This window comes from Chryseobacterium sp. POL2, assembly GCF_011058315.1.
Lineage (GTDB): Bacteria > Bacteroidota > Bacteroidia > Flavobacteriales > Weeksellaceae > Soonwooa.
Genome location: NZ_CP049298.1, coordinates 1,038,087 through 1,095,757 on the forward strand (window position 1 = coordinate 1,038,087; position 57,671 = coordinate 1,095,757).

General features: G+C 35.8%; 47 protein-coding genes (2 of these 47 cut by a window edge). 22 read left to right on the forward strand and 25 right to left on the reverse strand.

Annotation, left to right across the window (positions count from 1 at the left end):
• A protein-coding gene (locus tag G6R40_RS04860; RefSeq protein ID WP_165132307.1) for an AMP-dependent synthetase/ligase crosses the window boundary here: on the forward strand, positions 1-1,014 show its 3' portion. 747 nt of this gene lie to the left of the window's left edge; the window shows 1,014 of its 1,761 coding nt (coding positions 748-1,761); the start codon falls outside the window, past its left edge; it ends in the stop codon at positions 1,012-1,014.
• 61 nt (positions 1,015-1,075) lie between these two features.
• Here the strand turns inward: G6R40_RS04860 and G6R40_RS04865 are convergent, their stop codons facing one another.
• The 3 genes from G6R40_RS04865 to G6R40_RS04875 form a co-directional block, all read right to left on the reverse strand.
• The gene (locus G6R40_RS04865) at positions 1,076-1,981 is read right to left on the reverse strand and encodes a TIGR01777 family oxidoreductase (protein ID WP_165132310.1); all 906 of its coding nucleotides are present in this window, start codon (positions 1,979-1,981) and stop codon (positions 1,076-1,078) included.
• 12 nt (positions 1,982-1,993) lie between these two features.
• Positions 1,994-2,818: a S1 RNA-binding domain-containing protein gene (locus tag G6R40_RS04870; protein ID WP_165132313.1), complete on the reverse strand. Its 825-nt coding sequence runs from the start codon at positions 2,816-2,818 to the stop codon at positions 1,994-1,996.
• Positions 2,819-2,883: 65 nt separating this feature from the next.
• Complete coding sequence (locus tag G6R40_RS04875; RefSeq protein ID WP_165132316.1) at positions 2,884-4,680, reverse strand: TonB-dependent receptor plug domain-containing protein; 1,797 nt, start codon at positions 4,678-4,680, stop codon at positions 2,884-2,886.
• Positions 4,681-5,074: 394 nt separating this feature from the next.
• Here G6R40_RS04875 and uvrA point away from each other — a divergent pair, with 394 nt between their 5' ends.
• A complete protein-coding gene (uvrA, locus tag G6R40_RS04880) occupies positions 5,075-7,864 on the forward strand; it encodes an excinuclease ABC subunit UvrA (protein WP_165132319.1) in 2,790 nt (929 codons plus the stop codon).
• A gap of 136 nt (positions 7,865-8,000) precedes the next feature.
• Here uvrA and G6R40_RS04885 read toward each other — a convergent pair whose 3' ends face one another.
• A complete protein-coding gene (locus G6R40_RS04885) occupies positions 8,001-8,282 on the reverse strand; it encodes a GNAT family N-acetyltransferase (protein WP_165132322.1) in 282 nt (93 codons plus the stop codon).
• 7 nt (positions 8,283-8,289) lie between these two features.
• Positions 8,290-8,688: an OsmC family protein gene (locus tag G6R40_RS04890; protein ID WP_165132325.1), complete on the reverse strand. Its 399-nt coding sequence runs from the start codon at positions 8,686-8,688 to the stop codon at positions 8,290-8,292.
• A gap of 212 nt (positions 8,689-8,900) precedes the next feature.
• On the opposite strand from G6R40_RS04890, the gene ahcY reads away from it, so the two are divergent.
• The 4 genes from ahcY (at position 8,901) to G6R40_RS04910 (ending at position 13,354) form a co-directional block, all read left to right on the forward strand.
• A complete protein-coding gene (gene ahcY, locus G6R40_RS04895) occupies positions 8,901-10,214 on the forward strand; it encodes an adenosylhomocysteinase (protein ID WP_165132328.1) in 1,314 nt (437 codons plus the stop codon).
• A gap of 141 nt (positions 10,215-10,355) precedes the next feature.
• Entirely contained in the window at positions 10,356-10,922 is a 567-nt protein-coding gene (locus G6R40_RS04900; RefSeq protein ID WP_165132331.1) for a TMEM175 family protein, read from the forward strand.
• 178 nt (positions 10,923-11,100) lie between these two features.
• Entirely contained in the window at positions 11,101-11,616 is a 516-nt protein-coding gene (gene idi / locus G6R40_RS04905; protein WP_165132334.1) for an isopentenyl-diphosphate Delta-isomerase, read from the forward strand.
• Between the two features lie 94 nt (positions 11,617-11,710).
• Positions 11,711-13,354, forward strand: a complete 1,644-nt coding sequence (locus G6R40_RS04910) for a peptide-N-glycosidase F-related protein (RefSeq protein ID WP_165132337.1) — start codon at positions 11,711-11,713, stop codon at positions 13,352-13,354.
• 35 nt (positions 13,355-13,389) lie between these two features.
• On the opposite strand, the gene galE is transcribed toward G6R40_RS04910, so the two are convergent.
• A complete protein-coding gene (gene galE, locus G6R40_RS04915) occupies positions 13,390-14,409 on the reverse strand; it encodes a UDP-glucose 4-epimerase GalE (RefSeq protein WP_165132340.1) in 1,020 nt (339 codons plus the stop codon).
• Between the two features lie 18 nt (positions 14,410-14,427).
• A complete protein-coding gene (locus tag G6R40_RS04920; RefSeq protein WP_165132343.1) occupies positions 14,428-15,558 on the reverse strand; it encodes a DegT/DnrJ/EryC1/StrS family aminotransferase in 1,131 nt (376 codons plus the stop codon).
• 70 nt (positions 15,559-15,628) lie between these two features.
• Here G6R40_RS04920 and G6R40_RS04925 point away from each other — a divergent pair, with 70 nt between their 5' ends.
• A complete protein-coding gene (locus G6R40_RS04925; protein ID WP_228455920.1) occupies positions 15,629-17,224 on the forward strand; it encodes a S8/S53 family peptidase in 1,596 nt (531 codons plus the stop codon).
• A 49-nt stretch (positions 17,225-17,273) separates the two neighbouring features.
• Here the strand turns inward: G6R40_RS04925 and G6R40_RS04930 are convergent, their stop codons facing one another.
• Positions 17,274-19,823, reverse strand: coding sequence for a phosphoenolpyruvate carboxylase (locus G6R40_RS04930; protein WP_165132346.1), 2,550 nt, complete (start codon positions 19,821-19,823; stop codon positions 17,274-17,276).
• A 100-nt stretch (positions 19,824-19,923) separates the two neighbouring features.
• Here G6R40_RS04930 and G6R40_RS04935 point away from each other — a divergent pair, with 100 nt between their 5' ends.
• Positions 19,924-20,367: a DUF1648 domain-containing protein gene (locus G6R40_RS04935; protein ID WP_165132349.1), complete on the forward strand. Its 444-nt coding sequence runs from the start codon at positions 19,924-19,926 to the stop codon at positions 20,365-20,367.
• Here the strand turns inward: G6R40_RS04935 and G6R40_RS04940 are convergent.
• On the reverse strand, positions 20,348-21,835 hold the full coding sequence (locus G6R40_RS04940; protein ID WP_165132352.1) for an NAD(P)H-hydrate dehydratase: 1,488 nt from the start codon (positions 21,833-21,835) through the stop codon (positions 20,348-20,350). The two genes, G6R40_RS04935 and G6R40_RS04940, sit on opposite strands and share 20 nt — an antisense overlap.
• A 147-nt stretch (positions 21,836-21,982) precedes the next feature.
• On the opposite strand from G6R40_RS04940, the gene mscL reads away from it, so the two are divergent.
• A complete protein-coding gene (mscL, locus tag G6R40_RS04945) occupies positions 21,983-22,369 on the forward strand; it encodes a large conductance mechanosensitive channel protein MscL (protein ID WP_165132355.1) in 387 nt (128 codons plus the stop codon).
• Positions 22,370-22,433: 64 nt separating this feature from the next.
• Here the strand turns inward: mscL and G6R40_RS04950 are convergent, their stop codons facing one another.
• On the reverse strand, positions 22,434-24,830 hold the full coding sequence (locus tag G6R40_RS04950; protein WP_165132358.1) for an alpha/beta hydrolase family protein: 2,397 nt from the start codon (positions 24,828-24,830) through the stop codon (positions 22,434-22,436).
• 280 nt (positions 24,831-25,110) lie between these two features.
• Between G6R40_RS04950 and G6R40_RS04955 the strand changes: the two genes are divergently transcribed.
• From G6R40_RS04955 to G6R40_RS04965, 3 genes are all read left to right on the forward strand, one after another.
• Entirely contained in the window at positions 25,111-27,249 is a 2,139-nt protein-coding gene (locus tag G6R40_RS04955) for a S46 family peptidase (protein ID WP_165132361.1), read from the forward strand.
• A gap of 50 nt (positions 27,250-27,299) precedes the next feature.
• A complete protein-coding gene (locus tag G6R40_RS04960; RefSeq protein ID WP_165132364.1) occupies positions 27,300-28,316 on the forward strand; it encodes a polysaccharide deacetylase family protein in 1,017 nt (338 codons plus the stop codon).
• Between the two features lie 80 nt (positions 28,317-28,396).
• On the forward strand, positions 28,397-29,467 hold the full coding sequence (locus tag G6R40_RS04965; RefSeq protein ID WP_165132367.1) for a GNAT family N-acetyltransferase: 1,071 nt from the start codon (positions 28,397-28,399) through the stop codon (positions 29,465-29,467).
• 2 nt (positions 29,468-29,469) lie between these two features.
• Here the strand turns inward: G6R40_RS04965 and G6R40_RS04970 are convergent, their stop codons facing one another.
• The 3 genes from G6R40_RS04970 to G6R40_RS04980 form a co-directional block, all read right to left on the reverse strand.
• Positions 29,470-30,912: a hypothetical protein gene (locus tag G6R40_RS04970; RefSeq protein WP_165132370.1), complete on the reverse strand. Its 1,443-nt coding sequence runs from the start codon at positions 30,910-30,912 to the stop codon at positions 29,470-29,472.
• A gap of 118 nt (positions 30,913-31,030) precedes the next feature.
• A complete protein-coding gene (locus G6R40_RS04975; protein ID WP_165132373.1) occupies positions 31,031-33,946 on the reverse strand; it encodes a M16 family metallopeptidase in 2,916 nt (971 codons plus the stop codon).
• 190 nt (positions 33,947-34,136) lie between these two features.
• Complete coding sequence (locus G6R40_RS04980) at positions 34,137-34,442, reverse strand: hypothetical protein (protein WP_228455922.1); 306 nt, start codon at positions 34,440-34,442, stop codon at positions 34,137-34,139.
• Between the two features lie 132 nt (positions 34,443-34,574).
• Here G6R40_RS04980 and G6R40_RS04985 point away from each other — a divergent pair, with 132 nt between their 5' ends.
• From G6R40_RS04985 to G6R40_RS04995, 4 genes are read left to right on the forward strand one after another with little or no spacing between them, the layout of a single operon-like run.
• Complete coding sequence (locus G6R40_RS04985) at positions 34,575-34,907, forward strand: PadR family transcriptional regulator (RefSeq protein WP_165132376.1); 333 nt, start codon at positions 34,575-34,577, stop codon at positions 34,905-34,907.
• A 1-nt stretch (position 34,908) separates the two neighbouring features.
• The gene (locus tag G6R40_RS15115) at positions 34,909-35,103 is read left to right on the forward strand and encodes a hypothetical protein (protein WP_228455923.1); all 195 of its coding nucleotides are present in this window, start codon (positions 34,909-34,911) and stop codon (positions 35,101-35,103) included.
• A 48-nt stretch (positions 35,104-35,151) separates the two neighbouring features.
• Positions 35,152-35,517, forward strand: a complete 366-nt coding sequence (locus G6R40_RS15120; protein ID WP_228455924.1) for a hypothetical protein — start codon at positions 35,152-35,154, stop codon at positions 35,515-35,517.
• Positions 35,514-36,836 (forward strand): serine hydrolase domain-containing protein, encoded by a 1,323-nt coding sequence (locus G6R40_RS04995; RefSeq protein WP_165132379.1) that lies wholly within the window; start codon positions 35,514-35,516, stop codon positions 36,834-36,836. Before G6R40_RS15120 ends, G6R40_RS04995 begins: the two co-directional genes overlap by 4 nt.
• A 116-nt stretch (positions 36,837-36,952) precedes the next feature.
• Here the strand turns inward: G6R40_RS04995 and carB are convergent, their stop codons facing one another.
• From carB to G6R40_RS05015, 4 genes are all read right to left on the reverse strand, one after another.
• The gene (gene carB / locus G6R40_RS05000) at positions 36,953-40,135 is read right to left on the reverse strand and encodes a carbamoyl-phosphate synthase large subunit (protein WP_165132382.1); all 3,183 of its coding nucleotides are present in this window, start codon (positions 40,133-40,135) and stop codon (positions 36,953-36,955) included.
• Between the two features lie 118 nt (positions 40,136-40,253).
• Positions 40,254-40,616, reverse strand: coding sequence for a four helix bundle protein (locus G6R40_RS05005; protein WP_165132385.1), 363 nt, complete (start codon positions 40,614-40,616; stop codon positions 40,254-40,256).
• Positions 40,617-40,627: 11 nt separating this feature from the next.
• The gene (locus G6R40_RS05010; protein ID WP_165132388.1) at positions 40,628-41,710 is read right to left on the reverse strand and encodes a carbamoyl phosphate synthase small subunit; all 1,083 of its coding nucleotides are present in this window, start codon (positions 41,708-41,710) and stop codon (positions 40,628-40,630) included.
• 112 nt (positions 41,711-41,822) lie between these two features.
• Positions 41,823-42,713 (reverse strand): aspartate carbamoyltransferase catalytic subunit, encoded by an 891-nt coding sequence (locus tag G6R40_RS05015; protein ID WP_165132391.1) that lies wholly within the window; start codon positions 42,711-42,713, stop codon positions 41,823-41,825.
• Between the two features lie 240 nt (positions 42,714-42,953).
• Here G6R40_RS05015 and G6R40_RS05020 point away from each other — a divergent pair, with 240 nt between their 5' ends.
• Complete coding sequence (locus G6R40_RS05020; RefSeq protein WP_165132394.1) at positions 42,954-43,409, forward strand: Lrp/AsnC family transcriptional regulator; 456 nt, start codon at positions 42,954-42,956, stop codon at positions 43,407-43,409.
• On the opposite strand, the gene argH is transcribed toward G6R40_RS05020, so the two are convergent.
• The 8 genes from argH to G6R40_RS05060 all read right to left on the reverse strand — a co-directional run bounded on the left by argH (position 43,406) and on the right by G6R40_RS05060 (position 51,764).
• Positions 43,406-44,710, reverse strand: coding sequence for an argininosuccinate lyase (gene argH / locus G6R40_RS05025; RefSeq protein ID WP_165132397.1), 1,305 nt, complete (start codon positions 44,708-44,710; stop codon positions 43,406-43,408). The two genes, G6R40_RS05020 and argH, sit on opposite strands and share 4 nt — an antisense overlap.
• 171 nt (positions 44,711-44,881) lie before the next feature.
• Complete coding sequence (locus tag G6R40_RS05030) at positions 44,882-45,970, reverse strand: M20 family metallo-hydrolase (RefSeq protein ID WP_165132400.1); 1,089 nt, start codon at positions 45,968-45,970, stop codon at positions 44,882-44,884.
• The gene (argB, locus tag G6R40_RS05035) at positions 45,942-46,730 is read right to left on the reverse strand and encodes an acetylglutamate kinase (protein ID WP_165132403.1); all 789 of its coding nucleotides are present in this window, start codon (positions 46,728-46,730) and stop codon (positions 45,942-45,944) included. The genes G6R40_RS05030 and argB overlap by 29 nt, the downstream gene beginning before the upstream one ends.
• Before the next feature lie 104 nt (positions 46,731-46,834).
• Entirely contained in the window at positions 46,835-47,788 is a 954-nt protein-coding gene (locus G6R40_RS05040; RefSeq protein ID WP_165132406.1) for an acetylornithine carbamoyltransferase, read from the reverse strand.
• Between the two features lie 83 nt (positions 47,789-47,871).
• Entirely contained in the window at positions 47,872-49,008 is a 1,137-nt protein-coding gene (locus tag G6R40_RS05045) for an aspartate aminotransferase family protein (RefSeq protein ID WP_165132409.1), read from the reverse strand.
• A gap of 35 nt (positions 49,009-49,043) precedes the next feature.
• Entirely contained in the window at positions 49,044-50,006 is a 963-nt protein-coding gene (gene argC, locus G6R40_RS05050; RefSeq protein WP_165132412.1) for an N-acetyl-gamma-glutamyl-phosphate reductase, read from the reverse strand.
• Positions 50,006-51,196 (reverse strand): argininosuccinate synthase, encoded by a 1,191-nt coding sequence (locus tag G6R40_RS05055; RefSeq protein WP_165132414.1) that lies wholly within the window; start codon positions 51,194-51,196, stop codon positions 50,006-50,008. The genes argC and G6R40_RS05055 overlap by 1 nt, the downstream gene beginning before the upstream one ends.
• Entirely contained in the window at positions 51,168-51,764 is a 597-nt protein-coding gene (locus G6R40_RS05060; protein WP_165132416.1) for a GNAT family N-acetyltransferase, read from the reverse strand. Before G6R40_RS05060 ends, G6R40_RS05055 begins: the two co-directional genes overlap by 29 nt.
• Before the next feature lie 169 nt (positions 51,765-51,933).
• On the opposite strand from G6R40_RS05060, the gene G6R40_RS05065 reads away from it, so the two are divergent.
• From G6R40_RS05065 to G6R40_RS05085, 5 genes are all read left to right on the forward strand, one after another.
• Entirely contained in the window at positions 51,934-52,347 is a 414-nt protein-coding gene (locus G6R40_RS05065) for a terminase gpP N-terminus-related DNA-binding protein (RefSeq protein WP_165132418.1), read from the forward strand.
• A gap of 125 nt (positions 52,348-52,472) precedes the next feature.
• Positions 52,473-53,792: a hypothetical protein gene (locus G6R40_RS05070; protein ID WP_165132420.1), complete on the forward strand. Its 1,320-nt coding sequence runs from the start codon at positions 52,473-52,475 to the stop codon at positions 53,790-53,792.
• A 40-nt stretch (positions 53,793-53,832) separates the two neighbouring features.
• Positions 53,833-55,410: an MFS transporter gene (locus tag G6R40_RS05075; RefSeq protein ID WP_165132423.1), complete on the forward strand. Its 1,578-nt coding sequence runs from the start codon at positions 53,833-53,835 to the stop codon at positions 55,408-55,410.
• A 53-nt stretch (positions 55,411-55,463) separates the two neighbouring features.
• A complete protein-coding gene (locus G6R40_RS05080) occupies positions 55,464-55,691 on the forward strand; it encodes a DUF6814 family protein (RefSeq protein ID WP_165132426.1) in 228 nt (75 codons plus the stop codon).
• Between the two features lie 250 nt (positions 55,692-55,941).
• On the forward strand, positions 55,942-57,671 hold the 5' portion of the coding sequence (locus G6R40_RS05085; RefSeq protein WP_165132429.1) for an ATP-binding protein. The gene runs 937 nt beyond the window's last position; 1,730 of the gene's 2,667 nt are visible here — the first part of the coding sequence; its start codon is at positions 55,942-55,944; its stop codon lies off the right edge, out of view.

A 57,671-nucleotide genomic window follows, 5' to 3' on the forward strand; every position in this document is an offset into this window, starting at 1 on the left:
GATAAACTTAGTGAAAATCTTCAAGAGGTGAAACCACATTATATGACCGTTGTGCCGCGGGTTATTGAGAAAGTTTATGATTCTATTTACAAAAAAGGAACCGAAGCTGGCGGCATCAAAAAAAGAATTTTCTTATGGTCTTTAAAAATTGCTGAAAATTACAAACTAGGAACGCCGAAAACTTTTTGGCACCATATCGCCGACAAATTGGTGTTCTCAAAATGGCGTGCTGGTATTGGTGGCAATATTCTAACTTTGGTATCTGGCTCTGCTCCACTTTCAAAAAGATTGAACATCATGTTCCAAGCAGCGAGAATCCCCATCCAGGAAGGCTATGGCTTAACCGAAACATCGCCAGTGATTTCTGTTAACAGCTTTGAATTTATGAAAATCGGATCTATTGGAAAACCACTTTTCAATGTCGATGTTAAAATTGCAGAAGATGGCGAAATCTGTGTAAAAGGTCCAACGGTTACGCAAGGTTATTACAAAAATCCAGAATTAAGCGCACAAGCTTTTGATGCTGAAGCTTATTTTAAAACAGGCGACATTGGTATTATTGACAAAGATGGTTTCTTATTTATCACCGATAGAAAGAAGGAAATGTTCAAAACGTCGGGAGGAAAATATGTTGCGCCTCAAGTTATTGAAAATCTTGCCAAAGCCTCTCTGTTTATAGAACAAATTATGGTGGTTGGTGAAGGCGAAAAAATGCCGACTGCTTTGGTGCAACCCGATTTCGAATATGCTAAACAATGGGCCAAAGAAACCAACATCAACATCGGAACAACACCTGCGGAAATTGCAAAAAATCCAGTACTAAAAGCTGCCATCGAAAAAGAAATAATTAACCTCAACAAAAATCTTGGCAACTGGGAACAAATCAAAAAAATAGAACTAACACCCGAGATTTGGACCGAAGACAACGGCATGTTAACGCCAACGTTGAAGCTAAAACGAAAAACGATAAAAGAACATTTTATCAAACTTTACAACAAACTTTACGATAGATAACAAACAAAAAGAGCTTCATTTTGGAAGCTCTTTTTTATTTTAAAAGTTCAAAATCAAAAACTTATTTCAAAAGATTTTTCAAAGCAGAATCTAGATTTGGGTACTTGAATTTAAAACCTTGTTTTTCAATTTTATCAACCGAGACGCGACTGCCTTTTAGAATTAAATTTGACATTTCTCCGAACATTAATTTTAACATAACAGCGGGGACTTTTGGAAAGACAATTTTCTTTTCCAAAATTTTGGCAATCGTCTTTACAAATCCTTTATTGTTTACAAATTCTGGCGTTGCAGCATTGTAAGCTCCTTCCATCGCCGTATCCCCCAAAGCTTTTTGATACATAGCCACCATATCATCGATATGTATCCACGGCATCCATTGTTTTCCAGAACCAAGTGCAGAGCCAACATTTTTTTCTATCGGTTCTTTTAATTCCTGCAACAATCCGCCATTATTTGACAACACACCCGATGTTCGCAAAACGACCACTCTATTTGACACCGTTTTAAACTCATCAGCTTTGGCCTCCCAAGCCTGACAAACTTTTCCTAAAAAATCTTGTGCTGGCGAATCGTTTTCAGTGAAAATTTTATCCGAAGTTACTGCACCATAATAGCCAATGGCTGAAGCCGAGACAAAAACCTGAAGTTGTTGCTGACGTTTTTTTAATTCGGTTAAAAGAAAATCGGCGGCATTAACGCGACTTTCCAAAATCAAATTTTTAAATTTCTTCGTCCAGCGGACCGCAATGGGACTTCCTGCGAGATGGACAATGGCTTCCACGCCGTCCAAAGCAGATTCTTCAAGATATTTTTTTTCGTAATCCCAAAGGAAAGCTTGGTAAGGGTTTTTTTCTTTTTCGTTATCATCGCGAACCAAAACAGAAACCTCATGATTCTCCGCAGTTAATCGTTCGCACAAAGCTCTTCCGATAAGTCCTGTAGCGCCAGTTATTAGAATTTTCATTTTTATTAAATCTTAAAGCAAACGGATTTTATCGTCTTCGATTTCAATTTTTTTATCTTTATAAAGACCGCCAATCGCTTTTTTGAAGTTCTTTTTACTCATTTGCAATTCGGATTTTATGTCTTCTGGCGAAGATTTATCCGATAGATAAATTAATCCGTAATTGTCATTCAGTTTGTCCAAAATAATTTGTTTGTACTCATCAATATTTTCAAAACCTTCTGGTTGAAGTGACACGTCTATCTTACCATCTTCGCGTATTGCTTTGATATAACCGCCTTCCGTGGAAAGTGGATAAAGCTTTTTGTAAACATCGGAAGCATAGATCAGTCCGATGTATTTTTTGTTGACAATAACATTCCAGCCCAGTTCGGATTCGCCCACCATCAAAAGATCTACTTTATCTCCTTTTTGGAAAGGAAGATCGGTGTATTGTGGATTTCTTTTAAACTTGGTCGTTCCTGTGATTCTTCCAGAAAACTCATCAATATAAACATAAACAATGTAGCGTTTCGCTTCTTGGATTTTCCCTTTTTGTTGTTTGTAAGGCACAAAAAGATCTTTAATAATTCCCCAATCCATAAAAGCGCCGCTAGGAAGACTTTGTACGCAACTCATCACCGCAAATTCGTCCACTTCACATAAAGGTGTTTCGGTTGTCGCTTTTAATTTGTCATCATCTTGATACACAAAGACGTCAACATCTTGATCAACTTCTAAAGTCGAGTTAACTAGAATCTTAGATAAAAAGGCTTTCTCACCTAATTCATCTATCAAAATGTAACCTGAGTTATTAACTTCTGAAACCTTTAGCGTCTGGAATTTTCCTACTTGCATTGTAAATATTTGTTACAAAATTAAGCAAAATAAAAACATCCGCCTTATAGACGGATGTTGTGTTTCTAAAACTTGTTTTTAAACGTAAATCCTAGCATAAACCAACGGCCTGGCATTGGCACAAGACTCGTTTCGGTATATTCAGCATTTGTAATATTGTTGACTAAAAGATAAATATTAAGCTTATCAGTCTGATAGTTTAACTTCGCATCAAGAAGATTATAACTTCCCAAAGCGATTCTCTCATTGTAACGATAGACAACTTCTGTCCCGAATCGCCAATATTTTGCATGCAACTTTGCATTGAATTGATGACGAAGATTATCTAAAACGTATTTCGAAAACGCTTGATCTTCACGATTAATTTTGTTATCCAGATAAGTATAACCTACTGACAGACTGTTAACTATCCAATTAAATTTTTGAGCAATTTCGGTTTCAAAACCAAGTGTTTTTATATTGCTAATATTTTCGGCACGCCAGATGGCAGCCAAAGAATCTTTTGTCCAGTCAATGGCGTTATCCGTATTTCTACCGAAACCACTTACTTTCAATAGAGAATTTGCGCGTTGATATTGATAGCCAATTTCATAATTCCATGCATTTTCTGGTTTTAAGTTAGGATTTCCAGTTTCGGTTTTACTAACATAATAAAGATCTGTATAAGTAGGGATTCGATTGGTTTTAGCAAGATTCCCGTAGATTTTGCTGTGGTCATCAAGATTATATCCAACATCTAAACCTGGATAAAAAAAGTTGCCAGTCCCTGGATAATTCGCCCAACTTACACCTGGGATAATGTTAAGTTTTTGATCTAGCAAACTAATCTGATGCTCAAAGAAAACTTGCGTGATAAAACGCTCTCTTTCGCCAAGATTATTACTACGAAGCGCTTCGTTACGGAAATCGACTCCCAAACCAGATTTACCCAAACTTGACACAAAGGACGTATTCAACTCACCGCCAATATTGTTACCAATATGCATATTACGATAGATTTCGGGCTTAACACGGTTAAACAAATACATATCTTGTCCTCTTCTCCAATACACATTGGCGTTGACTCCAAAATTTCCAAAAGACTGATCGTAAGACGCACTCACCAAGGACGTTTGTGTCTCTTCGTATTGATCTTTGGCTAATGGTGACGAATAAAATCCATTTGCACCAAATTTTTTCTCAGTAAAACCTGCTTGCATTTTGAAGTTGGCATCTTTAATTTTGAACTGATTTTGATACCAAATATTTTGTACATCCGAGTCTGTGTTAAAACGGTAACCGGCAGATTCTGCTTTACCAACTTGAATAAAATTTCCGAAATTTTCGTTTCCAAAATCGGCAGAAGCACCAAGAGACCAAGTTTTGAAATCCCCACCTGCAGCATTAATTTGATAAACATTGTCTTTACCAACATTGGTAATAATATTAATAACACCTCCGTAAGCATTCTGTCCAAAACGTCTAGCAGCAGGGCCTTTTATAATCTCAACGCGATCGATACTCGCCATATCAAAAGGAAGGTTAAACGTGTTATGTCCCGTTTGTGCATCATTCATTTTGATACCATTTATCAGAACCAAAACCTGCTCGAAAGAGCTACCGCGAATACTAAGATCTGTTTGTACATCATTCATCCCACGGCGACGCAAATCCATCCCAGTGAAATATTGTAGCAAATCAGCAACGCTTCGTGCTGGTGATTCTTGAATTTGTTTTTTAGAAATTATCGTAATATTTTCCGGAACTTTAGTAATTGGGGTTGAAAAAAACTTTCCTTTTACCACAACTTCTTCTATGTCTTGCTGTTGTGCCGAAAAAAATGCACAAGACAACGCAAAACCTGATAACAAAAGCTTTTTCATAGTTTTTTACAATTTTACGGGGGCAAAGCTATGCAATTAATAAAAAAATCAACAACAAAAAACAACCTATTTTAAGATTAAGTTAATTTTTTACTTTAAATAAATATTTTAGAAATAAAAAATACTAATCAAATATTTAAAAACAAAAAAATATAATCAATCAACATCATCCTTTATTAATATATTGATAGAAAAACGAAACAATTTTATTCATAAAAAATTGTTATTTTTTAAGCTATCATTTGAGCAGTAATTTATTTCACTGCTCTTCTCCTTTAAGAATCTGTCTAAAATTTAAGACAAAAATTTCCAAACGATTTCTAAATAAACATTAACAAAATAACTAGCTGAAAAAAACGCAATTTTTCGTAATTTTGTGGGTCTTAAATTTGATATGGCTACAACTGCAGAAATCGATATAAAAAAACAACTTTTTGTTAAAAACGCACATCTTAACAACCTGAAACACATTGATGTTTTAATACCAAAAAACAAACTCATTGTGATAACAGGCGTTTCGGGAAGTGGAAAATCTTCGCTAGCTTTCGACACGATCTATGCGGAAGGGCAACGTCGTTATGTTGAAAGTTTGAGCTCGTATGCACGTCAGTTTTTAGGAAAATTAGAAAAACCGAAAGTTGACGATATCAAAGGTCTTGCGCCATCTATCGCCATTCAGCAAAAAGTTATCTCGTCAAATCCCCGATCAACCGTTGGGACATCAACAGAAATTTATGATTATCTTAAACTTTTGTATGCGCGGGTGGGTCATACTTTTTCACCTATTTCTGGAGAAGAAGTCAAAAAAGACAGCGTTTCGGATGTTATCGATTTTATAAAATCTGCGAAAAAAGACAGCAGTTTTATTTTATTAGCACCTTTAGATTATAAAGTAGAAGATTTTTCTGAGCAACTTAAAACCCTGAAAGTTTCTGGCTTTACAAGATTGGAAATTGGTGGTAACGTAGCAAGTATAGAGGATTTAGAAAGCTTTGGCTTTGCACCAGAAATAGGTACCCAAATCAATTTGGTCATCGACCGGTTCAGTTATGAAGAGGACGAAAACTTTTTGCAACGTTTGGCAGACTCGATCCAGATGGCTTTCTATGAAGGTCACGGTTATTGTAGCTTAAAAAATAGTGATACCAATGACATCCGCGAATTTTCTAATAAATTTGAGTTAGACGGCATTGTTTTTAACGAGCCGAATGTTCATTATTTCAGTTTTAATAATCCTTATGGCGCTTGTCCAACATGCGAAGGCTACGGCAAGATTATCGGTATCGATGAAGATTTGGTAGTTCCTAACAAAAAACTTTCCGTTTTTGAAGATGGCATAGCACCGTGGAAAGGCGAAACGATGAGCGAGTGGAAAAAATCCTTCATTAAAAAAGCTAAAGATTTCCCTATTCATAAACCTTATCACGAATTAACGAAGGAGCAAAAACAATATTTGTGGCGTGGCGATAAGTCCGCAAGTTTTCCGAGCATTGATAATTTTTTCAAAATGCTGGAAGAAAATTTGTACAAAATCCAATACCGCGTGATGTTGTCGCGCTACCGTGGAAAAACCACCTGTCCAAACTGCGAAGGTTTGCGATTGCGCGAGGAAACTTCTTGGGTAAAAATAGATGGCTATAATATTCAGTCATTGATAGAATTGCCTTTGGATGAGCTTTTGCCATTAATCGAAAATTTTAAACTTTCCGATTATGATGCTGAAGTTGCAAAACGCTTGTTATATGAAATCAAATCAAGAATCGGTTTTTTACTGAAAGTTGGCCTTGGCTATTTAACACTTAACAGAACCTCCAACACACTTTCTGGCGGAGAAAGTCAAAGGATAAATTTGGCTACCAGCTTGGGAAGTTCGTTGGTTGGATCAATATATATTTTGGACGAACCAAGTATTGGACTACATTCTCGCGATACCGAAAATCTTATTGAAGTCTTAAAAAGTTTGCGCGATTTGGGCAACACCGTTATTGTTGTAGAACATGATGAGGATGTGATGCGTACCGCAGATTACATTATTGATATTGGTCCAGAAGCAGGATATTTGGGTGGCGAATTGGTATTTTCTGGAAATTATAAAGATTTGAAAAAAGCCAATACCTTAACCTCAAAATATCTTAATAATGAACTCCGAATTGAAGTTCCCAAAAAACGAAGAATTCCTAAAGAATTTATTAAAATAAAAGGTGCTCGACAAAACAATCTCAAAAATATTGATGTTGATGTTCCGTTAGAAGTTTTGACCGTTGTTACGGGCGTTTCTGGAAGTGGCAAATCCACTTTGATGAAGGAAATATTAACCAATGCCGTACAAATTCAACTCGGGATGGGAGGCAAAAAAGCCGATTATGACAGTGTCGAATTTCCGAAAAAACTAATCAAAAACATCGAACTGATTGACCAAAATCCTATTGGAAAATCCTCCCGATCCAATCCTGTAACCTATCTTAAAGCTTATGACGATATTCGGGATTTGTTTTCGAAACAAAAATCTGCCAAATTATTAGGTTTAAAACCGAAACATTTCTCTTTTAATGTAGATGGCGGTCGTTGTGACGAATGCAAAGGCGAAGGGGTCATCACCGTGTCGATGCAGTTTATGGCGGATATTGAGTTAGAATGTGAACATTGCCACGGCACACGTTTTAAAAATGAAATCCTTGAGGTTAAAGTTGACGAAAAAAACATTTCGGATATCCTGAAAATGACGGTTGACGAAGCTCTAGCTTTCTTCACCGATTTGCAAGAAAATAAAATCGTTCAAAAGTTAAAACCTTTACAAGAAGTTGGTTTGGGTTATTTGCAATTGGGGCAATCCTCTTCCACCCTTTCTGGTGGCGAGGCGCAACGTGTAAAGCTGGCATCATTTTTAGTAAAAGGTGTCACCACGGACAAAACTTTATTTGTGTTTGACGAACCTTCTACAGGCTTGCATTTCCATGATATTAACAAATTGATGACTTCCCTACAAGCTTTAATAGAATTGGGCCATTCGGTGATTGTCATTGAACATCAACCCGACATTATCAAATGTGCCGATTATATTATCGACATTGGACCAAATGCTGGAAAATACGGTGGAGATGTTGTTTTTACAGGAACACCAGAAGATTTGGCAAAGAATAAAAATTCAGCAACTGCAAAATATATTGCCGAAAAACTAAAATAAAAATAAAAAGAGGCTGTCTCAAAAGTCCCCCATCTCTCTGACTCCTATCTGACAACTTTTGTCATTTAAAAGATTCTTAGAGCATTGGTTTACCTTTTGAGACAGCTTTTTTTTATTGTTAATTATTAAAAATATTTTAAGCTAAAACATCTTGTAAATTTGGATTTTTATTGAAAGTTGCTTTTGCAAAAGGACAAAGTGGAATCACTTTTATATGATTCGCTCTCGCGTAGTCTACCACTGCCAAAAGTAGATTTTTCCCAACACCCATACCATTGTAGGATTCTTCTACCCCCGTATGATCGATAATAAATTTGTCGGTTCCTGCCCATGTGTAAGTCATTTCACCTGCATGGCGATCATCGATGAAAGCTTCGAACATTCCGTTTTTTTCGTTGTTTTGTTGTCTAATTTCCATTACATTTTTATTTAAATTCTGTATTAATAATAACTGAGTTTTCCAAAATTTTGTGAACAGGACATGCATTTGCGATATGTTGAAAACGCTTCATTTGTTCTTCGGGAATATCAGTTTTCGAAAACCGAATACTTCTATTGAAAATGCTTTTACTTTTGTCTGCATCGTCAAGCAAAGTAACATCCACAACAATTTCTCCAACATCCCAAGCTTTTCTTTCGGTGTACATTTTAAGCGTGATTGCGGTACAACTTGCTAGAGAAGCTGCCAAAAATTCTGTTGGTTTTGGTGCCACATCTTTTCCGCCTTTATCAATAGGTTCATCGACTAGAAATTCATGACGTTCGGTTTTTATTTTTGTTAAATAAAGTTCTTTACTAATATGTGCTGATACATTAACATCCATTTTGTTTCTTTTTACAATAATACACCAAATTCTTAAAAGTTAAATTGATGTGAGATAATAATTATCAGCTTTCTGTGGTCGAAAATATTAATAAAAGTTTCGTTGGCAAAGCCGTCGAAATCAAAAAAATCACACAAAAAATCATATTTCTATAACTCAAAGAATAATTGTATTTTTGCAAAACTTTAATAACTAAAAATATACCCAAAAATATGGATACAACAACACAATATGTTCCTTACAAAGTAAAAGATATTTCTTTGGCGGAATGGGGAAGAAAAGAAATTACTCTAGCTGAAGCTGAAATGCCAGGATTAATGGCTATCCGTGAAGAGTACGGACCATCTCAACCGCTTAAAGGTGCTAGAATTGCTGGATGTCTTCACATGACGATTCAAACTGCTGTTCTTATTGAAACGTTGGTAGCTCTTGGCGCTGAAGTTACTTGGTCTTCTTGTAACATTTTCTCAACTCAAGATCACGCTGCTGCGGCTATTGCTGCTGCTGGAATCCCAGTTTATGCTTGGAAAGGTCTTAATGAAGAGGAATTCGATTGGTGTATTGAGCAAACTTTATTCTTTGGTGAAGACAGAAAACCGTTGAACATGATTTTGGATGATGGTGGAGATTTAACGAACATGGTTTTTGATAGATATCCAGAATTTACAAAAGATATTAAAGGACTTTCTGAAGAAACAACGACAGGTGTTCACAGATTGTACGAAAGAATGAAAAACGGAACTTTGGTGATGCCTGCAATCAACGTAAACGATTCAGTGACTAAGTCAAAATTCGATAACAAATACGGTTGTAAAGAATCTGCTGTAGATGCGGTAAGAAGAGCCACTGACGTGATGTTGGCTGGTAAAAGAGTGGTTGTTTGTGGTTATGGAGACGTGGGTAAAGGTACTGCAGCCTCTTTCCGAGGAGCTGGTTCTATTGTTACCGTTACAGAAATCGACCCAATTTGTGCATTACAAGCTGCAATGGACGGTTACGAAGTAAAAAGATTAGATACTGTGGTTGATAACGCAGATATCATCATTACTACAACTGGTAACTTCAACATCGTAAGAGGTGAGCATTTCAAGAAAATGAAAGATAAAGCTATCGTTTGTAACATCGGTCACTTCGATAACGAAATCGATATGGCTTGGTTAAATGCAAACTATGGCGCTACAAAAACAGAAGTTAAACCACAAGTTGACATTTATACTGTTGATGGCAAAGAAATCATCATCTTGGCTGAAGGTCGTTTAGTAAACTTAGGTTGTGCGACTGGTCACCCATCTTTCGTGATGTCTAACTCTTTCTCTAACCAAACTTTGGCTCAGATTGAATTGTGGAACAACGCTGCAAACTACAAAAACGAAGTGTATATGTTGCCAAAACATTTAGATGAAAAAGTAGCAGCTCTTCACTTGAAGAAATTAAGTGTTGAATTGGAAACTCTTTCTCCTGCACAAGCTGATTATATTGGTATTCCAGTTGAAGGACCTTTCAAACCAGAATATTACAGATACTAAGATTACATCTTAATCTATATAAAAACGCTTCTCAAAATTGAGGAGCGTTTTTTTGTTTATATTTTAAAATATTGAATTAAAAAAAAATCTTAAATTAAAAATTTTTAAAAACTAAAATTTAGATTTGTAAAAAAATAAAACATGACCACATCAAGATTAGAAGCCTTTAGCGATGGCGTTATTGCAGTGATTATCACGATTATGGTTTTGGAGTTAAAAATTCCTGAAACTGCCGATTGGTCAGGGATAAAAGCTTTGGCTCCAAAATTCATAAGTTATGTGCTTAGCTTTCTGTATGTCGGCATATACTGGAATAACCACCATCATCTTTTGCATAAGACCAACAAAATCAATGGTAATATTATGTGGGCCAATTTATTTTTTTTGTTCACATTATCTTTAACACCTGTATCTACAGGCTGGATGGGCGAGCATAATTTCGAGAAAAATACAAGCATTCTTTATGGTATTATATTGATGTTTAATGCGATATCTTATAGCATTCTCTCTTATTTTATTGCAAAAAAAGAAGGAAAAGACTCGGATTTTGTAAAAGCTATTGGTAACGAAACCAAAGAAAAAGTTTCCATCGTGTTATACATTTTGGGGATTGCAGCTTCTTTTTATCAACCTTATGTTGCGCTTGGATTTTATTATATTGTTGCTCTGTTATGGATTGTTCCAGATAAACGTTTGGAAGAAAAGTAAAATCTTATTCTTAAAATTAAAAATATCAAATTTCAACTTTGGAGAATCTCTAGCCCTGATCGAGCGGTCTGTCTGAGCTCGTCCAAAAAGCAAGGGCGAAGTTTGGATAGGGACAGCGAGTAGCGAGAGCAGGTTCCTGGCTCCTAAAAATTCAGAAAATTTTAGTTAGCTTTGCGCTATGGAAGAACGTGTTGTTTTAGTAAATCCACAAGACGAGGTTCTGGGATTGATGGAGAAAATGCAAGCGCATGAAAATGCTTTGTTACATAGGGCTTTTTCAGTGTTTTTATTTAATGATAAAGGTGAAATGTTGTTACAACGTCGCGCTGCGGGAAAATACCATTCGCCATTGCAATGGACCAATGCTTGTTGCAGTCATCCTCGTGAAAACGAATCTTATATAGATGCGGCAAAACGTCGCCTACAAGAGGAATTGGGTATTGAGACAGCGCTTACAGAACGTTTCTTTTTTATCTACAAAGCCGATGTTGGACAAGGTCTTTGGGAGCATGAGTTGGATTATGTTTTCACTGGTGAATATAATGGTGATTTTACATTAAATCCTGATGAAGTTGCGGAGATAAAATACCTTTCTATCGCTGATTTAGAAAAAGAAATCGAAGATTCTCCAGAACATTACACCGAATGGTTTAAAATCATCTGGGCAGAATATCGCAATCATTTGGATATTTAACACAAATTTTATTCTTTTAGCAAAATAATTCGCTTTTTGGTATTAAACTACAATAATAAAGTTTATTTATTTACATTTGTGATAAATAAATCTTATGAAGCAAAAATTACTCTCTTGCATTACTGTATTTGGCATTGGACTGAGTCTATCTGCTCAAAACATTAATGTTTTTGAAGATGTCCCTTTCTACAGCATGTATCATTATTTGGGTGAAGGCGAAAGTTTGCCGCCAGAAGCTTATTCGCAAATCCCTTCTGGGGCCATTCGCTTGCATGCTTACGAGCGCGACATTATTTCGAGAAAATTAACAAGTGAAGAAATTAGTGGTTTAGGAAGTAATCTTTCTATTGAAGTTGATCTTTTTGCGGCTTGTGATAATTATGACCGAATTGCAGGTATCAATCTGGCTTTAGTTCCCAAAGGAAGTACAGCTTACACTTGGGATCAAACAGATGTCAAACGTGTTGAGTTGGGAAGATTCATCACGCCGTTTATGAACAAAAACAAAACGCCAACTTCTGTGCCGTATAGTTTCCCAGCGAATAATCTCGCAAACATCCTACACAATGCCAATCTTATGCAACATTATGATGCATGGATTGAGTTCCGTGTCGATGGTTATTCTGCGGCTGCCAACCAACAAGTTGCAGGTTGTGCAGATAGAACTGACGTTTTCCGAGGAAGTTTAAAATTTGTTTCTACAGGAACAGCGCCAACGTCGCCCAACTTTTTCCTGCCATTGTCTTATCGACAAAATCTAAATAATTATAATGCAACGGATGTTCCTGGAACCACCACCAGAATTATCAATTTCACTTTGGAGCAACCTGTAGAGAATGCAGTTTTACATTTAATCTCATCCAACCACGGTGCTAATACCAATGGTGAAGAATATGTAAGAAGAGAGCATTATGTTTATCTAAATGATAATTTGATGTATCAATATAAACCTGGAGGAAAAACCTGTGAACCTTATCGACAATTCAACACGCAAGCTAATGGTATCTATGGAGCAACTGAAAAAACTTTGCGTAACTGGATGTCTTGGAACAATTGGTGTCCAGGCGATGCAATCCCGAACCGCGAAATAAGTTTAGGAAATCTCTCAGCGGGACAGCACAGTATAAAATTAACAGTTCCTAGTGCGGTATTTGCAGGTGGAGAAGGTTATTTTCCGATTTCGATGTATATTCAGAATAATAAAAATGGTGAAGTTATCTGTGAAGGACCAACTAATTTCAGAATCGAAAATCAAATTAATCAAAGTTTTGATTTGAATTGGGACCAAAGCCCAGATACGTCTTGGCAAGTTTTGTATGCCAGAAAAAATGCATTTAATACGAATCTTGACAACTATGTCGACACAAGCAATCCTACGTTGCATCTCGATAATCTGACTATTAATTGGTATTACGAGGCTTATGTAAAATCCAAATGTCTAAATAACGACAAAGAAAGTCTTTGGATTGGCCCAATCTATTCGCAGTCTATAAAACTAGGCACCGAGGAAGTTTCAAAAAATAGAATTAAAATTTCCCCAAATCCAAGTGACAAAGAGATTACAATACAATCGCCTCAAAAAGTAACGCAAGTTATTTTGTACACTATGGACGGAAAAAAACTCGCTGAATACCATTCGAAAAAATTCGATATTTCTAATTTACCAAAAGGCATATACATGCTTTTAATACATTTAGAAAATGGCGAAACAATCTCTCAAAAATTAATTAAGAAATAAAAAAAAGCGATTCAAATTGAATCGCTTTTTTTGTTTTAATTGGTTCTGGTTTCCAAATATTTTTGCCATTTCCAAGTCGTTCTCAACGCTTCTTCTAGCGAAGTATCAGCTTTCCAATTGAGTTCTTTTTCAGCTTTATCCGCATTAGCATAAGCAATTGTAATATCGCCTGCTCTACGATCACATACTTGATAAGGAACTTCCACATTATTCGCAGATTCAAAAGCTTTAACAACTTCCAAAACCGACGAACCTTTGCCAGTTCCTAGATTATAAACATCAATAAGTGTTTCTTCCGATGAAGCAAGCAATTTTTTGAGGGCCGCCACATGGGCTTTTGCTAAGTCAACAACATAGATATAATCGCGCACTGCGGTACCATCTTCCGTAGGATAATCATTACCCCAAATGCTTAGTTTTTCTCTAATTTTTGCAGCAGTCTGCGTTACATAGGGAACCAAATTATTAGGAACACCAATTGGCAATTCGCCTAATTTTGCAGTTGGATGCGCACCAATAGGATTAAAGTATCTTAAAAGCGTAATTTTTTTATGATTAGCCATTGCAAAATCTTTTAGAATTTCCTCGCCCATTTGTTTGGTTTTCCCATAAACACTTTCGGGCATTTTGAGTGGCGTATTTTCATCAATTGGCATTTCGTCCGCTTGTCCATACACTGTACAAGAAGAACTAAAAATGAAATTCGAGATATTTCTATTTTTAAATTCCTGAAGAATATTAATTAAAGAAAACAAATTATTTTCGTAATATTCCAAAGGTTTTTCCTGACTTTCGCCAACCGCTTTAAAAGCTGCAAAATTAATACAACCTTCAATATTATGTGCTTCAAAAACCTGAGATAGTAATTCTTTTCTTCTTAAATCGAACGGATAAAAAATTGGTTTTTTGCCCGCTACTTCTTCGATATTATTTAAAATAAACTTCTCCGAATTCGACATATCATCTACAATAACCACTTCAAAACCATTGTTCAGTAATTCAACAACGGTGTGCGATCCGATATAGCCTAATCCTCCTGTTACTAGTATTGCCATGTATTATAATTAGTTTTTTTACTCTGCTGACATAAACTCCAAAACCGCTTCTGTAATATATTTCAGTTGTTCTTCATCCAACTCGGTATGCATTGGCAAAGAAATAACCTGATCCAAAAGCTTATCGGTATTAATAAAATCAGCATCATTACTTTCTTGGTAATAAGCTTTTTGTTTTCTAAGCGCCACAGGATAATATATCATCGCTGGAATGTCTTTTTCAGCTAAGAATTTTTGAAGTTCATTGCGTTTTCCATTGGTAATTCTCAACGTATATTGGTGGAAAACATGGGACGAATTTTCAGCTTTTTGAGGCGTCAAAATATGCGGATGATTAGCGAATGCTTCGTTGTAATAATTGGCTGCCCATTGGCGCGCTTCGTTATAATTATTTAGCAACGGAAGTTTCTGTCTCAAAACAACGGCTTGGATACTGTCTAATCTTGAGTTAACACCAACTTCGTCATGATAATATCTCTCGTACATGCCATGATTCACAATACCTCTCAAGCGATGAGCAAGCTCGTCATCGTTGGTGAAAATGGCACCACCGTCACCATAACAGCCCAAATTCTTGGAAGGGAAAAATGATGTTGTACCAATAGTTCCCATTGTTCCGGATTTTTTAACAGATCCGTCAGAGAATGTATAATCTGCGCCAATTGCTTGTGCATTATCTTCGATAACATAAAGATTGTGCTCTTTAGCAATTTTTAAAATTTCTTCCATATTTGCACATTGTCCAAATAAATGCACCGGAATAATGGCTTTAGTTTTGGGCGTGATTGCTTTTTTAATTTGTTCTGGATCAATAGTAAATGTGTTATAATCTACATCCACCAAAACTGATTTTAATTTTAATAAATGAATAACTTCCACTGTTGCAGCAAAAGTAAAATCCGCTGTAATCACCTCATCACCTTCTTTAAGGTCCAATGCCATCAACGCAATTTGTAGAGCATCTGTACCATTAGCACAAGGAATGACGTGTTTTACATCAAGATAATTTTCTAAATCAGATTGGAAAAATTTGACCTCTGGTCCATTAATAAACGCTGCGGAGTTCATTACATTGATAACAGCGTTGTCCACTTCATTTTTTATTTTATAATATTGACTTTGAAGGTCAACCATTTGAATTTTTTTCATAACGAAAACTTTGATTTTGTAAATTTAAGCTTAATTTAGTTCTTATAAAAAAATAAGCAGTCATAAATCTATGAAAAAAATCTTTACAACCTTGATGTTTGGCGGACTTATATTCGCGCAAGCACAGCAGACAGAATTGGTTTTTGTCTTTTTCAAGGATAAACCCAACAAAGCAAGTTTCTATGCCAATCCACTTTCAGAATTGTCACAGAAATCTTTGGATCGTAGGACTCAAAAATCGATTGCACTTAACGATCAAGATGCGCCAATTGAAGCAAGCTATATTCAGAATGTCAAGAATTTAGGTTTTACAGTAACTGATTATTCCAAATGGTTAAATGGTGTCGCCATTAACGCAACGCCTGCACAGATCCAAACTTTACAATCTCAACCTTACGTTTCGCATGTGGAATCTTTTGTAAGAAATCCTTCTGGCAGTCAAAAAGCTTTAGCAGATCGACCTAACAAATGGAAAAATATGAGTGCCAACAAAACCAATTTTAATTATGGTGAAGCAACTGCACAAATAAACCAAATCAACCTGAAACCATTACACATTGCAGGTTACACCGGCACAGGAATCGACATTGCAGTTATTGACACCGGCTTCCCTACTGTAAACACGGGAAGTGCTTTCAAAAGATTAAGAGATAATAATCAAATAAAAGGAAGCTATAACTTTGTTTCTAAAAATAATGACATCTACAATACCGCGCTAAATCCTCATGGTAGTATTTGCCTTGGGACAATTGGCGGATACATTCAGAATCAATTTGTAGGTTCTGCGCCAGATGCTAATTTTTATCTTTATGTCTCAGAAAATGACGATGTCGAAATTCCAGAAGAACAACTTTATTGGATAGAAGCAGCGGAAGAAGCCGACAGAAAAGGTGTAGATCTTATTACAACCTCTTTGGGATATTATATTTTCGATGACAGTCGCTATGACTACACCTATGCGGATATGAATGGGACGACAACTTTTATAGCTCGTGGTGCCCAAATCGCTTTCGAGAAAGGTATATTCATCAATTTTGCTGCTGGCAACGAGGGGAATAATGACTGGCATTACATCATCACACCAGCAGATAATGCTAAAGTATTTTCGATTGGCGCTGCAGATCAATTTGGTGGTATGGCGACATTTTCTTCTTACGGCCCCAATTCCGCAGGCGTTATAAAACCTGATGCTTGCGCACGTGGGCTCTTTACAGCAACTGTTCTTAACAATGATGTTACAGAAGCTAGTGGCACCTCTCTAGCCAATCCGTTGGCCGCAGGTGGCGTTGCTTCTCTTTTGCAAGCACTTCCAAAAAGTGTCAATTTGGTAGATGTACAAAATAAACTTCGTGGCAATGCTTCGCTGGCTAATACGCCAACAGATCAAGAAGGTTATGGCATTCTTAATTTCGGAAAAACTTATAACCAATTTTTAGCAACCGAGAATATTAAAACAACTAACTTTAGCATCTATCCCAACCCTGCCAAAGGTTTTATTGAAGTAAAATCAAGTGACAAAATACAATCAATCCAAATTTATGATAATATCGGTCGATTAATTTTAACTTCAAAATCTTCGAAAATTGATGTTTCTACATTAGAAAACGCAGTTTATTATCTAAAAATAAATGACAATACGAAAGTTGAAAAGTTCATTAAAAACTAAATAGAAAAAGCTGTCAGAATTTGACAGCTTTTATTATTTAATTTTAAAATTAAGCCGAATTGCGACTCGCATTGATATTTCCAAATAAAGAACGCATCACTAATTTTTCGTAAAGTGCTTTGTTATCCGGATTTTTCTGAATTTGCATCAACGCATATTGTTGAATACTTAGCAAAGGCAAAACAATTTTTTCACGAATTAGAACCGATTTTCTATTTAATGGTTCTTCCTGCATCAAAACTTTGAACCCTGTCAATTCCAACATCAAATCTTTGGAAAGATTAAATTCATCAAAGAGAATATTCCAAAATACACCAAATTTTGGATTTTCTCGCATATAATAAGTCAATGGAAAATACGTCTTATTCATCGACATCATCGAGTTGAGCACCAAAGTTTTGAAAAAGTCTGAGTGCTGATACAAAAGTTTAACATCATCAAATCGACCTTCTTCTTTCAACTGTTTCAAAGCGGTCCCAAATCCAAAAAATCCAGGAACATTTTGTTTTAGTTGCGACCAAGACCCCACAAAAGGAATAGCACGTAAATCTTCGAATTTCAGTTCACCATCGGCGCCACGTTTGCTCGGGCGACTTCCGATATTGGTTTTTCCGTAATATTCCAAAGTACTCATCTCCTGCAAATAAGGCACAAACATGGGATGAGATTTCAGCTGGCTGTATTTCTCAAAGCTAATTGTTGACAATTCATTTATTAAATCCCGTTCTCTTTTGGAAAGTTCTTTCTTAGAATTTTCGAAAACGTCATTTTCAATTCCAGCGCTTAACAATTGTTCAAAATTATATTTGGCCTGATCTTTATTTCCAAAAACACTCGTTATGGTTTGCCCTTGTATCGTAAGTTCAATTTGATTGTTGGCAATTGTTTTCCCTTGTGATGCGTAAAAGTCATGCGTTTTTCCACCGCCTCTTGCTGGTGGCCCGCCACGCCCATCGAAGAAAACTACTTTTACCCCAAATTCTTTAGCAACTTTTGTTAAATTTTCTTTGGCGCGGTAGATTTCCCAATTTGCTTTGAGATAGCCACCATCTTTGGTTCCGTCTGAAAAACCGAGCATGATGTATTGTTCATTTTTGCGACGCTGGAGATGTTCTGCATAGATTGGATTTTCGTAAAGTTCTCGCATCACAGATTCTGAATTATCGAGACCATCCATCGTTTCGAAAAGTGGTACAATATCCATTTTGATGTCCGTATCTTGATAACCGCAAGCTTTCATCATCGCATAGACATTCATAACGTCTTTAACCTCATCAGAATTCGAAATGATATAACGATGCAGACCGCGTTCGCCATTTTGCTCCTGAATTTTGGTAATGTTCAGAATGTTTTGTAAGCTGTCTTTTACAATTTCTTCAGAGAAATTTTCTGGTTTTATAATTTGATTTGAAGAAATAATTTGGTTAAATTTATCGTTATTTGAAACTTTAGAAATATCTTCTGTTTTAAATATATTTTGATAAATAACATCGACAATTTTTTGATGAACACGACTATCTTGTCGAATATCCAATGTCGCAAAATGCGTCCCAAAAATCTTTACTCTATCGCGATAATCATCTAACAAATCATGGAATAGCGCTTGATGTTGGGTCACCAAAATATGTTCTGCGTCATTGATTTTAGAAATAATGTCGGTTTCAGAAATTTTAAAATCTTTTTGAAAAATCGCTTGATATAATTGATGGCTCAAACTTTCTAAAACATCAGAAACGCCTCTAAAACTAAGTCTTCTTCTTAAGCTTTTGAGATGTCCATAATAACATTTCAAAATAGAACTTCGCAGCTCATTCGCCACTTCCAAAGTGACATCCGAAGTCACAAATGGATTGCCGTCCCGATCTCCGCCTGGCCAAAAACCGAGTTTGATAATATCTGGATGAAGATGAAAATGCTCTGTCTCGAAGGTTTCTTTCAGATTTTTGTACAAGTCACCAATACTTTTATAATAGACATAGCGCAGATAGTAAATAATACTCATCGCCTCATCCAAAGGCGTTGGACGCTCTTTGTTAACAAAAGGCGTTTTCCCCAATTGCTGCAAAAGAACATCAATCTGTGTCACCGAATCGTTTTGGATCGCATCGCGCAAATCGTGGATAATCCGTTGCACGGCATTGGGATAAAACTGCGTAGGATGTGCCGTGAACACTATCTTGACAGAAAAATCTTTTAATTTTTTACGAACTTCTTGCAAACGATGATCCTGCACAGCACGTTCATAAAGATTCGGAATTGTTCCGCTATCTGCCTGAGAATGCAACTTCTGAAAAGCCGCATCTTCGATACTATCAAACAACACCACTTGTCGCTCAATATATTGCACAATTTTGAAAAGCAGTTCAATCTTTTGTTCTTCAGATTGCAGATCGGTATGATTTTTAAAAAATGAATTAATGATCGTTTCTGGCGACAAAGCTTTGTCATAGCCTTCCTTACTTTCTTCATATAAAAAAGGTAACAACATGCCGATATTCGTCATTTTATCATAAGGCAAACTCATGAACAACGAATTGTATATTTGGAATTTGTTCTCAACAAGTTGACGGAAAACTTCGGATTTTTTATCATTCATCATATAACAAATTTAATAATAAAAGAATGCCGTTCTTAATAAAATAATTATAAATTGCTAGTTTTAATAAACACTTAAACAAGCTATCTAATTTCTTATAAAAATGTTATTACTCCTTATTTTAATAAATAGTTTGCTACTATTTGCACTTTTACTTTTTAGCGCATTAACCTACCAGAATTTACCCAAACGTATTCCTATTCATTTTGGACTAAATGGTGATGCAGACGGATTTAGCAGCAAAATATTTTATTGGTTGTTACCCATTTTAGGACTTTTGTTTTTCTCGCTGTTCAGTACGCAGGCTATTGATTTAAAATCACTAAAAATTTCGGATTCTTTATTAAAACAAAATTGGTTTTCGGACAAAGAAAACATCGTGATACTTTCTATTAACACCTTTGTTTTGATTTTATTTTTAGAAATCCAATCCAGCATTTATAAAGTTGCTAAAGGAAAACAAACAAAAATATCCAAATCGGTTTGGATCTGGACAGTCGTTATTATTATTGTTAGTCTATTATTGGCTATTTTGACAAATAGTTAAAAACTTTTCCGACGCTTTCAATAACATCGGAAGCTAAAAGACTTTCTTTCGCTTGATTTTTGAGCGCTAAATCGGCGGCTTTCCCGTGAATCCACACGCCAAAAATCGCAGCCTCCTTCGGTGAATATTTTTGAGCCAAAAGCGAGGTGATAATACCTGTCAACACGTCACCACTTCCGCCTTTTGCAAGTCCAGAATTACCGCTGATGTTGTAATAAACTTCTCCAGTATGTAAAATAATCTGTGTATGATGATCTTTAAGAACGATGTTCAGTTGGTATTTTTTAGCAATTTCTTTTGCCAGTTCTAAGCGTTCAAAAGAGCTCGCGGATAGCCCAAAAATCCTTTCAAATTCTTTAGGATGTGGCGTAAGAATAGAATCTTTTGGCACCCAAGATAAAAGATTAAGATGCGTTGAAAAAATCGCTAAAGCATCTGCATCTAAAACAACGGGACGACTATGACTTCGTAAAAAATTTTCTAATGCAGAACGGGCAATTTCATTTTTCCCAAATCCTGGGCCAATGCCGTATTCTCCGTCTTCTATGTAATTAATATGTTCAACTTCTTTGATTCCTGAAAATTCGAACATTGCTTCTGGAACTTGCATAAGGCAAGAAGAATACGCACATTCGGGCGCATTAATAAAGGTTAAACCAGCACCAGTCCTTGCAGCAACACGTCCTGCCAAAAGTATCGCACCTGTTTTCCCATACGTTCCTCCCACCAAAACGGCTTTTCCAAAATGTCCTTTATGGCTAAATTCTGGTCGGGATTTATATATTTTTTTGATTTCAAGTTCATCCGCTACATACGCATCAACGACAACATCTTCAATAAAACTAGGACTAAGGTCTATATTTAAAACATGAATTTTTCCACAAAAAATTCCAGTTTCGGGATGAAAAAATATTTTTTTATAAAATTGAAAACTTAGAGTATCATTAGCTTTAATGAAAACAATACTGTTTTTATCAGCATCTGGGCTTAATCCCGATGGAAGGTCTAAAGATATGATGCGATTAGGAAGTTTATTAATTTCATTAATAAGATTTTCCCAAGGCTGCCCTATATTTTTATTAAGTCCAATACCAAAAATTGCATCGATCAGCACTGTTGAATTACGTAGCTCTGTCGTGGAAAAATCACAAGCATCTATAATTGGTATTGTTTCTGGAATACGCTGTAAATTAGTTACCGCATCTTTTGAAAATTTCTTCCCATAATTGACGACAACTTTAACTTTTCTGTTATTCTGAACTAAGAGTCTTGCTAAAGCCAATCCATCGCCACCATTGTTGCCATTACCACAAAAAATAACGAAATCATCATTAGGATTAATATTTTTGATAAGCCATTCGCAGCTCGACTTAGCTGCTTTCTCCATGAGATTAATTGAAAAAATAGGCTTATTCCTTATCGTATATTGATCGCATTCACGCAATTGATTAACATTGAGTATTTTCATCCATGAGTTTTTTGCAAATTTAATAAAAACCAAATTGCAAATATGATTTTATTTATAAAATAATACAAGTGTTTTGTAAAAGATATTATTAAGTTAATGAAACATTAATATTTTTTTTATTTTTGTAAATATATTAAACAAAACACTATGGGATTTTTTAAAGAATTCAAAGAATTTGCTGTTAAAGGCAATGTGATTGACTTGGCTGTCGGTGTAGTTATCGGCGGTGCATTTGGTAAAATTGTTACGTCTTTGGTAGAAGACATTATTACACCAGCCATCCTAAATCCAGCTTTGAAAGCGATTAATGCAGAAAATCTTTCTCAATTGGTTGTTCCCGGTACAGCGATTAAGTATGGAAATTTTTTATCGTCTGCAATTTCTTTCATGGTTGTAGCTTTTGCATTATTTTTAATGATTAAAGGTATTAACAAACTGAAAAAGCCAGATCCAGTTGCAGAAGAAGCTCCAGCAGGGCCAACTCAGGAAGAACTTTTAACGCAAATCAGAGATCTTTTAAAAGAAAAAAATTAATCTTTTTTGCTAAAAAACTAAAAAACCATCGAAGTTTCGATGGTTTTTTGTTTATTAAATTTTATTATTTTTTTTGCAAACATTTTTCAAGGAACTGATCTTGTTCCCAAAGCAAATGCATAATATTTTCTTTGGCAACATACCCATGCGATTCTTTTGGTAAAAGAACCATTCTAACAGGTGCTCCTAGATTTTTAAGTGCTTGAAAATAACGCTCCGTTTGTAAGGTGAACGTTCCCGGATTGTTATCCGCTTCACCATGCACCAATAGCATTGGCGTCTTCATTTTATTAGCGTTCATAAAAGGAGACATCTCGTTATAAACATTAGGAACATCCCAATAATTGCGCTGCTCAGTTTGGAACCCGAACGGCGTTAAAGTTCTGTTATAAGCACCACTTCTCGCAATTCCACAAGCAAATAGATCCGAATATGTCAATAGATTAGCCGTCATAAAGGCACCGTAAGAATGTCCTCCCACAGCTACTCTTTTTCTATCGATATAACCTAATTTGTCCACAGCATCGATGGCTGCTTTCCCATCTGCTACCAATTGTGTAACAAAAGTATCGTTCGGTTCTGTTTTACCTTCACCAATAATTGGGAACGACGCATCATCTAGAACTGCATAACCTTTGGTCACCCAATAGATGAACGACCCATAGCTTGGGAATGTAAACTCATTAGGATTTTTGGTGTTTTGCCCCGCTGTCGCCTTATCTTTAAACTCTTCAGGGTAAGCCCAAATTAACAATGGCAATTTATCTTTTTTGTTATAACCAAGCGGTAGATAAAGCGTTCCTGTCAAGTCAACACCATCATTTCTCTTATAATGGATCACTTCTTTATAAACATCTTTGATGCTGGCAAAAGGATTAACAAATTGCGTAACAGGTGTTAATTTTCCGGATTTAAAATTTTTGATATAATAATTCGGATATTCGTTTTTGGATTGCTCGCGAACCAAAATTTCGTTTTTCTTAATATCCAAAATATCAATTAAATCTTCTTTTTTCCCTTTAACATTCGATGTATAAAGTCTTGTCGTTTTTAAAGTTTTCCAATCAAATGAATCGATAAATGGAAATTGTCCTTCCTTGGTAAAACCTTCTCCCAAAAGGTAAGATTTGCCAGCTTCAACATCAATCACATCGCGCCCGAATTGATTTCTTCTGGTTTGGAATTCTCCCGGATCTTTGTACATATCCTGAAAATTACGACTCGAAATAAGTTTGGTTTCTCCTGTTGAAGGATTTAAAAATTGTGTTGTCAAATTACGGGTATCGTACCAAGAATCCATAACTGTTGCATGTTGGTCATCGCCCCATTGTATTCCAGCAAAACGTTCTTTTAGTTTTACCAGAGATTTTGGCTCAGAATTAAAGGGTGCATCCCAGGTATAAACTTCATCACGAAAATCCACTTTCTTAGCAGGATCTCCACCATCCAAAGCTTGTACAAAATACAAACTTGCAGGTTTGTCAGCACGCCAAGCCATATTTCGTTTGCCTTCACGGGTAGCGGAAAAACCTTTTGGCATAATCTCCGTTAATGGAATCGTGTTAACTTTTTTAACTTCGTTACCCGATTCATCATACACCACACTTGTCATCGGAAATCTTGACAAAGGCACGATATACGAAAATGGTTTTTGTAATGTTGTGATGTTAATGTATTTACCATCTGGCGAGAAACTTTGCCCGGCATACATGTCCGCTTTTTTGAACAATGTTGCATTTCTATTAAAATCAACTTTATATAATTCTGAAGTTACTAATGTTTCAAAATTCTTTTCGTCTTGTGGGTTTTTAAGAAGATCCTGATAAGTTCTGTTTTGTGACACTTTGCCTTCGGCTGTGGAAACAATCGGTCCCGTTGGCAAGTTTTTTTTGTCATCTAAAAGACTTGGACGATTGTCTAGCAATTGACTGACCAACAATGCTTTTGAATCTCTAAACCAAGAATATGGCGAACCCATATTGGCATTGAGGTTATCAGAAGTTAGCTTCTTCGCGGTGGCTGACGCCAAATCTACAACCCAAAGCTCGACACCTTTTGCCGTCGTATTGGTGAAAGCTAAAGATTTTTCGTCAGGCGACAATTGCAGATAGGCGATTTTCGCATTGACAGGGAGACCTTTAACTTGAGTTTCTGATTTATCTTTAACTTTTTTAATTTTCAAATTGTTGGAATAGGTCATCGTACTAGAGATATTAGTCACAGGGTTTATCCTAAGTCCTCCCAACTTCATTTCGTCCTGATTAAGATCTTCCAAAGTTTTGTAAGTGGATCGGTAACTCAATACCACCAAGGCTCTTTTACTATCCATCATAATAGATGGTGGACGATCATAATCTGCTAATTGCAAAATCTCTGCGGACGGTTTTTGATAAGTGACATTTTCTTGTGCAAAACCAAGACTGGCAGCTACCAACAACAACATGGAAATTCTATTCTTCATAAAACTATTTATTTCCTTCGAAAATACGATTAATTCCTAAGTTGGGAAACTATAGCAAATGTTAAATTTGTCCTAGCCCCGATAGAAGCGGCATCCTTTTGTGGGCGCGAGGTGGCGGAGCGTAGCGGCGCCGTCCGAGTAGCCCGCAAAAGATACAGCGGATAGCGGGAATTGCTCCAAAAAAAATCTATTAAAAAAAATAGGGGAAATTCTTACTGAAAATTCAGACAATTCAATTCGGATAAAAATGCGTAAATTGGCTCAATTTTAATGCTAAAAAATGAAAAGAAGATTTCTATTATCAGCAATTCTACTGCCTGCGACTATGGCTTTTGCACAACAGTATGGTGGAATGTGGATCCCTACAGAACTTAATGAAAAGGAAATGAAAGATTTAGGGATGAAAATTTCTGCAAAAGATATTTTTGACCCTAGCAAAGCGAGTATCAAAGATGCTGTGGTACAGTTCGATGGTGGATGTACTGCCGAGATTATCTCTCCACAAGGACTTTTGTTGACCAATCACCATTGTGGTTATGACAATATCCAGTCGCATTCTACAGTTGAAAACGACTTGTTAACCAATGGATTTTGGGCAAAAAATATGGACGGCGAACTTCCTAATCCTGGTGTAACGGTAGATTTTATAGCAGACATCAAAGAAGTAACTTCTCAGATTCTATCTGGTACAGATGGATTAACGGGAGCCGCTTTGGATGCTAAAATCAAACAGAATACGGAAGCTTATATTGCCTCTCAAAAAGTTGAAAACTATCAAAAAGTAAGTGTAAAATCCATGTACTATGGAAATAAATTTTATGCTTATGTTATTGAAACCTATAAAGATGTTCGTCTAGTTGGCGCACCGCCTTCATCTATCGGAAAATTCGGGAGCGATACAGACAACTGGGTTTGGCCAAGACATACTGGCGATTTTTCGATGTTCAGAATCTATGCAGACAAAAATAACAAACCTGCAGAATACTCTAAAGACAACGTGCCTTACAAACCGAAACATTTCTTACCAATTTCTATCAAAGATAAACAAGAGAACGATTTCACTTTTGTATTTGGTTTCCCTGGAAGAACGACAGAATATCTTCCTGCTATAGCTGTTGAAAAAGTAATGAATGAGACCGATCCTGCAATGATTTCTATGCGTGATGTGACCTTGAAAGTTCTTGATGAAAAAATGAGAACCGACAACGCCACAAGAATTAAATACGCTTCTAAATATGCCAGAATCGCAAATGCTTGGAAAAAATGGATTGGTGAAGTAGAAGGTCTTAAAAAGTCAAACGCTGTTGGTAAAAAACAAGAATACGAAAAATCTTTAATCGCCAAAAACCCTGAAATAAAAGCGACTATTGACGGACTCAACAAAGCCTATAACGAACAAGCACCTTATGCCCTGAACCGCGCTTATTATTCCGAATTGCCTAGAAATGCAGAAACTTTGGCGTTAGCAAGTTTATTCTCTAGTTACATGGACGCTGTAGAAAGTGGAAAATCTTCGCCCAAATCTGTAGAAAGTTTCAAAGCAAGATTAGCAGAGATTTATAAAGATTATGAAGGTGATCTTGATGCTAAAGTCACAGCACAAGTATTGGCGTTGTACGCAAACAAATCTCAAGCACAGTTTTTACCTAGCGGTTTAGAAAAGTTTAAAGATCCGAATGCGAATGCCGTAACATTGGAGAATTGGTCGAAAAACTCCATTATCACAGGACGTGGAAGTCTTAACGGTGCAACGACATATAGTGACATCGACAAAGTTTTTGCGGACCAAACCAAACTTATCCAGACCTTAAAAAGTGATCCGCTGATTCAACTTTGGAATAATATTAAATCATCTTATGTTAGCACAACCCATGCTAAAGTAACCAATCTGCAAACCGATATAGACGCGTTGCAAAAAACTTTCATGGCGCAACAAATGGCAACAGATAAGGACAGAAAATTCTTCCCAGATGCTAATTCGACTTTGCGTGTAACTTACGGAAAAATCAAAGGTTCTACGCCGCGTGATGCCGTTTCTTACGCTTACAAAACCCATCTTGCAGGCATTATGGAAAAATACATTCCTGGAGATTACGAGTTTGATGTTCCTAAAAAATTGATTAATCTTTACAATTCTAAAGATTATGGCATCTACAAAGACAAATCTGGCGATGTTCCTGTTAACTTCACAGCGACCAACCATACAACGGGCGGTAACTCTGGTTCCCCAGCTTTGGACGCTTACGGAAATCTTATTGGACTTAACTTTGACAGACAATGGGAAGGTACGATGAGTGACATCAACTTCGATCCACGATTCAGCCGAAACATCATGGTAGATACCAAATATATCCTATTTATCGTTGACAAATATGCCGATGCTAAATGGCTTCTCAACGAAATGAAGATTATTAAATAAAATTTTCTTAACATTGTCAAGGCGAAAGCTTTGACAATGTTTTTTTTCTAGTGAGTACAAAATCTTTATTCTATTCCACGACTTCAACTTTTTTAAAATCTGTTTCGTTAAATTTTTTATCGAAATATCTTCCCTATCGCGATTTGGTGATTGTTTATCACAGCGTTAGCGATCAACAATTAAAACACGCAAAACATCTTTTCCCGTACCGAAGTTCGAAAGCTTTTATTAAAGATCTTGACGACTTATCCAAAACTTTTGATTTTATCGATTGGGAAACTTTCCTTCAGAGAAAGCAATCTAAAAACAAAACCGGAAAACCAAAATTACTTTTAACTTTTGATGATGGCTACCGCGATTTTCATGATGTTATCGCACCTATTCTGAAACAAAAAGGCATTTTCGCCATTAACTTTGTCAACCCAAAACTCATTGACAATCACGAGATGATGTGGCGCAACAAAGCCAGTCTTATCATTTCGGAGTTGGAAGAAAATAAGGATTTGTTTACAAAAATTCAGGATTTTAAAACTTTAAAATTGAGTTCTGATTTTTTAAATTTAAAAAAAGAAATTCTTTCTATTACATTTCAGAATCAACATCTCCTTGATGACATCACCGATTTCCTAACTATTGACGTTCAAAATTATTTAAAAGAACATCAAGTCTATTTGACCACACCACAATTAGAATCTTTACAGAAAGATGGATTTGGCATTGCAGCACACGGTTGGGATCATCCTTTGTACCATCAACTTACGGAAAATCAACAGTTGGAAAACACCCAAAAAGCTCTGGATTTTTTGTCCGAAAAGCAACTCAGTAATGATGCATTTGCATTTCCATTTACGGATTTTGGCGTTTCCAATTCTTTTTTTGAAAATCTGTTTAATATCAATCCACAGCTACAATTTACTTTTGGCGCGGCAGGTCTTAAGTTCGACTCTCGATTTAAAAATTTACAACGCATTCCAATGGAAGCAGGAAACTACTCTGCCTCTCAAATTCTAAAAAGTGAGATTTTATACTTTCAGTTTTTAAAATTAGTTAATAAACATCGCATTTAGCGCAAAGACTTTATTTTAAACAAGTTTAAAAACTTCCTTTTAAAAATCAAGTTCGTTATATTTGTTTAAAATTGATAAACGTGGTTAACATTCTTGGATTAAATAAAAGTCAACTGAAAGGATTTACGACATCGGCAGCATTTCAAAATTTTGAATTTGCACCAATTTCGGAGTTTCGAGAATTGTCCCACATCCACAATCCGCGTGCAAAAGAAGACGATATTTTGTTGTTCTTGGCTTACGAAGAAAACCAGCTAGCAGGCTATCTTGGCTTGTTGCCAGACGATGTTTGCAAAGATGGAGAACAGTTTCATTTTGCATGGCTTTCAACAATTTTGGTAAGCGAAAAATACCGCGGAAAACAAATCGCTCAAAAATTGTTATATGCTGCCGAAGAAGCTTATAATGGCCGATTGATGATTACAGAATTCACAGAAAGTGCAGCAAGACTTTATCATAAAATTGGACTTTTCGAGAGCTTAACTTCTAAAAGAGCTGTGCGTTATTATTTCAAATCCAATTTGGCGGAGATTTTACCTTCCAAAAAAGCAGTTTTTGAGCGTAATAAAGATTGGTTACTTCGATTTGATAATCTGATAAATCCAGCCATTCCGTATTTTTCAAAATCGTCAAAACTCAATTATACGACCGCTTATCAATGGGATGAAGAATTAACAACATTCGTTTCCGAACAACAGAAAAATCCGATTTCACGTGCTTCTGCTGAGTTTTCTTGGATGTTAAAATACCCTTGGTTATCGACAGAAAAGTCGCAAGCCAATTATCTTTTTTCGTCTTACGCCAAAAGCTACAAAATGTTTTGGGTAAAACTTTATGATGCTGAAAAATTAGTCGCTTGTTTTCTATGCTCTATTCGAAATGGACATTTGAAAATCTTGTATTATTTCACCGAAAACGCCAAAATCATTGCTGATTTTCTACCAGAAATTTTGAAAAGTTTTAAAGTCAAAATGATGACAATTTATGATGATAAACTCAATCTAGAATTATCAAACAAGAAAAACCTGAGTGCACTTTACCGTCGCGAATTTGAACGAAACTATTTGATATCCAAAAAATTCCTTTCAGAATTAGGGGAAAATTTCGATTTTCAATTTACCGATGGCGACGGCGATTTCAGTTTTACTTAAGCTTAACAATTGCATTTTTGTCGGCGGTGTCTTTTAAACACATTGTCCCAAAATGGATACAATTTTAATCCAATAAAAAAGTTGGCGGAATGCAATTGTTTGTGTTTAAAAAACATAGGGAACAAATTGTCGCTTCCCAAAATAAGAGGACCTAGGCGCAAGTAAGCACCAAATTGTAAATTTCTATACTCGTACAAAGAAGTAGAAAATCCGTAACCGATGGCATTTTTTTGTACAGAATATGAAGCTGTAATCGCATTAATTCTTTGCAGAGTATTTTCAAAAATTGGGGTTCGTTGTATCCAATTCAGACTTACATATTTATTTTTACTAATATTTTTGCTCAATGAGAAATGTAGCGATGTCGGAAGTCCTATTCTAAAACCTGTGGATACTTTCGAAGTGTTGGGATTGCCATAAACTTCTTGGCTTAAAGTTCGTAGGAATTCTTCGGGATCGTCAAATTTTTTATTTTCGAAGGCGGGATTTTGTTCTAAATCAATAATTTTATTTCCAATAAATCTGTGATTTGCGCCATCAAAATTGACATATCCGACATCTAAAAGATTAAGACTCATAATAAAATCATAAGCTTCCTCATCATCATTTTGATTAATAAACGACAGCCCAAAGTCGATCCCGAAACCTTTTCCTTGTTGTTTGAAATTGTATTTTTTCTGTTGGAAATTATAGTTGGTTGCGTAACTTGCCTGAATGTTGTATTCTTCTGCAGAAACTTTTGATTTGCCATCAACATCGACCTCATTAATCAATTTAAGATCATCCAAATTTTGCAGATTATAAGCATCAAAACCGGCTTCATATTTCAAATTGAAACCAATATGCCATTTGTAGTCTGACTGTTCAAAAATTTGAGTAGAAACATTGAGTCCCACTTCGCCCCAATTCATAAAACTGGTATTAATAGGTTTTAAAAAATATTCGGCTGGACGATCTATATTTTGATTTTGAAATCTTAGATAATTATCAAAAGCGACCACTGAAACTTGAGTTCTTAATCTTGTAAAAAGTCCAATATTAAAAGCTTTTTCGTTAATTCTTGTTTTGATAGAAAATGAAGGTCCCATAACTTCTGAACTTACAAAAGCAGTCGAAAAATCTTTATTGTAAAAATCCAAAACATTGGCTTGTGAAGTTCCCAAAATTCCTATTTTGGGATTTGCAGTTTCTATGGTTGCATTGGGTAAACCGAGTAATCTTTGTTGAGAAATATAAGCATGATCATTAAAAACACTGATATCTTCTGAAAAGAGCTGAACATCCCAAGGATTAGGATTGAGAAAAGTATGCGATGGCGAAGATGCTACTGAACTTATCCCACTGAAAAGATCATTAGAAAATACTATATTCTGCTGTCCTTTGTAGCCAGCAAAACAAAGGATATTCGCAATAACGACTATCTTGATGAGATTCTTCGCATTCACCAATACACATTTACACTTTTTTACTAAACGAATTTAATAACACTTTAAGTATAAAATTATAAAAAAAATAAAAAGTGAAGCCTAAGCCTCACTTTTTATAATAATATTAACAGTTAAATTAATAACCAAAAATCTCTTCTAAACTAACTTCTTTGAAATCGCCCATTTTGTTAATCGCGTCCATATTCAGGTTTTCTTTTTTCCCAATAATGGCAGTATTGTATTTCAATGCTTTTATTTCTTGATTATAGAAATTGGTCAAACTTGGTAAAGTTAAAGACTCAATTTCCGCATAAGTATCTTTTCTGATATCGTAGTTGATGCCCAACTTCGCCAATGCTAACTGATTGAAATAAATATTGGTTCTGTTAATTCTGTTAGATGCAATTTGTTTAAGCGCAGAACCTTTAGCGTTTTCGAATTGTGCTGGAATTTGTGGAAAATCCGCCATCAAATCATTCATCGCACTCACCGCTTGTGGTAATTTGTTGGCTTGTGTACCGATGTAAGTTGTCACATAATTCGGGTGGTTTAGCAAATTACTTGCAGAATAAGATACATAAGCAGAATAAGCCAAAGACTTGCTCTCACGAATTTCTTGGAAAACAATCGATGACAATCCACGTCCGAAATATTCGTTAAACACATTAATTTTTCCGAAATCTTTTGTGTTAACTTCAGAGGCTTTCCCAATTCTTGACATTTCTGTTTGCACCATGTCATAATTGGTAAAGAAAACTTTTCCGTCCGTTGCTGGCTCTGGATAAACTTTTGCTTTTGGCGCCACTAAACTGGCATTTTGAATAAAAGGTTTAAGATTATTTTGCAAAGCTTTTTCATCTTTTCCATATAAGAAAACCTCGTAAGGGTATTTGTTAAGATCTTTAATTTTTGTCATAAGATCGTCAACTTTGATGCTTTCCAATCTTTGTTTAGAAATAACATCTGAGAAGCGGCTTTCTTTTCCGTATTTCGCATAGTTACTCAAAGCGCCCATAATTCTGGTTTTATCTTTTTTTGCAACTTCACGCGATTCCAAAATTGTTTTTACCGTTTGGTTATAAATAGTTTGGTCCGCTTTAACATCAGACATCCAATGGTTAAGAAGTTCTACACCTTTTTTCATGTTGCTTTCTAGACCTGTTAAAGTCACAATAATCTGGTCATTACCCGTTCTGAAACTGTTGGCAATTCCCAATTTATAAAACTCACCTTTTAGTTGTTCAGGCGTGTATTTTGATGTTCCTAAATACTGTAAAATTTGCACCGCTAAAGACATTTCTTTGTCATTATCTGATCCCATTGGGAACACATAACTCACTTGTGCCACTTCGTTGTATTTATTATTAACGAAGCTAATTTTTTTATCTTTGATTTTACTTGTTTTAATCGCCGTTTGATAATCGATAAACTGAGGTTTGACATCACCAACTTTGGTATTCAAAATATCTTTTAAGAATGGCGACTGTACATCACGGTTCAATTTAATCGGTGTAATGCCTGGATTTTCGACACGAACCAATTTGTCATTCACGCCTTTTTCTTTATAAACAACCACATAATTATCTTTGAAGAAATCGTTCGCGAATTTTACAATATCGGCTTTTGTAATGTTTTCGTATTCATTAATATCATTCAGTTCGTCTTCCCAATTCACATTTTTGATATAGACATTATAAAGTGTTGTTGCTAGACCGTCAGCAGTTTCCCAACCTTTAAGACGCTGTACTTTCATATCATTGATGATTGCTGGCAACATCCAATCTGGGAACTCTCCTTTTTTAATTAAATCGATTTGGCTTAATAAAAGTGTTTTAGCATCTTCCATCGACTGTCCATCTTTGGGAACAATTGCCATGGTCATATTCCCGTAATATTTGAAGGGCGAGGCATAAGCGTACGCACCCAAGGCTTTTTGTTGCTGATTGATATTAAGATCGATAAGTCCCGCATCTCCATTATTTGATAAAATATTAGCAACTAAATCTGCCAATCGTGCTTCTTTAGTTCCATAAGAATCTGTTCTCCAAGCCATTGTCAGTCGAGGTGCAGATGGACTTTTCACGGTTCTTGAAACTACCGAAGTCATTGGTTCTTCTGTTGGCAGTTGTTTCTTAGGAAGTTCTTTGTATTTAAAGCTTCCAAAATATTGGTCAACCAACTTGATGGTTTTGTCAAAATCGATATCACCAACCAAAACGACTGCCATATTATTGGGCACATAATACGTATCAAAATACTTGTGAATTGCCAACATTGACGGGTTTTTCAGATGTTCTGAAGTCCCAATAGTGGTCTGTTGTCCATTAGGATGTTTTGGAAATAATGCGTCCATCAGCTCATAATTCACCAATCTTCCATCGTTATCCTGCGCACGATTGAATTCCTCATAAACGGCCTCCAACTCGGTATGGAATAATCTTAAGACCAATTCAGAAAAACGTTCTTTTTCTACACGCAACCATTTTTCCAACTCGTTGGACGGAATATTATTTTTGTAAACCGTCTCATCTAGCCAAGTGTGAGCATTGGTCCCTGTTGCTCCCAAAGAAGAAATCGCTTTGTCATATTCGTTAGCGATGGTATATTTTGAAGCTTCCAAAGACACTTCATCGATTTTTTTATAAAGTGCTTTCTTTTTTTCTGGATCTTTCTCGGCTTTATGCTGTTCATAAAGGTCAGAAATCTGTTGTAACAAAGTTTTCTCCTTTGCCCAATCTTGTGTACCCAACTTTGAAGTTCCTTTGAAAACCATGTGCTCCAAATAGTGCGCTAGTCCAGTATTATCGGCAGGATCTTGGTTGGATCCCGTTCTTACAGGAATGTAGGTTTGGATACGTGGCGCATCATCGTTTTTGGCAAGATAGACTTTTAGGCCATTTTTAAGAGTATAGATTCTAACACCATTGGCGTCATTTTTAACGCTGTCATATTGATATCCACTAGGATCGGTCAGGTGTTGAAGTTCGTATTTTTGTGCATTAACTGCTGTCATCATTAGTAAAATTGAAACTGAGGTAATTAATTTCTTCATATTTTTATTTAGTCTTGTAAAGTTAAGGATTTTTTAGGCCGTATAGTCTTTGCTTTGCTAAATAAAAGCAAAGTCGATAAGTTTTGATATTTCTTCTAAAATTAAATTTCAATTACTAAACAACACATAAATACTCATAATTTTAAATATAATGTTATCTATCCTGAAAATAATCCGCCTAACTGAGTTATTATTTCAAGGTGTTAATTTTAATCATTCCTTTGTTTTCGTGGTACATCATACAAGTTATAAGACCGTCTTTTTCAGGACAATTGTTCGTTATTTCATAAGTGAAACTAACTTTATCTCCCTCGTTTTTTGATTTTAAAAGATGGTCATTACAAACCAAAAAATCACCTTTATCGGCAATTCTCACATAGGTTCCTGTACAATCTCTAACAATAGTTCCTATTTCAGAAGATTTGTTATTCATACTGGTACAAGATAACAATGCACTTGTAAAAACGCCTATTATAAATAAATTCTTGATTGTCATAATAAATTATTTTTGATAAAATTACAAAACAATTTTAGATATAATCAGTATTAAAACCTTTGTAATAGAAAAAATTAAAACTTAACACACAATACATAGTATAACAATGTAATTTGTTTTATATTTATTGACATGAATGAAGAATTTATTAACAAATGGATTTCGCAGCTTAAAAAAGGAACCTTGTCATTTCTAGTACTTTCGATTTTGAGAAATGGAAAACAGCACTATGGCTACGACCTGATTCACGAAATTAAAAAACAAACTGAAATCGATATTGCCGAAGGAACACTCTATCCTTTGCTAAATAGATTAAAAACAGAAAACCTAGTCACTGCAAGCTGGATAGAACAAGAATCTGGAATACCTAGAAAATACTATACGATTACAGAACTTGGGAAAAATACCATCCTAGAAATGAAGTCTTATTGGGCTCAACTTAACAATACTATTGAAAAAATTTAACATGAAATTTAATGAAATTAAATTCGCTGATAACAATGCTGCGAGAATTTACAAAGACTATATTTCAAGAATTCAGAATGCTACAAAAATACTGAACGCAAAAAATCAGCAAGAAATTTTAATGGAAATCAACAGTCACATTTTTGAAAGTTTACAGAATAATGAAACATCAAATAATGAGGTGGAAAACTCTTAACGATTTTAGAAAAAATAGGTCAGCCAGAGTTTTTTTTGAAAGATCTGGTTGCCGAAAAAAAAACTTAAAGAATCCACAAAATCATTTAATCCAATAGGCATTTTCAAAGCCTTGATTCTTAATTTAGGCAATGGTTTTTCGTATGTTTTATTCTTCATACTATACTTATTATTATTTGGTTTTATATTCCTGATTTTCGCAAAAATCATCGATCCCCAAAATGTTGGATGCTTCTACCGACCAAATGACATTTTTGTATTAGGAAAGATAAATTCTTCAACAATAGATTATACCCAATACGAACAAGTTGGCAATTGGTTTATCCCATTAATGATTGGGTTGACAATTATTTCGTTCGTTATCATCACTCTTTTATTAAGATTAAAAAAAACAATAAACATCCAACTAAAATGATAAATAAAACACTCATTACCTTTGTATCAATTGTAGTTTCTACAACTGCATTTTCACAAAGTTTTAATTCAGAAAAACTGAATCAATATTTTAATAATTTAGAAGCCAACGAAAAATTTATGGGAAGCGTGGCCGTCTCCAAAAACGGCAAACTATTGTACACCAAAAGTATAGGTTTTGCAGATGTTTCTAGTAAACTTAAAGCCAACGAAAATACCAAATACAGAATCGGTTCTATTTCTAAAACTTTTACAGCCGTTTTAGTTCTAAAAGCGGTAGAACAAAATAAATTAAAACTTACAGATAAGCTAGATAAGTATTTTCCAAACATCAAAAATGCTGATAAAATTACAATTGAAAACCTACTGAATCACCGAAGCGGAATCCACAACTTTACAGATGACAGCAACTACACAAGCTGGAACACCCAAAAAAAATCTGAAAAAGACATGTTGGAAATTATCACAGAAGCAGGCAGCGATTTTGAGCCTGATTCTAAAACTTCGTACAGCAATTCTAATTACGTTCTATTGACCTATATTCTCGAGAAAGCTTTTAACAAAAGTTACACCGTACTTTTGAAGAAATACATCACAACACCATTACAACTTAAAAACACCTATTTAGGCAGCAAAATAAATACAAAAAATAACGAAGCAAATTCTTATAAATCCGAAAACAACCAATGGTTTTTGGAACCCGAAACAGATATTTCAATTCCATTGGGCGCGGGTGGAATTGTTTCTACACCAACAGATTTAGTGCAATTTAGCAACGCTTTGTTTGGTGGAAAATTGGTTTCCAGGACATATTTGGAATTTATGAAAACCATTAAAGACGGTTTAGGATCTGGACTTTTTCAATTCCCTTTTTATGATATCAAAGCTTATGGACACAATGGCAGAATAGATGGTTTTAGTAGCAGTTTTACACATTTTGATAAAGACAATGTCTCTTTTGCTTTAACTTCTAATGCCACAAATTATAACAATAATAATGTTGCCCTTGCGGTTTTAAGTGCCGTTTTTGAAAAGGATTATGAGATTCCGAATTTTAAAACTTACGCTGTAAAGCCTGAAGAACTTGCACAATACGTCGGAAATTATTCTTCATCGGAACTACCTATAAAGCTGAGCATTACATCACAAGGAAATATATTAACTGCTCAAGCAACAGGACAAAGTGCGTTCCCATTAGAAGCTTCTGACAAAGATATTTTTAAATTTGAAAAAGCAGGAATTGTTATAGAATTCGCGCCTTCAGAAAAGAAAATGATGTTGAAACAAGGCGGGAAAGAATTTATTTTTACTAAAGATTAAATTTTCTTTAGCAACTATAACATAAAAAACTCGTAAAATTTACGAGTTTTTTAATATTTCCCCTCCTTTGGAGGGGTGGCAAAAATTTTTCAAAATTTTTGACAGGGTGGTTTGTATTACATTTTCTCCATTTGGAAAGTCATGCTTTCAATTACTTTTAAAATCGCTTCTACAGTATCCATAGATGTTAAACAAGGAACACCATTTTCTACAGACATTCTACGGATTTGGAAACCGTCTCTTTCGGCTTGTTTCCCTTTAGTCATGGTATTTACAACATATTGAACTTTACCTTTTTGAATCAAATCAATCAAATTAACGTCTTCTTCACCAATTTTGTAACCAATTTTTGCGGGAACGCCGTGTTCTGCGAAGAATTTTGCCGTTCCTTCCGTTGCCCAAATCCTGAAACCAACTTGATTGAAACGTCTTGCCAATTCCACCGCTTCTTGCTTATCATTATCCGCAACCGTGAATAGGATAGATCCAAATGTTGGAACTTTTCTTCCTGCTCCCACCAAACCTTTGTACAAAGCTTTTTCCAGCGTGGTATCTTTCCCCATTACTTCACCTGTGGACTTCATTTCAGGGCCTAAAGAAATATCCACTTTAGACAATTTACTGAAAGAGAAAACAGGAACTTTCACATAAACACCTTCTTTATTCGGAACTAAACCGTTTTTGTAACCTAAATCCTTCAATTTTGCTCCTAAAACCGCTTTGGTAGCCAGTTTTGCCATTGGAACATCAGTGATTTTAGACAAGAAAGGAACCGTTCTCGATGAACGTGGATTCACTTCGATGACATACACATTTCCTTCAGAAATTACATACTGAATGTTCATTAAACCAATAATGTTCAATCCTTTTGCTAATCTTTGCGTATAATCAACTAAGGTATCAATTTGCGTTTGCGTTAAATTCTGTGGAGGATACACCGCGATAGAGTCTCCAGAGTGAACTCCCGCTCTTTCGATATGCTCCATAATTCCTGGAATAATCACCGTTTCACCATCGCAAATGGCATCAACCTCTACTTCTTTTCCTGTTAAATAACGGTCGATCAAAACAGGTTGATCTGGACTTGCTTCCACCGCATTTTCCATATAATGCGCCAATTCTATTTCGTTGTAAACGATTTCCATGGCACGACCTCCCAAAACATAGCTTGGACGAACTAAAACTGGATAACCAATTTCATTAGCAATAACAATCGCTTCTTCTTTTGATGTGGAGGTTTTTCCAAGCGGTTGAGGAATTCCTAAATCTTGAAGTGCTTTTTCAAATTTATCTCTGTTTTCAGCTCTATCAAGGTCTTCAAGAGAAGTTCCTAATATTTTTACACCATGAGCAGCCAATTTATCAGCTAAATTAATCGCTGTTTGTCCACCAAACTGCACCACAACACCTTTTGGCTTTTCGAGTTCGATGATGTTCATGACATCTTCCTCTGTTAAAGGCTCGAAATACAATTTATCTGAAATAGAGAAATCCGTAGAAACCGTTTCTGGATTGGAGTTGATGATGATCGCCTCGTAACCCATTTCTTGAATCGCCCAAACCGAGTGAACCGTCGCATAATCGAATTCTACCCCTTGTCCAATTCTAATTGGTCCAGAACCTAGAACGATTATTTTTTCTTTATCGGTAACGATGCTTTCGTTTTCTTCTTCGTAAGTTCCGTAGAAATAAGGCGTTTCAGACTCAAATTCTGCAGCACAAGTGTCCACCATTTTATAAACTGGCATCACACCATTTTCTTTTCTGAAAGCGAAAACTTCTTTATTCGTAATTCCCCAAAGATATCCGATGTTGACATCTGAGAAACCAAGTTTTTTAGCTTCAATTAAGATGTCTTTGTTAAATTTATTTTCTTTAATTGTGGTTTCAAAATCAATCAGTTTTTTGATTTTCCAAATGAAGAATTTATCAATTTTACTCCATTCTACAATTTGCTCCCAATCGTAACCTCTTCTTAAAGCATCACCAATGATGAACAATCTTTCGTCATCGCAAACCTTTATTCTTCTTTCAATTTCTTCGTCTGTAAGCGCATCTGCTTGTTTTTTCTTCAATCCTAAATGACGAATTCCAGTTTCTAAAGAACGGATGGCTTTTTGTAAAGATTCTTCAAAATTTCTACCGATCGCCATTACTTCTCCCGTTGCTTTCATCTGCGTTGAAAGCCTTCTGTCCGCCGTTTCAAACTTATCGAATGGGAATCTTGGGAATTTTGTTACTACATAATCCAAGGCGGGTTCAAAACAAGCGTAAGTTTTACCCGTTACAGGATTCATAATTTCGTCTAAAGTTAATCCTACAGCAATTTTTGCAGCGATTTTTGCAATTGGATAGCCTGTTGCTTTCGATGCTAAAGCCGATGAACGAGAAACTCTAGGATTTACTTCGATGATATAATAATTGAATGAATGCGGATCTAAAGCCAACTGAACGTTGCACCCCCCTTCAATTCCTAAAGCTCTGATGATTTTTAGAGAAGCATTTCTCAACAACTGATATTCTCTATCCGAAAGTGTTTGCGAAGGCGCCACAACAATGGAATCTCCCGTGTGAACTCCCACTGGATCGATGTTTTCCATATTACAAACCACAATCGCATTGTCGTTGGAATCACGCATTACCTCGTACTCGATTTCTTTGTAACCTGCGATGGATTTTTCAATCAAACACTGCGTTACAGGAGAATATTTAAGTCCCAATTCAGAAATTTCACGAAGTTCGGTTTCATTGGAAGCAATTCCACCTCCTGTTCCACCCATCGTAAACGCTGGACGAACAATCACCGGATAACCAATTTTATTGGCGAAAGCAATTGATTCTTCCACGGTGTGAACGATATCGGAATCTGGAACGGGTTCGTTTAATTCGCGCATCAATTCACGGAACAAATCTCTGTCTTCCGCTTGGTTAATCGCTGAAAGTTTCGTTCCCAAAACTTCAACTTTGCATTCCTCCAAAATTCCAGAATTTTCCAGAGCTACCGCCATGTTAAGACCTGTTTGTCCACCCAAAGTTGGTAACAAAGCGTCTGGACGCTCTTTTCTGATAATTCTTGATACAAATTCCAAAGAAATCGGCTCGATATATACTTTATCGGCAATTTCAACATCCGTCATAATCGTTGCCGGATTGGAATTGATCAAAATTACTTTATAGCCTTCTTCCTTCAATGAAAGACAAGCCTGTGTTCCCGAATAATCGAATTCTGCCGCCTGACCAATGATGATAGGTCCCGAACCGATTACTAAAATTGTTTTTATATCTGTACGTTTTGCCATGTTCTTTTATTAATGTAACAATTTATCAATCTAACAGTGTAACAATCTAAATACCAGTGTAACAATGTACTAATGTACTAATGTACTAATGTAACAGTGTAACTGTGTAACAATGTTATTATTCACCGTTTTCTTTTGATAAACTTGTGCTTAAAATTTTATAAATAATTTTTCCTATTTCTATAATCTGTGTTTCCAATTCCTCATTAAAAGGATAGGTTTTAGAATGCTTACACAGATATAACCAATATTTGGTTTCTTCAAGCTCTTTTGCTGCAATTTTCATTTTATTGATAAAATCCTTTTTGCTATAGGGGTTTTGTGCCTCAAAAGAATTTGCACCAATGCTTGTTCCAGAACGTAATAATTGTTTTGCAATGACAAATTTTTTGGACGATTCAAGAAGTTCGCAATATTCAATAATATCTAAAGAAAATTGAACTGTTTTTTGAATTAATGGATTGTTCTCAAAATTAATCATTATGCAAATTGTTACATTGTTACATTCTTAAATTGATACATTAGATCAATAAACTCATCAAACAAATAGTTGGCGTCTTCTGGACCTGGACTTGCTTCTGGGTGATATTGTACCGAGAATACTGGGTGAATTTTGTGTTTTACGCCTTCATTGGTTCTGTCGTTCAAAGCGATGTGCGTTTCTACTAAATCTGTATTTTTCAAACTCTCCTGATCTACAGCGTAGCCGTGATTTTGAGAAGTTATCGCTACTTTATTTTTGGTTAAATCCAAAACGGGGTGATTTCCACCTCGGTGTCCGAATTTTAATTTGAATGTTTTTGCACCACAAGCCAAAGCGATTAACTGATGACCTAAACAAATCCCGAAAATGGGAACTTTCCCGATTAACTGACGAATCGTTTCATGGATATGTGGAACATCTTGTGGATCTCCAGGGCCGTTGGAAAGCATAATTCCATCGGGATTCATCATTAGAATTTCCTCTGCTGGCGTATCTTGAGAAACCACGATGATGTCGCAATCTCTTTGAGAAAGCTCACGAATAATTCCCAATTTGGAACCAAAATCCATTAAAACTACTTTAAAACCTCTTCCTGGAGCTGCATAAGGCGTTTTTGTGGAAACCGTTTTTACATGATCAACCGGAAAATCTTTTCCTTTTAAATCATTAATAACAGTTGTTTCATCAGCGTCGGCATTAACAATTTTACCTTTAACAACACCTTGATTACGAAGAATTCTTGTTAGTTTTCTGGTATCAATTCCAGAAATACCGCTTAGCTTTTTATGTTTAAAGAACTCGTCCAAATCCATTTGTGTCCTGAAATTAGAAGGCAAATCACACACTTCTTTTACGATAAGACCTTTAATGGCTGGTTCAATACTTTCGTAGTCATCACGATTAATTCCGTAATTACCGATCAGAGGATAGGTCATACACACGATTTGTCCGCAATAGGAAGGATCGGAGATCAGTTCCTGATAGCCCGTCATTCCTGTGTTGAAAACCACTTCCCCTTCCGTGTCTAGATTGGCTCCGAAACCTTTTCCGTGAAAAACTTCTCCTGTTTCTAATATTAATTTCTTTTTCATTTTCTTTATTAGGTATTAGATAATAGATGATAGATGATAGATGATAGATTTTTAGATGATAGACTGATATTACGTCATTTTTATTATCTATTGGTCTATTATCTATTTGTCTTTATTCAAATTCAAATCCTTTTTGTTCCAATGCATTTTTTAGAATGGCCATTCTAGCGTAAACGCCGTTTTCCATTTGTTTAAAAATACGAGAACGCTCACATTCCACCAAATCGGTATCTATCTCAACCCCTCTGTTGATAGGAGCTGGATGCATAATGATGGCAGTGGGTTTCATATTTTTTTCGCGTTCTTTGGTTAAACCATATTTTTTATGATATTCGTCTGCAGAAAAACTCATTTTTGCATCATGTCTTTCATGCTGAATTCTTAGCAACATTAAAACATCCACTTCCTTTATCAAAGCATCCAGTTGAAGATAAGTCCCATTAATCAAAGCACCTTCATCAAACCAATCTTCAGGGCCAGAGAAATAAACTTTTGCGCCCAATTTTCTCAATGCTTCAGCATTAGAATTAGCTACGCGACTGTGTTTAACATCGCCAACAATGCCTATTTTCATATCATCAAATTTTCCAAACTCTTGGTAAATTGTTACCAAATCTAGCATACATTGCGAAGGGTGATTTCCTCTACCATCGCCTGCATTAATAATCGGAATGTTAATCGTTTGCAATTCATCATAGAAACGATCTTTGTTGTGACGAATGACGACCAAATCAACACCGAGGCTTTCAAGTGTTTTCACAGTATCATAAAGACTTTCGCCTTTGTTGACAGAACTGTGTGACGTATCAAACGGAACAACTTTCAGTCCCAATTTTCGTTCAGCAATATCGAAACTGGTTTTTGTTCTTGTACTATCTTCAAAAAACAAATTGGATACAAAAATATCTTCTTTGGCTTTGAAGCTTTTTCCATTGGCGATTATCAAGGCTTCTTGGACAATCTTGCTAATCTTTTCTTGAGTAAGTTGGGTAATATTAAACATCTGCATTTTAAGTTTTGAGCACAAAAAAAGCGAGGACAACAATCCTCGCTTCGTTAAAAAATATCGTTAAGAGCGCTTACGCCCGGTAAATCTAATGATATCAATAATGCTTTTTTCATTAACTGCAAAGATATAATATTTCAGCAATTCTCAAAAATGTTTTTCATGAAATTTAACTTATTTTATAAGTTTTTTGTTTTCCTTTAGCTTTTTTAATAGTTTTGTTCAAAATCAATAATTATGGACGCCAAAGACAGAATGATTCTCAGTATACTTCAAGAAGATTCTACATTATCTGTAAAAGAAATTTCTGAGAAGATAGGTCTTACTTTTACACCAACTTACGAACGCATCAAACAGCTTGAAAAACAAAAAGTTATTGAAAAATACGTTGCACTTCTAAATCGTGAAAAGCTCGATCTCAACATTATTGTCTATTGTAATATCCGTCTGAAAGAACAATCCAAAAAATCTTTGGAAGCTTTTGAAAAACATATGGGAAAATTCGATGAAGTACAAGAAATCACGAGCCTTTCTGGAGAATATGACTATATGTTAAAAATTATCGCAAAGGACATTAACTCATACAACGACTTCGCTGTCAATGTCATCTCTAACTCACCGCATATAGGACAATATCATAGTTCTATCGTTTTACATGAGGTCAAAAAGAGCACCAAATTCAAGCTCGACTAAGCTTGTAATTTGGTAGATATTTTGTGAAACTGATGTGCAATTTCGTCTAAACAAAGATTTCCGATGCTGCCTTGGTGGCTGTGCCGAAGATCTTTAATATTATAATCGAAAGTCCCGTTTTCTATGTCGTTGCCTATTTTGATATAAGCATCACGGAAGGATGCGCCCGTTTTCACCTCTTCATTAATCTTCTCAACACTGAAAAGATATTTGTATTTTTCGTTCTCCAAAATACCATCGCGCACTTGGATATTTGGAAGTGTATAATTGAGAATCTCTAGACATTCTTTAAGCGAGTCGATGGCTGGAAAGAGAATTTCTTTCGTCAATTGCATATCGCGGTGATAACCTGATGGCAGATTATTGGTCAACAAAATCAACTCATTGGGAAGCGATTGTATGCGGTTGCAACGCGCTCTTACCAACTCAAAAATATCTGGATTTTTTTTGTGTGGCATAATGCTGCTACCAGTTGTAAACTCTTTTGGGAAACTTATAAAATCAAAATTTTGACTTAAATAAAGACAAACATCATAACTAAATTTACCTAAAGTCCCAGCAATGACAGATAAAGCAGAAGCCAACAATTTTTCGGATTTTCCGCGTGTCATTTGTGCATAGGCTGCATTGTGATTCATCGATGTGAAACCTAATTTTGATGTGGTACTCGCTCTATCAATCGGGAACGACGATCCATAACCTGCGGCAGAACCTAGTGGATTTTTGTTGATGATATTCTTCACAGACAACAACAATTCTACATCATCCAAAAGCGATTCTGCATAAGCGCCAAACCACAATCCAAAGGATGAAGGCATCGCGATTTGAAAGTGGGTATAACCTGGCAACAATACATTTTTGTGTTGGTCTGCCAGACGGATAAGTTCTTTAAACAATACATCTACCAAAGCAGCAATCTCGCGAACTTCCTGTTGAAGATAAAGTTTGATATCCAACAAAACCTGATCGTTTCTGGATCTTGCGGTATGAATTTTCTTTCCTGTATCGCCTAATTTCTCAATCAAAATAGATTCTATTTGAGAATGGATATCTTCTGCGGTAACATCAATTTGGAAAATTCCGGATTCGATATCTTTAAGAATATTTTCCAGAACCGATAACATCGACAAAGATTCTTCTTGGGAAATAAGTCCTACTTCTGCCAACATTTTGCAATGCGCCATAGAGCCTATCACATCATATTTTGCCAAACGATCATCAAAATCCAAATCTTTTCCTACCGTGAATTTGTTCACAAGTTCATCGGTTTTGGATTGATCTTTCTGCCAAATTTTTTTCATTGTTTTAATTCTATTTTTGATGTCTTAATAATGACATCGGTATCAAAGTGTATTCTAAAAACAGTTAGTAGTTGCAGCCCGGCCTGAGTGGAGCTCATTTTTTTTGAAATGGATAAAAGCATGGCAAAAAAAATAGCGGGAACGGAGGACGGAAAAGCTGCCCAAATTAAATTATAAAACTTGTTCTAAAATATTGATATAGATGTCTATACCTTCTTTGATTTCGTTAATGTAAATATATTCGTCCGCTGTGTGTGATCTAAGGCTATCGCCGGGACCAATCTTCACCGAAGTGCATGGAATAATCGCTTGATCCGACGATGTCGGTGATCCGTAAGTTGTCCTCCCAATCGACAATCCTGCCTGAACAAAAGGATGATTGATATCGATTTTTGAAGAATTAAGTCTAAATGATCGCGGTGTCAAAGTTGACTTCATTTCTTTTTGGATGATATCAAAAACCTCCTTGTTGCTGTAAGAATCTGTTACGCGAACATCCAGTGTGAAATTGCATTTCTCGGGAACAACATTGTGCTGTGTGCCGGCATTAATCACAGAAAGTGTGACTTTGACGTCGCCCAGATACTCTGACGTTTTCTCGAATTTATAATTAAGAATATGTTGCAAATCTGCCATACACTTAACAATTGCATTGTCATTATTAGGATGCGCCGCGTGAGAAGCTGTGCCCGTCATTTCGCCATCGATAACCAAAAGTCCTTTTTCAGCGATTGCCAAATTCATCTGCGTTGGTTCGCCAACAATAGCCAACTCTACATTTGGGAGTTGCGGAAACAAAGCTTCGATACCGTCCAAACCAGAGATTTCTTCTTCGGCAGTCAAGGCAATAATCAAATTATGCGACAAATTTTCGGCTTCATAAAAATGTAGAAAAACTTGAGCCATCGCTACCAAAGACGCGCCAGCATCGTTGCTCCCCAAACCAAAAATTTTTCCATCTTTTTCTACTGGGATAAAAGGATCCATCGTATAAGCTTTGTTAGGCTTCACCGTGTCGTGGTGCGTGTTAAGCAAAATAGAGGGTTTCGAAGCATCAAAATATTTGTTGGTTGCCCAAATATTATTTTTGAAACGCTTGGTTACAATGCCTTTTTCTTTGAAGAAAGCTTCTATGATCAATGACACGTCATATTCTTCTCGGCTAAGAGAAGGCGTAGCAATCATTCTTTTGAGAAGCTTGGTGGCATTATCCAGCAATTCATTTATATTATTAACAGATTTCAGTTCCGTAGTTTCCATGTGTTATTTGTTCTTGTAGTTTAGTTTCATTAATTAAGAAAACTTTATTAACGCCTTTATTTTTGGCGCGTAACGCATTTTCAATTTTGGGGAGAATGCCTTTATGGATTTTCTTCTCTTTTTTAAGTTTTAAAACATCAGCCTCCGAAAGTGATTTTATCAACGTAGAACTGTCTTTAACATTTTCTAAAACGCCGTCTTTATCAAAACAATACAACAATTCGACATCGAATTTTTTGGATAATGCCTGCGCCAAAACCGAGGCTATTGCATCGGCATTTGTGTTGAGCAAATCGCCGTGATGATCGTGTGTAATCGCTGAAAAAACAGGAATTAACTCGAGTTTTAGAAACTTACGTAGCAGTTTTGCATTGACACTTTTGCGGTTAACATCGCCAACAAATCCAAAATCCACATCATCTACGGGGCGTTTCTCTGCATGAATCAAGTTGGCATCTGCACCAGAAAATCCCATCGCATCGCAATCCAAATTTTGGAGTTTTGCAACGATACTCTTGTTAATTTTCCCAGCATAGACCATTGTTGCAATATCCAAAGTCTGCGCATTTGTCACTCTCCTACCATCGACCATCTGTTGGGGAATATGTAGTTTTTCCGCCAACGTGCTGGTTAATTTTCCACCACCATGTACCAAAATTCGTTTTTCGGGAATTTCAGAAAAAGTATTTAGAAATTGTTCCAAAGCGACTTCGTCATCGATCAAAGCGCCGCCAATTTTTATGATATACAGTTTTTCCATGTTGTGTTTTGTTTAGCAGAGACTAAAAATTTTAGAATTGCTAAATCAGAGTTTCTTTGTTTGTGTTTTAAAATTAAGGATTTAGAGTTTAAGTCGTTTAATGATTATTTTAAGTCATTTAATATTTTGCTAAATACGGTTTGTGCTGAGAAAATTCTATTTTTTGTTTGTTGATAAATAATAGAATGCTCGCTGTCTATCACTTCATCACTCAATTCCACATTGCGACGTACGGGTAAACAATGCATCACTTTGGCATCGTTCGTTAATTTCAATTTTTCTAAAGACAACATCCAATCGCCTTCTACTTCTGGCATTGCGGCATAATCATCAAAAGACGACCAGTTTTTAACATAGATAAAATCGGCATCTTTCAAAGCATCATCTTGGTTATGAACAACTGGCGTGTCTTTAACAAATTTTGGATCTAAGTCATAGCCTTCAGGATTGGCAATCACCAAATCGACATCCATATTCTGCATCCATTCTGCAAAAGAGTTCCCTACGGCATGCGCAATTGGTTTTATATGAGGCGCCCAAGTCAAAACGACTTTTGGTTTTTTATCTTGTTTCCAATTTTCAGTAATCGTGATACAATCTGCAAAACTTTGCAATGGGTGACGCGTCGCAGACTCTAGGGAAACAACTGGTACTTTTGCATGTTTTTCGAACTGGCTCAGGATGCTTTCGTTGGTGTCATCTTCTTTGGACTTCATCCCTGCAAAACAACGTACTGCAATGATGTCGCAATATTGGTTAAGAACTTCAATCGCGTCTTTGATGTGTTCTACCGTTCCGCCATCCATCACCGCACCGTCTGCAAATTCGAGGTTCCAAGCTTCTTGTGCAGCGTTTAAAATCAAAACATTTAATCCTAAATTTTGCGCTGCAATTTGACTGCTCAGTCTCGTTCTAAGACTTGAATTAAGAAATACCAAACCTATGGTTTTTCCGTTTCCTTTTGTTGGCTCCGCAAGAGGATTGGCTTTAATCTCTAATGCTTTTTTTATCATAGATTGAAGATTATCTACATCTTCTACAGTTGTGAATTTTTTCATTTTAGTTGTGGCTAATTTTTAAACAAACAAGCTTCTCAAACTTCATTTAACATTTTACACTCATCATGAAGCTTGTTATTTTTTTAATTTAAATTTTGAAGAGTATCTTCTAAAGCCTCAATAAAAATGTCGGCTTCTTTTTCTGTGATGTTAAGTGCTGGCAGAATCCTCAAAACATTTTTGTCGTTGGCATTACCTGTAAAGACAAAATGTTTTTTCAACAAATCTGAACGAACTCCCGCGCAAGCTTGATCCAACTCAATGCCCATCATCAGTCCACGTCGTCTAATGGATTTTATATGTTTAAAATTTTTGATTTTCTCCTCGATATATTGCCCAATTTTTTCAGCGTTATCAATAAGACTTTCATTTTTAATAACATCCAACACCGCGATTCCTGCCGCGCAAGCCAAATGATTACCGCCAAAAGTTGTTCCTAAAAGCCCATGGATCGCTTTGAATTTTGGACTAATTAAAACCCCAGCAATTGGGAAACCATTTCCCATCCCTTTTGCTGTGGTGATAATATCAGGCTTCACATCGAACTCCTGATGGGCAAAGAAATGTCCCGCACGTCCATAACCAGATTGCACTTCATCCAGAATCATCACGGCATCATGGCTATCGCACAAACTTCTAATTTTCTGAATGAAGTGTTCCTCTGGCAAATTAATACCGCCCACACCTTGAATTCCTTCTACAATTACGGCACTAATTTCTTTGGTCTTGAATATAGTTTCTAAAGCGTCAACATTGTTCCAATCACATTTTATAAAACGGTCAGAAAAGTTGACTGGCACAACAATTTTGGGATTATCCGTTACAGAAACTGCTGCAGACGTACGTCCATGAAAAGAGCCCGAAAAATAAATTACATTCTTCTTCCCATTATGAAAAGAGGCTAGTTTAAGAGCGTTTTCGTTAGCTTCCGCGCCCGAATTACAAAGGAACAAACTGTAATCTTCGTAACCCGAAAGCTCACCCAATTTTTGTGCTAATTCTACTTGTAAATCGTTCTGCACCGAATTTGAATAAAATGAAATTTTCTCTAATTGATCTTTCAGTTTATCTTGATAATACGGATGATTGTGACCTATGGACATCACTGCATGACCTCCATAAAAGTCTAAATATTGTTGTCCCTTATCATCCCACAAAAACGAGCCTTTGGCTTTTACAGGATTAATATCGAATAAAGGATATACGTCAAATAAATTCATTTTTTAAAAAAATTTTTATTTTAGTTTCAATAAAACTAAAATGCAATTGGCTTTAATTTTAAACCTAAAGTTTCTTCCCAGTTCATAGCGATGTTCATATTCTGTAGTGCTTGTCCAGAAGCTCCTTTCAGAAGGTTATCAATCGCAGAATGCACCACGATAAAATCGCCTTGTTTTTCGATCTCGATAAGGCACTTGTTGGTGTTAACCACTTGTTTCATATCGATTGGCTTTTCGGAAATATGTACAAAAAGAGAATCTTTATAAAAGTTTTTAAACAACAGCTTTAGTTCTTCTAAAGTCTTATCACATTTAATTGTAGAACTTGTGAAAATTCCTCTTGCAAAATCGCCACGCCAAGGCACGAAATTGAATTGTACCTTTCCTGAATTAACCGCGTTAACATTCATTAAAATCTCTTCAACATGTTGATGTGTCAAAGTTTTGTAAGCTGAAATATTATCGTTGCGCCAAGTAAAATGCGTCGCGGATTGCAGTTTTTGACCTGCACCTGTAGAACCTGTAATCCCCGTTGTGTAAACATCTTGCAACAAATTAGCCGAAGCTAACGGCAATAATGCCAACTGAATTGCTGTCGCAAAACAACCTGGATTAGCAATGCTTTTCGCAGATTTTATGTTTTCTTTATTAAGCTCTGGAAGTCCATAGATGAAATTTCGTTTTCCAAATTGACTTTCTAAACGGAAATCGTTACCCAAATCGATGATTAAGCTTTCTTTGTTAACTTCGTTTTGCAATAACCAATTTTGACTTTCTTTATGCGGAAGACACAAAAACAAAATGTCAACATTTTGGAAAACATTGGTCAATTCCATGTCGCAAATACCCGATAAATCAGGATAAATCTCAGAAATTTTAGTTCCAGAATTTGAGCGACTGAAAAGGCATTTCAGTTCCACTTCTGGATGAAAAACCAACAGACGCACCAACTCGCTTCCTGTATAACCGTTTGCTCCGATAATTCCGACAGATTTCATTAGCTTTTATTAATTTGATGATAAATCGTTAACGAATTGCTCAATACTTTAGTAAAGCCTTTAACATCATCTCCTGTCCATGTGCGATTAGCTTCGCCATAACTACCGAATTTATCGGACATCAAATCATTTTCGGACTCAATTCCGTTTAAAACAAATCGATAAGGATAAAGCGTTATAAATACTTTTCCGTTAACTGTCTTTTGAGAATCATTAAAGAAAGTTTCTATATTTCTCATGACTGGATCCAGGAAAAGCGCTTCGTGAAGCCAGTTGCCATACCAATCTGCCAATTGAGACTTGATGGTTTGTTGGTATTTTGACAAAGTATGTTTTTCTAACAAATGGTGTGCTTTTATCGAAATTAAAGCCGCAGCCGCTTCGAAGCCGACACGACCTTTTATCCCAACAATCGTATCCCCGACATGGATATCGCGGCCAATCCCATAAGGACTTGCCAAAGCTTCGATCTTTTGAATTGCAAAAACTGGATGTGCAAAATTGTCACCGTTGACAGCTACAATTTCACCATTTTTAAATTCGATTTCCAATTCCGAAGTTTCCGTTTTCACAACTTGCGATGGATAAGCCGACTCTGGAAGATTATGACGTGACTTTAAGGTTTCTTTTCCACCAACAGAAGTTCCCCAAAGTCCTTTGTTTATGGAATATTGTGCTTTTTCAAAATCGATATTAAAACCATATCGTTTTAAAAATTCGATTTCTTCTTCTCTTGACAACGACATATCACGAATTGGGGTGATAATCTCCATTTCTGGACACATCACTTGGAAAATCAAGTCAAAACGAACTTGATCATTTCCTGCTCCCGTACTTCCGTGTGCTATTGCCGAAGCACCAATTTCCTTAGCATATTTTGCAATATTTTGCGCTTGTACAGTACGTTCTGCACTTACCGACAATGGATATGTATTATTTTTAAGGACATTCCCGAAGATTAAATATTTCACACAATCTTCGTAATATTCCTTTTCCGCGTTAATAAATGCATAAGTTGTAACACCTAGTTTTTCGGCGCGAGATTTTAATTCAGCTTCATCAGCTTCTGAAAAACCTCCAGTATTAACAGTAACGGCGTGAACTTCGTAACCCAAAGTTTCGCTTAAATATTTTGCACAATATGAAGTGTCTAATCCGCCACTAAACGCCAATACTACACTTTTCTTCATTTTTTGTATTTTTTTCTGTTATTGTATTAAATGGAAATGCCTCTTGTTTTGACGTGTACAACATTGCCGTACACAGACAATTTTCTCTGTTTTTACTCTGCAAAACCTTATAATTTACACAACTTTTACAACCTTCCCAAAATGTTTCATCTTTTGTAATTTCGGAATAAGTTACTGGCTTATACCCCAAATCCGAATTGATTTTCATGATCGCAAGGCCAGTTGTCAAACTAAACATTTTAGCATCAGGATATTTGGCTCGAGACAATTCAAAAATTTTATCTTTCATCATTTTTGCCAGACCTCTATTCCTGAAATTAGGAGAAACAATCATCCCAGAATTTGCTACATATTCACCATCGCTCCATGATGACAAATAACAAAATCCGGCCCAACAACCATCGTCATCAGTTGCTACAACCGCATTGCCTTCCAACATTTTATAACGCAAAAACTCTACTGTTCTTTGCGCAATACCTGTTCCTCTTTTTAAGGCCGAGTCCGCCATCTCCTGCTTGATTTCCTCTGCGTAATGCAAATGTTTTTCTGAGGAAATTTCTATCTTCATTGACTTATATCTAATTAAAGCAGCAAATTTAAAACATATTTTCTTTATAAAGCAAATTTTTTAGATATTTTTTATTGTAATTAAATTTAATTAAGGTTATTTATCTACAAATGTTAAAATATACATATTTGCTAAATTATTATATATTTGCTATATTAATATAGTTACTATGAAATCTTGTCCAAAATGCGAACAAAACAATGTGGTAAAAAGCGGAATCATTAACAATAAACAACGCTTCTATTGCAAAAACTGCAATTATTATTTTACTGTTAAAAAATTAGGAAAACAAATTGATGATTATTATGTTACAAAGGCTTTACAGCTATATTTGGAAGGTTTAAGCTTTCGAGAGATTGAAAGAATTATTGGCGTTTCTCATGTAACAATAAGTTCGTGGATTAAGAAATACAATATCACAAGACCACCTCATTCGGATTTTCATCCTGTCTACAAAATATTAAAACAAAATGAACTTATAGACTATCTTTCTAAAGAGGTCAACATTAAAAATTCAGGTTTAATTATCACTGAATTTGCTGATAAATATATGCTTATTAAATGGGAGAGATTTAAAAAATAGGAAAAATAATTATTTTAAATTTTACAAAACTATACTATTAGCATAAATATATATTAAATTTTTGTGAACAGATTAATAATTTCATTTTAGCATCATCAAAAATGAAAATAAAAAATTATTAATCCATGAACAATATCCTAAAATACTTATCAATATCACTTTTAACAAGCATAAGTTCTCAGGTTTTTTCTCAAGATACCATTAGCAATGCTGACCTTCTGAAACGTATTGAAGCTTTAGAAGCTGAAAAAACCCAACCCAAAGAATGGGATATTTCGCTTTACGGCTGGGTTCGTACAGAATATAATTTTGACAGTCGACAATCTGCGTATTCTAGAGAATACAATCTAAATCTTTATCCTTTGGATGAAAAACTCGATGCCAATGGAAAAGATATCAACGGTGCTGGCGCAAGTAACTTTTTGTCAATCACAACCCGAACAGGTATCAATTTCAAAGGGCCAGATGTTTGGGGTGCTAAAGCTAGCGGAAAAATAGAAGCGGATTTCTTCGGAAACACCGAAATTAATAAAAGCTCAGCAGGTTCTGGAAGTATCGGACTTCTACGCCTAAGACACGCATACGCGACATTAGCATGGCCCCACACCTCAGTCACATTTGGTCAAACTTGGTATCCCGCATTTATCCCAGAAGTTTTTCCCGGCGTCGCCAATTTTAATACGGGAATTCTTTTCAATCCTTTTGGATGGGCAGGACAAATTAAAGTTACACAAAAACTAAGCGATCAATTCTCTTTCATAGCGGTTGCCTATAAAGATCGCGAATTTCAGAGTGCAAATGCAATCGGCGCTTTTACCAACAGCGCAACAATCAACTCTTCGGTCCCTACATTCCATGGACAACTTCAGTTTAAAAATAAAAACATTATGGCTGGCATCGCCGCCGAATATCAATCCTTAAAACCAGTGATTGAAAGCAATAATCTCGCTTCTACAGAAAAACTAAATTCAGTGGCTTATTTGGCTTACTTCAAATATTCTGATGCCAAATTCAGTGCTAAACTTTACGGGATAACAGGTGAGAATCTTCATCATCTAGTCATGATCGGTGGTTTTGCAGGCTACACAGAAGCCAACGGACAAGAAAGTTACAAGCCGACCAAAACTTCATCGTTTTGGGTAGATCTTGCCAGCAACAACGACAAAATTGCGCCTGGCATTTTCTTCGGTTACACCAAAAATTCTGGTGTTGATGAAGGTTTTAAAAATTTATATGTTCGCGGTGCTTCCGGAACAAGAATTCTTGACCATGTTTGGCGTGCTTCTGCAAGAGTGGAATTTAAACAAAACAAATTCAATATTGCGCCAGAATTAGAATACACAGCTGCAAAATATGGCGACACACAAGCCGACGCCACAGCAGGAGGCAACATCACCAATGTCGGGAATTTCCGCGCGATGCTAAGAGTGATGTATTCTTTCTAAACTCCAAATTTCAAAACACGACACCAAAAATCAAATTAATATGAGCGAATTACATCACGAAAACTATGAAAACCTGAGTGATAAGCAGAAAAACAGAACCATCTGGGGCGTTATCACAGCCTCGTCACTCGGCACACTTATCGAATGGTACGATTTCTACATCTTTGGAAGTCTGGCTGTAGTTTTGGCAACCAAATTTTTCCCAGCCGATAATCCTACCGCGGCCTTTCTTTCAACATTAGCAACTTTTGCAGCTGGTTTTGTGGTAAGACCTTTCGGGGCATTATTCTTCGGAAGATTGGGCGACATCATCGGCAGAAAATACACCTTCTTGGTTACTTTATTAATCATGGGGTTCTCAACTTTTCTTATTGGTTGTGTTCCAAGTTACGAGACTATTGGCTTCATGGCTCCTGTTTTAGTTTTAATCTTAAGACTTCTACAAGGTTTGGCACTAGGCGGAGAATATGGCGGCGCCGCAACTTACGTAGCAGAATATGCGCAAGCTAATCGCCGTGGATATTGGACATCATGGATACAGACAACAGCAACAGCCGGTCTATTCATTTCTTTGATTGTAATATTAATTACAAAAACAACTTTATCGGCAGAAGAATTCGATGCTTGGGGTTGGCGTGTTCCGTTTTGGATTTCAATTCTCATGGTTGCTGTATCCTATGTTATTCGTAAAAACATGAAAGAGTCTCCTTTGTTTGCTAAAGCAAAAAGCGAAGGAAAAACCTCTAAAAATCCGCTTAAAGAAAGCTTCGGAAACCGTTTTAATTTCAAATTCGTTTTGCTAGCATTATTCGGTGCGGCTATGGGGCAAGGCGTTGTGTGGTACACTGGACAGTTCTATGCAATGAGTTTCCTTCAAAAAGTAATGGAGGTTGATTCTGCGCAAGTGGATGCATTAATGGCAACCGCCTTATTTTTAGGAACGCCATTTTTCGTTCTCTTTGGTTGGCTATCCGACAAAATTGGCCGAAAAGTCATTATGATGGTCGGGATGTTGGTCGCCATATTATCCTACAGACCAATCTATGATGCCATGTACAAAAGCATCGATCTTGAATCAAAAACTGTAGCTGCCAACGGGATTACTGAAAAACGCGTTGCTAAAATTCATGATAAAATCGTTACAGATAGTCTTATAAGTTTTCATAAAGAAATCACCTTTACAGATGGTACGATTTTGAAAAAAGACAGTCTTATCCATTGGACGCCAGCTACCAATACAAATCTTGATAAAAAAATTGAAGCACCAAAAGTGTCACAACATGTCACGGTAAATGATGGTACAAAATGGAAACTGATTTTCCTCATCTTCATCCAAGTTATTTTCGTAACCATGGTATATGGCCCAATTGCAGCCTTCTTGGTGGAGATGTTCCCGGTGCGTATCCGTTACACATCGATGTCTTTACCTTACCATATCGGGAATGGCGTTTTTGGAGGATTACTACCAGCAGTTGCCACCTATCTAGTAACCACAAGAAAAGATGCAGGTCATGCAAGTTGGTATCTGGAGGGACTTTGGTATCCTATAATTGTTGCAGGTGTCTGTCTTATTATCGGAACCATTTATTTAAAAAACAAAAACAGCATCAAAGAATAATTCAATTTTAAATATTGAAACTCAAAAATTCTTAACTTTAAAAAACAATCATTATGAACGCAATAAAAAAAATATTAGGTTTCGTGTGGATTGCTCTAGCAGTTGTAGTTGGCTATTTTGGCATCACCGAAATGGGTCTTCCAAAAATAACATCGGGCAAACAAGAAGATTTGGTATTTGGGATTATCATTTTGTTTATCCTTATGCCAATCATTTCGGGCGGATTAGCCGTATTTGGATATTATGCATTGTCGGGAGATTATGCTGACGAAAATATGTAAACATTCATTTTCATTGAAAACCATGCAAGGGCTTTTGTCTTTGTATGGTTTTATATAAAAAATATGAAAAAAAGACACGAACAAAAATTAGTTTTACTCAGCGTCGCGTTGCTCTTATTTTTTAGCGCGCCACTTTTGTTGCTATTCAATTCTGCGGATAAAATCTTTGGATTGCCGATGGTATATATCTATTTGTTCGGCGTTTGGCTTTTCTCGATAATTTTTTCTTTAGTTGTTATAAAAAAGTACGATGAATAGTTTTATTTTGTTTGCTGTTGTTATGCTGTATTTGGCTTTGCTTTTTTTCGTTGCCCATCGCGCCGAGAAGAAGAAAAGTAAAATATGGATTAACAATCCTTACATCTATGCACTGTCCATCGCAGTTTATTGTACAGCATGGACGTATTATGGCAGCATTGGCGTTGCGGTCAACCAAGGTCTTAATTATCTTGCCATCTATATTGGTCCGGTGATTATCATTCCGGCGTGGATTTATATTAATACTAAAATTATTCGCATTGCAAGAGTCAACAAAATAAGCAGCATTGCAGATTTTATTTCTTTAAGATATGGCAACCGTCGAGGCTTTGCAGCCTTGATAACTTTGGTTTGTCTTTTTGCCATCATCCCTTACATTGGATTACAAATAAAAGCAATATCAGAAACCTTTCATCTTTTAACAAACACACCTGTTTCTAAAAATATACTTACAGACAACGCTACTTACGTTGTGATTCTTATAGCGGTTTTCTCAGGATATTACGGTACGCGCTATGTTGACGCTTCCGAAAAAAGACTCGGCATCATCGCTGCTGTTGCATTAGAAAGTTTATTAAAATTAATCTTTCTCGTTCTGCTAGGCGTTTTTGTTACTTACTTTGTTTTTAATGGTTTTGAAGATATTTATAATCAAGCTTCAAAAATTAAAGATTTCAGTTCCAAAAATACATTTAAAGGTTTGGAAGGAAGTCTTAACTGGATTATTCTTTGTCTTATTTCCATCTCGGCATTTTTCCTTTTGCCACGACAATTCCACACAAGTATTGTTGAAAATCGTCAGGAAAAACATTTGAAAACTGCTATTTGGTTTTTGCCATTGTACCTTTTAATTTTCAATTTGTTTGTCTTTCCGATTGCTTGGGGTGGGCGCGTTATTTTTGATGGTCAAGATGTCAATCCCGAATTCTACTCGATTCTTATTCCACAGTATTTTAATAAAGAATGGATTAGCGTTTTGGTATTTTTGGGCGGACTTAGCTCCTCGATTTCAATGATCATCATTTCGTCAATCAGCTTATCGATTATGCTTTCTAACAACCTGATTATTCCATTTGGTTGGATTGGAAAATTTAAAGAAAATCAAGTCGCAGAAAATACCCGAAGCATTACCAACATTAGAAAAATCAGCATTTTCATTTTGATTGTTGTATCGTTTATTTTTTACAAATATTTCATTTTAGAAACTTCTCTATACTCGGTTGGACTTATTTCGTTTGTCATTATTTCACAATTGGCACCCGCTTTTTTTGGGGCTATATTTTGGAAAAGAGGCAGGTCCAAAGCAGCAGTTATTGGACTCGTTGCAGGACTGATTATTTGTTATTTTGGACTAATTCTTCCGCAATATTATTTCTCTTATAACCACGAGTTCAAAGGATTTTTGAGAGGATTGTATGAGGCTTTTGCGTTTTTCAACATTCCGTATTTTGATCGCGTTAATCAGATTTTCTTTTGGTCAATTTTGGTCAATGCTGGATTGTTCACCTTTATTTCTGTAAGTGTAAAAGGTGACTACCGCGAGCGCAATTTTGCAGAATTGTATGTTGATATTAACAAATACATTCAGAATCACGAAAACGCTTTTATCTGGCGAGGAACGGCCTATGTATCGGATATTAAAAATATTCTTGAACGATTTCTTGGCACACAAAAAACCGAACAAGCATTGCGAGTTTTTAATTTGAAATATAATATTGAAAC

Excerpts from the sequence above, each read along its gene's own strand:
- ahcY (WP_165132328.1), top strand. The coding sequence starts at position 8,901 with ATGGATACAACAACACAATATGTTCCTTACAAAGTAAAAGATATTTCT.
- G6R40_RS04955 (WP_165132361.1), top strand. The coding sequence starts at position 25,111 with ATGAAAAGAAGATTTCTATTATCAGCAATTCTACTGCCTGCGACTATG.
- G6R40_RS05065 (WP_165132418.1), top strand. The coding sequence starts at position 51,934 with ATGAAATCTTGTCCAAAATGCGAACAAAACAATGTGGTAAAAAGCGGA.
- G6R40_RS04985 (WP_165132376.1), top strand. The coding sequence starts at position 34,575 with ATGAATGAAGAATTTATTAACAAATGGATTTCGCAGCTTAAAAAAGGA.
- G6R40_RS05075 (WP_165132423.1), top strand. The coding sequence starts at position 53,833 with ATGAGCGAATTACATCACGAAAACTATGAAAACCTGAGTGATAAGCAG.
- G6R40_RS04900 (WP_165132331.1), top strand. The coding sequence starts at position 10,356 with ATGACCACATCAAGATTAGAAGCCTTTAGCGATGGCGTTATTGCAGTG.
- G6R40_RS04865 (WP_165132310.1), bottom strand. The coding sequence starts at position 1,981 with ATGAAAATTCTAATAACTGGCGCTACAGGACTTATCGGAAGAGCTTTG.
- G6R40_RS05005 (WP_165132385.1), bottom strand. The coding sequence starts at position 40,616 with ATGATTAATTTTGAGAACAATCCATTAATTCAAAAAACAGTTCAATTT.
- G6R40_RS04890 (WP_165132325.1), bottom strand. The coding sequence starts at position 8,688 with ATGGATGTTAATGTATCAGCACATATTAGTAAAGAACTTTATTTAACA.
- G6R40_RS05070 (WP_165132420.1), top strand. The coding sequence starts at position 52,473 with ATGAACAATATCCTAAAATACTTATCAATATCACTTTTAACAAGCATA.
- G6R40_RS04980 (WP_228455922.1), bottom strand. The coding sequence starts at position 34,442 with ATGACAATCAAGAATTTATTTATAATAGGCGTTTTTACAAGTGCATTG.
- galE (WP_165132340.1), bottom strand. The coding sequence starts at position 14,409 with ATGGCAATACTAGTAACAGGAGGATTAGGCTATATCGGATCGCACACC.
- G6R40_RS04925 (WP_228455920.1), top strand. The coding sequence starts at position 15,629 with ATGAAAAAAATCTTTACAACCTTGATGTTTGGCGGACTTATATTCGCG.
- carB (WP_165132382.1), bottom strand. The coding sequence starts at position 40,135 with ATGGCAAAACGTACAGATATAAAAACAATTTTAGTAATCGGTTCGGGA.
- idi (WP_165132334.1), top strand. The coding sequence starts at position 11,101 with ATGGAAGAACGTGTTGTTTTAGTAAATCCACAAGACGAGGTTCTGGGA.
- G6R40_RS04975 (WP_165132373.1), bottom strand. The coding sequence starts at position 33,946 with ATGAAGAAATTAATTACCTCAGTTTCAATTTTACTAATGATGACAGCA.
- G6R40_RS04875 (WP_165132316.1), bottom strand. The coding sequence starts at position 4,680 with ATGAAAAAGCTTTTGTTATCAGGTTTTGCGTTGTCTTGTGCATTTTTT.
- G6R40_RS04870 (WP_165132313.1), bottom strand. The coding sequence starts at position 2,818 with ATGCAAGTAGGAAAATTCCAGACGCTAAAGGTTTCAGAAGTTAATAAC.
- G6R40_RS05045 (WP_165132409.1), bottom strand. The coding sequence starts at position 49,008 with ATGAATTTATTTGACGTATATCCTTTATTCGATATTAATCCTGTAAAA.
- G6R40_RS05060 (WP_165132416.1), bottom strand. The coding sequence starts at position 51,764 with ATGAAGATAGAAATTTCCTCAGAAAAACATTTGCATTACGCAGAGGAA.
- G6R40_RS05055 (WP_165132414.1), bottom strand. The coding sequence starts at position 51,196 with ATGAAGAAAAGTGTAGTATTGGCGTTTAGTGGCGGATTAGACACTTCA.
- G6R40_RS05015 (WP_165132391.1), bottom strand. The coding sequence starts at position 42,713 with ATGTTTAATATTACCCAACTTACTCAAGAAAAGATTAGCAAGATTGTC.
- G6R40_RS04910 (WP_165132337.1), top strand. The coding sequence starts at position 11,711 with ATGAAGCAAAAATTACTCTCTTGCATTACTGTATTTGGCATTGGACTG.
- G6R40_RS05030 (WP_165132400.1), bottom strand. The coding sequence starts at position 45,970 with ATGGAAACTACGGAACTGAAATCTGTTAATAATATAAATGAATTGCTG.
- G6R40_RS05020 (WP_165132394.1), top strand. The coding sequence starts at position 42,954 with ATGGACGCCAAAGACAGAATGATTCTCAGTATACTTCAAGAAGATTCT.
- G6R40_RS04930 (WP_165132346.1), bottom strand. The coding sequence starts at position 19,823 with ATGATGAATGATAAAAAATCCGAAGTTTTCCGTCAACTTGTTGAGAAC.
- G6R40_RS04940 (WP_165132352.1), bottom strand. The coding sequence starts at position 21,835 with ATGAAAATACTCAATGTTAATCAATTGCGTGAATGCGATCAATATACG.
- argB (WP_165132403.1), bottom strand. The coding sequence starts at position 46,730 with ATGGAAAAACTGTATATCATAAAAATTGGCGGCGCTTTGATCGATGAC.
- argC (WP_165132412.1), bottom strand. The coding sequence starts at position 50,006 with ATGAAATCTGTCGGAATTATCGGAGCAAACGGTTATACAGGAAGCGAG.
- G6R40_RS04935 (WP_165132349.1), top strand. The coding sequence starts at position 19,924 with ATGTTATTACTCCTTATTTTAATAAATAGTTTGCTACTATTTGCACTT.
- G6R40_RS04920 (WP_165132343.1), bottom strand. The coding sequence starts at position 15,558 with ATGAAAAAAATTCAAATGGTTGACCTTCAAAGTCAATATTATAAAATA.
- argH (WP_165132397.1), bottom strand. The coding sequence starts at position 44,710 with ATGAAAAAAATTTGGCAGAAAGATCAATCCAAAACCGATGAACTTGTG.
- G6R40_RS05080 (WP_165132426.1), top strand. The coding sequence starts at position 55,464 with ATGAACGCAATAAAAAAAATATTAGGTTTCGTGTGGATTGCTCTAGCA.
- G6R40_RS04885 (WP_165132322.1), bottom strand. The coding sequence starts at position 8,282 with ATGGAAATTAGACAACAAAACAACGAAAAAAACGGAATGTTCGAAGCT.
- G6R40_RS04950 (WP_165132358.1), bottom strand. The coding sequence starts at position 24,830 with ATGAAGAATAGAATTTCCATGTTGTTGTTGGTAGCTGCCAGTCTTGGT.
- mscL (WP_165132355.1), top strand. The coding sequence starts at position 21,983 with ATGGGATTTTTTAAAGAATTCAAAGAATTTGCTGTTAAAGGCAATGTG.
- uvrA (WP_165132319.1), top strand. The coding sequence starts at position 5,075 with ATGGCTACAACTGCAGAAATCGATATAAAAAAACAACTTTTTGTTAAA.
- G6R40_RS05010 (WP_165132388.1), bottom strand. The coding sequence starts at position 41,710 with ATGAAAAAGAAATTAATATTAGAAACAGGAGAAGTTTTTCACGGAAAA.
- G6R40_RS05040 (WP_165132406.1), bottom strand. The coding sequence starts at position 47,788 with ATGAAAAAATTCACAACTGTAGAAGATGTAGATAATCTTCAATCTATG.
- G6R40_RS15115 (WP_228455923.1), top strand. The coding sequence starts at position 34,909 with ATGAAATTTAATGAAATTAAATTCGCTGATAACAATGCTGCGAGAATT.
- G6R40_RS04995 (WP_165132379.1), top strand. The coding sequence starts at position 35,514 with ATGATAAATAAAACACTCATTACCTTTGTATCAATTGTAGTTTCTACA.